The sequence below is a fragment of the Kitasatospora sp. NPDC022785 genome (genome assembly GCF_055561295.1).
On record NZ_JBVHHB010000026.1, the window covers coordinates 1 to 54789 of the forward strand.

The following is a 54789-nucleotide window of genomic DNA, read 5'->3' on the forward strand; positions in this document are numbered from 1 at the left end:
CAGCTACGGCGACATCACCGCCCGCAGCCTCTGACCCACCCCGGCCACCCGGCACCCGCAGCCGGCCACCCGCAACCGGCCACCCGCAACCCGCAACCCGCACAAGGAGCACCCGCACCATGGAACGGTCGCCGAGCACGGGCCGAAAGGGGGCCGTCCAAAAGCCGGGCCGGCCGCCCAGCGACTGCCGCGGCGGGCGGGGGCTCCCGAGCGGGAACCGCCGGCGACCGCCACCTGTCGCGGTGACGGCCCGGTGCGACGGAGAGCGGGCGGGCTACCGCCGCGCGGTGCGGTGGAAGGTGCTGCGCGCCCAGAGGTAGCCGACGGCGGCCAGGGCGATGCACCAGGCGAGGGCAGCCATCGCACTGCTGCCTATCTCCGTGCCCATCAGCAGGCCTCGCAGGGTCTCGATGACCGGGGTGAAGGGCTGGTACTCGGCGAACCACCGCAGTGCCGTGGGCATGGAGTCCGGCGGGACGATGGCACTGCCGATGAAGGGCAGGAACTGGAGCGGCATCGGGAGGTTGCTGGCGCTCTCCGGAGTCTTCGCGACCAAGCCGATACCGGCGGCGAGCCAGGTCAGGGCCAGGATGACGAAGACGAGCAGGCCGGAGGCGGCGAGCCACTCCACCGGGGTCGCGTTGGGCCGGAAGCCCATCGCGAGGGCGGCGGCGAGCACGAGGACCATGCCGATCACCGTCTGGATGACGCTGCCGACCACGTGCCCGGTGAGGAAGGCCGAGGGCGAGACCGCCATCGTCCGGAATCGGTTGACGATGCCCTCGGTCATGTCGACGCAGACGCCGACCGCCGTCACCAGTGCCCCGGACGTCGCCGCCATCAGCAGGATGCCGGGGGTGACGTAGTCGATGTAGTCGCCTCCACCGATGCCGAGGCCGAGTGCTCCGCCGAACGCGTAGTTGAACAGCAGCAGCATCATCACGGGCATCATCACGACCGCGAAGGTCATCGACGGGTACCGCTGTGCGTGCTTGAGGTTGCGCCGCAGCATCGTCAGGGAGTCGCTGACGGCGTAGGTCGTCGTGCTGCTCATCGGGAGGCCCCCTCGGTCAGGGTGAGGAACACGTCGTCCAGGTCGGGGGTGTGCACGGTCAGTGACTCGGCCCGGACCCCGGCGTTGTCGAGCACGTCCAGGACCGCCTTCACCGTGACGACGGAGTTGTCGCCGGGGATGGAGAGGGCGAGAGCCTCCTCGTCGGCCGCGGCGTAGGTGAAGAGCGCGGCGGCCGAGGCGAGTTCGGCCGGACCGGCGAACCCCAGCCGCAGGTGGCCGCCCGGGATGAGCCGCTTCAGCTGCTCCGCCGTGCCCTCGGCGACGATCCGGCCACCGTCCAGGACGGCTATCCGGTCGGCGAGTTGGTCGGCCTCCTCCAGGTACTGGGTGGTGAGGAAGACGGTGACGCCGTGGTCGGCGACCAGGCTCCGGATGATCTCCCACATCGTGCGCCGGCTGCGCGGGTCCAGGCCGGTGGTGGGCTCGTCCAGGAAGATGATCCGCGGGTCTCCGACCAGCGTCATGGCGAGGTCCAGCTTGCGCCTCATGCCGCCGGAGAAGGTGGCGGCCGGCTTCGTCGCCACCTCCGTGAGGTCGAACCGCCGCAACAGCTCCTCCGCCCGCCTCCGCCCCTCCCGACGGCCGAGGTGGTTGAGGCCGGCCATCAGCAGCAGGTTCTCCCGGGCGGTGAGCAGGTTGTCCACCGCCGAGAACTGCCCGGTGACACCGATCGCCGCGCGGACCGCGCCGGCCTCCCGGACGAGGTCGTGGCCGGCCACCCGTACGGCGCCGTCGTCGGCCGGGATCAGGGTGGAGAGGATCTGCACGGCGGTGGTCTTGCCGGCGCCGTTCGGCCCGAGCAGGGCGAAGACCGTGCCCTCGGGGATGGTCAGATCGATGCCGCGGAGCACCGTCTTCCCGCCGTAGGACTTGGTCAGCCCGGTGGCGGTGATCGCCGACGCGGTGAGCGTGGCGGAGGCGGGCGTTAAGGTCATGGCGGTCACGCTTCCTTGGGTGCCGAGATGCCGAGAGGTGCCACGAGGTGCCGAGAGGTACCAAGAGGCACCGGCGGCCGGAGATGGCGGATGGTCAGGAACGCCGGATCACGATGTCGCCGAGCTGCGTCCGGCCGCGGACCTCGACGGTCTGGCCGGCCCCGCCCGGGCCCTCCGTGGATGCGAGCGTGTTGCGGACGCTGCCGAGCCGGGTGTGGACGTCGAGCCAGGCGGCCGACGCTTCGCGGATGCCGATCTCCAAGTCCCCCACGGCGGTCTGCAGGGCCACCTGACCGCCGACGACCTCGCCGATCCGGATGGCGCCGTGGGCCGACTTGATGTCGACGTCCGCGCCGGCGACGCCGACGCTGACCTGGCCGTTGGACGAGTTGACCTTGAGGTCGCCGCCGACCTCGCCGATGACCGTCTCGCCGTTGAGGTTCTTCACCGTCGCCGCGCCCAGGATGGCGCCGATCTCGACCCGGCCGGAGCCGGCGATCTCGGCGTCCCCGTCGGCGCGCTGGAGGCGGATGTCGCCGTGGTCGGTCTTCAGGCGGACGGTGGCCGCCTGCTCGACCTGGATCCGGCCGACCGAGGTCTTCAGCCGGCAGTCACCGAGCAGGCCCTCGCAGAGGAAGTCCGCGATGGGCGCGTCCCCGTTGATCTCGGATCCGGCCGGCAGCTCGATGGTGACGTCCACCGAGCCCGCCTTGCCGAAGAGGGAGCGCTTCTTCGGGCCCTTGATCACCAGGGCGCCGCCGGCGCAGCTGACCTTGGTCTGCGCCGCGGTCTTGACGTCCGCCTCCACGTCGGCGTCGGCCGGCCGCACCTCCACCACGGTGTCGGTGCGCTTCCCCGCGGTGATCCGCACGGAGAGGATGTCGAATTCGAGGGTGACGTTGATCGGGTCGGGGGTGTCGAAAGTAGGCATGGCTGTCCCGTCCTCTTGGCTCTGGTGGGTGTTCCCGCCCGTCGGGCGGGGTGACGTCGAGACTGGTGGCGTGGGAAGGAGCGGAGCGAGAAGCGGCTACCGGACCCAGCCGGTGTAGCCCTGGCCCGTCGCCCGCCTGGTCCGGCCGACGGCGCGGGCGGGCTCGCCCGGCTCCAACGCGGCGGCGGCCGCCCGGACCAGCCAGGCGTTGACCGAGAGGCCCTCCTGCCCGGCGGCCTCCTCCACCCTGGTCTTGAGGTGGGCGGGCAGGCGGAAGTTGATCCGGGCGGTGTTGCTGTCGTCCGCGTCCGGCGCCACGGATGGCGCCATCGATGCCGCCGATGGCACCACCGGTGACGCCGGTACCAGGAGCTCGCCGGACTCGTGGAACGGCTCCACCGAGGGCGGCACCGTCACCACGAACTCCGGATCGAGCCCGCGGAGCCGGACGTCCACCGACCCCGGGGCGAGGTCACGGGTGACCTCGCCCATCGCGGCGGAGAGGGCGTTGAGCAGGGTGAGCCGTGCGGCTGACTCCAGCGGCAGAGTCAGGCGCTCGGCCAGAGCGCGGGCTTCGTCCCCGCCCGCGCCCGCCGCTACCGCGAGCTCGTGCCGGAGATTGTCGACGTACGGCGTGAGGTCCATGGCCCACAGCATGGCACATCGATGGCGCCATGAGAAGTGCCATTGTGGCACCATCACCCGAAGGGGTGGCGCCAGACGCGGAACGCCCCTGCCGGGCGAACCCGGCAGGGGCGGTCACCACCACCCGGCCGGCCCGGAGCCGGCGCAGGAGGACGCAGGTCAGCCGCGGTCCCACCCGGCCAGGTAGGCATCGATCTCGCCGACGATCCGGGCCTTGCCGGGCGCATCCAGGAAGGACGCCTCGACGGCGTTGCGCGCCAGCGCGGCGACGCCCGCCTCGTCCAGGTCCAGCAGCCGGGCCGCCACCGCATACTCGGTGTTGAGGTCGGTGCCGAACATCGGCGGGTCGTCGCTGTTGACGGTGACCAGCAGGCCCGAGTCGACCATCTGCTTGATCGGGTGCTCCTCGATCCGCTCCACCGCCCGGGTGGCGATGTTGGAGGTCGGGCAGACCTCCAGCGGGATCCGGTGCTCACCGAGGAAGTCCAGCAGTGCCGGGTCCTTCACGGCCTGCGTGCCGTGGCCGATGCGCTCGGCGCCGAGCACCCGCAGCGCGTCCCAGACCGTCTCCGGGCCGGTGGTCTCGCCGGCGTGCGGGACACTGCGCAGGCCGGCCGCGCGCGCCCGGTCGAAGTACGGCTTGAACTGCGGGCGCGGCACGCCGATCTCCGGGCCGCCGAGGCCGAAGCTGACCAGGCCTTCGGGGGCGAGGTCGACGGCGAGCCGGGCGGTCTCCTCGGCGGCGGCCAGGCCGGCCTCGCCGGGGATGTCGAAGCACCAGCGGAGCACCACGCCGAGCTCCTTCTCGGCGTGCAGCCGGGCGTCCTCGATGGCCTCCATGAAGGCGACGTCGGGGATGCCCCGGCTGACCGAGGAGTACGGGGTGACGGTCAGCTCGGCGTACCGGATGTTCTGCCGGGCCATGTCCTCGGCGACGCCGTAGGTCAGCGCGCGGACGTCCTCGGCGTCGCGGATGAGGTCGACGACGCTGAGGTAGACCTCGATGAAGTGGGCGAAGTCGGTGAAGGTGAAGTACTCGGCGAGGGCCGCCGGGTCGGTCGGCACCCTGGCCTGGCCGCGGTGGCGGGCGGCCAGCTCGGCGACGACGCGCGGCGAGGCCGAGCCGACGTGGTGGACGTGCAGCTCCGCCTTGGGCATCCCGGCGATGAACGCCTCGATGCCCCGCCCCCCGGCACGGCCCCCGGCCGTGCTCCCGGTGGGGTTTCCGCTGGGGTTTCCGATCCGACTTCCGTCCGGCTGGACCACGGTGGTGCCCTTCTTCTCTACGTTTCTACGCGTTCTCTACGTTTCTACGCGCGTATCGAGCAGTGTCCGCCAGGATAAGCACACCCGGCCGACCCCGTCCCGCCCTAGCGCGGCGGGGCCCCCGGCTCACCCCCCGAGGGCGACCGCCACGGTGTGGATGATCAGTCCGGCCAGGGCGCCGACCACGGTGCCGTTGATCCGGATGAACTGGAGGTCGCGGCCGACGTTGGCCTCGATCTTGCGGGAGGCGTCGTCCGCGTCCCAGCCTGCCACCGTCTCGGAGATCAGCGAGGTGATCTCCGCCCGGTAGGTGTCGACCAGGTACTGGGCGGCGTCCTGGAGCCAGCGGTCCACCTTGGCCTGGAGCTTCGGGTCGGTCGCCAGGCGTGCGCCGAAGTCGCGCACGCCGGTGCGGATGCGCCGGCGCAGTTCGCTGTCCTCGTCCTCGGCGGCGTTCAGCACCAGGGTGCGAACGGCGGCCCAGGTGGAGGCGATCAGGTCCTGCACCTCGGAGCGGGCCAGCAGGTCGGACTTGGCCCGCTCGACCCGGGCGATGGTCTCCGGGTCGGTCTGCAGCTCGGTGGCGAAGTCGGCGAGGAAGCTGTCGACGGCGCCACGGGCCGGGTGCTCGGGGTCGTCGCGGATGTCGGAGACGAAGCGCATCAGCTCCTTGTAGACCCGCTCGCCGACCTGGTTGTCCAGGAACTTCGGCGTCCAGCCGGGGGTCTTCTGGGTGACCTTCCGGACCACCTCCTCGTGGTTCTCGGCCAGCCAGTCGTGCGCCCGGACGGCGACCAGGTCGACCACACCGTGGTGGCCGCCGTCGGCCACCACCTTGCCGAGCATCCGGCCCATCGGCTCGGCGACCGAGGTGGCGCCGGCCCGCCTGGTCACCGCCTCGCCGACGACCGCCTGCACGTCGTCGTCGCGCAGCACCGCGAGCACCCCGCGCAGCGCGGCCGAGGCCTCCTTGGTGACCCGCTCGGCACTGCCGGGGGCGGACAGCCACTCACCGAGCCGGCGGGCGATGCCGAGCGCGGCGAGCCGGCCGCGCACCACGTGGCCGGAGAGGAAGTTGTCGCCGACGAAGTCGCCGAGCGACCGGCCGAAGGCGTCCTTCTTGGTCGGGATGATCGCGGTGTGCGGGATCGGCAGGCCGAACGGACGGCGGAACAGCGCGGTCACCGCGAACCAGTCGGCCAGGGCGCCGACCATGCCCGCCTCGGCGGCCGCCGCCACGTAGCCGGCCCAGGCGCCGGCGCCGGCCGCCTTCGCCCAGGTGGCAAGGGCGAAGACCAGGGTCGCGAAGGCCAGCAGACCGGTCGCGATGGTCTTCATCCGGCGGACGCCGCGTCTCTTCTCCTCGTCGGCCGCGGTGAACCGGACGCCGGGGCCGGTCCCGCTGAAGGGTTCGTCGCTCACCCCGCCAGTCTGCCCGTTGCCCGGCGCGAGCGGAGGGCGCGCCCCGCCAACGCACGCCGGGAGTCCGCCTCCAGGGGCCCCGGCCCATCGCCGGCACGCACGCCCTGACACTCAGGCAACACGCCCCCGGCGCTGCCCTCCGCCTCACCGCGCACCCACACCTGAGCGCCCCGGCCGGACCCACGCGCCCCGGCCGACGATCATCCTCACCCCGTCCGCGCCGCCCCGCCGCCGTCCCGGCCGGCGGCCCCGCTGCTGCCCCTGCCCACCCGGGAGCCGCCCGGCCCCGCCCGTATCGGGCCGGGGCCGGACGCACCCGCCCGGGTCAGCCGATCGCGACCTCCGCGTACATCCGGGCGATCACGTCCTCGATCGCGGGCTCGCGGACCGAGAGGTCGACCAGCGGGTACCGGTCGGCGACGGCCGCGACGATCGGAGCGGCGCTCTGCTGGGCGGGGAAGGCCAGCCACTGCCGCGGTCCCTCGACCTTCACGACCCGCGCGCCGGGCACCTCGATCGGCGGCCGGGCCTCGGCGAGGTCGACCACCAGGATCCGTTCGCTCTCGCCCACCGCGTGCAGGCCGTCCAGCCCGCCGTCGTAGACGACCCGGCCGTGGTCGATCACCATCACCCGGTCGCAGAGCTGCTCGATGTCGGTGAGGTCGTGCGTGGTGAGCAGCACGGTGGTGCCCTGTTCGCGGTTGGCCTCGCGCAGGAAGTCGCGGACCCTGCCCTTGCTGATCACGTCGAGCCCGATGGTGGGCTCGTCCAGGTAGAGCACCTGCGGGTCGTGCAGCAGCGCCGCCGCCAAGTCCCCGCGCATCCGCTGGCCGAGCGAGAGCTGGCGCACCGGCGTGTCCAACAGCGCGCCGAGGTCCAGCAGTTCGACGTAGCGTCGGAGGTTGGCGCGATATCGGTGGTCGGGGATCCGGTAGAGCCGGCGGGCGAGTTCGTAGGAGTCGCGCAGCGGCAGGTCCCACCAGAGCGTGGTGCGCTGCCCGAAGACGACGCCGATCCGGCGGGCCAGCGCGACGCGCTCCCGGGCCGGGTCGACGCCGGCGACGCGCAGCCGCCCGCCGGAGGGCACCAGGATGCCGGTGAGCATCTTGATGGTGGTGGACTTGCCGGCGCCGTTCGGGCCGATGTAGCCGACGCACTCGCCGGCCTCCACCGTGAAGCTCAGCCCGTCCACCGCGCGCACCTCGCGCTTCTCGCGCTTGAACCGGCCGGCCTTGGCGCGGACGGTGAAGGTGCGGCGGACGTCGTCGAGTTCGATCAGTGCCATGGGAGTTCTGCTTTCACGAGGGGGTGGGGGTCAGCTGCCGGTGCCGCGGTACGCGCGCAGGCCGGCCCGCCAGGCGAGGCCGGCGAGGGCGCAGCAGAGCACCGCGGCGACGGGCGAGGCGTACTGGAAGGCCGCCGGCAGGCCGAGCGGATCGGGCCGGCCGAGGATGCGCAGGGCGGGCAGCCAGTTGGCGAAGGCCAGCGGGACGCCGAAGACCACGCCGGCCACGAGCTCCTTGGCGAAGATCGTCGGCGGGTACTGCAGCAGGGTGGCGCCGCCGTAGGTGAGGGAGTTCTGCAGCTCACCGGCCTCGCCCCACCAGAACTGCACGGTGGCTCCGCCGATGAAGACCGCCGCGAAGATGGTGGTGCCGCAGACGAGCAGGACGGGCACCAGCAGCACTCGGTCCCACGTCCAGTCGACGTCCAGCGCCGCCAGCGACCAGACCAGCACCGCCGTCGCCTGCACGGGCCGCCCGAGCCGGCGGAGGGTGAAGCGTTCGGCGCAGAGCTGGGCCAGCGCGGGGGCGGGGCGGATCAGCATGGTGTCCAGGCTGCCGGCGCGGATCCGTTCGCCGAGCGCGTCGGCCGTGCCGACCAGCAGGTTGGCGGAGCCCAGCGCGAACGCCGACGTCCCGTACAGGAAGCCGAGTTCGGGCAGGGTCCAGCCGCCGAGGGCGTGGGTGTGCTGGAACATCAGCAGGATGACGACGAAGTCGAGGAAGGTGATGACCGTGCTCGACACGGCCATCAGGGCGAAGGAGAGCCGGTAGGACATGGTGGAGCGGTTCCACATGGCGGCCACCAGCCACCAGGAGCGGACCGCCCAGCGGACCCGCGCGGCGACGGTCTCGGACCGGACGGCGGGCGCCTCGGTGCGGACGGGGAGTGCCCCGGTGCGGACGAGGTCAGCCACCCTGGACCACCACCTTGCGGGTCGCGAGCCGCTGGACGGCGTGCCCGGCTCCGAGCAGCAGGGCCGCCCAGAGCGCCTGGAGGCCGAGGATGCCGAGCAGGCCGGTACCGGTGTGCCGCTCCAGGAAGACGTCCGTGGGGATCTGGATCACGGCCGCGAAGGGCAGCGCCCCCGCGAGCCCGCCGAGCCAGCCGGGGAAGAGGCCGAGCGGCAGCAGCATCCCGGAGAAGAACATCGTCACCACCACCATGACCGAGCGGATCCCCTCCGCGTCCTGGAGCCAGAAGCCGGTCAGCGAGACCAGGAAGCGCAGCCCGAAGCTGACCACCACCGCGAGCAGGACGGACAGCAGGAACACGGCCCAGACCGCCGGGTGGTGCGGCAGCCGGGTGTCGAAGGCGAGGCAGCCGGCGACGGTCGGCAGCACGCCGCGGGCCAGCAGCTGGAAGCCGGCCCGGCCGAGGTCGTTGGCCAGCCACCACCCCTGGAAGTCCACCGGCCGGTGGAGGTCGACCGCGATGTCCCCCTTGCGGAAACGCTCCTGGATGTCGTCCTGGAAGCCGCCGCCGAAGACCGCGACGGTGGCCAGCAGGGACTGGCTGATCCAGATGTAGGTGACGGCCTGGGAGGCGTCGTAGCCGCCGAGCCCGGGCCTGGCCTGCCAGAGGGCGAGGAAGGTGTAGGCCAGGATGAAGCCGAAGACGGTGTTGGTGACACCACCGGCCAGGGTGGCGGCCCGGTAGGTGGAGTAGCGGCGGAAGCCGCCGCGGACGACGGCGAGGTAGAGGCGGACGGTGCCGCCGACGTCCGGAGGGGGCCTGAGCTGCGTCTCGACCGGCACAGCGCTGGGCATATTGTCTCCTTATCGACAAATATGGGCAGGCGGAGGTACCCCGGAACAGCGCACCGGGCACCGGCGCGGAACACCGGCGCACGAACACCGACGCACGAACACCGGCGCACGAACGCCGGCGGCAGGCACCGGCGGCAGGCGCCGGCGCATGCCGGACCGGCCCCGACCGGCCCCACCCGGGGGTACCGGGCGAGCGGGCGGAGCTGTCCGAGCCGCGTACGCGAGAACTGGGTGCGCTATATGGTTTGCACCTTTCACCGTACCGCCGACGATCAGTGGACGCACCCGGTTTTTCCACCACCTGATCGCGGATCAAATAGCACATAATCGCGGCATGACCTTGAGGGCAGACCACCGCACCCGACGTCAGGCCAAACGGGCCGCCCGTCGCGAGGCGCGCCGCGCCAAGCCGTTCTGGCGCCGGCTCCTGCCCACCTGGCGGATCACGCTCGGCGCGCTCACCGCCGTCCTGCTCCTCGCCGTCGGCTCCTTCGCCGTGCTCTACCTCATCGTCCCCGTGCCCGACCCCAACGCCCACGCCGTCGCCCAGAACAACATCTACCTCTACGCCGACGGCACCACCGAGATCGCCCGCACCGGCGCCGTCAACCGCACCGACGTGACGATCACCCAGATCCCGCCGGACACCCAGCACGCCGTCGTCTCCGCCGAGGACCGCACCTTCTACCGGAACGGCGGCATCGACCTGAAGGGCATGGTCCGCGCCGGCTGGAACACCCTCACCGGCAAAGGCATGCAGGGCGGCTCCACCATCACCCAGCAGTACGTCAAGAACTACTACCTGACCCAGGACCAGACCATCGAGCGCAAGGGCCGTGAACTCTTCATCGCCCTCAAGGTCGACCAGCAGCGCAGCAAGAACGAGATCCTCACCGGCTACCTCAACAGCAGCTACTTCGGCCGCAACGCCTACGGCATCCAGAGCGCCGCCCGCGCCTACTACGGCGTCGACGTCTCCCAGCTCACCCTCCCCCAGGGCGCCTACCTCGCCGCCCTGCTCCAGGCCCCCAGCATCTACGACGTCAAGACCGCCACCCCCGCCAACCGCGAGAAGGCCGTGGCCCGCTGGAACTACGCCCTCGACGGCATGGTCCAACTCGGCTTCCTGACCGCCGTCGACCGCGCCTCCATCACGTTCCCCGAGCCGATCGACCCCCAGCCCGCCACCGGCCTCGGCGGCCAGGCCGGCTACCTGGTCGGCGTCGCCGACGACTACCTCGTCTCCAGCGGCATCATCGACACCGCCACCCTCAAGGCCGGCGGCTGGCGGATCACCACCACGTTCGACAAGGACAAGCAGGACGCCTTCACCCACGCCGTCCAGCAGGAACTCACCGACGAACTCGACCCCGCCAAACGCCCCACCACCGACACCGACGTCCGCGTCGCCGGCGCCTCGGTCGAACCCGCCACCGGGCGCGTCGTCGCCGTCTACGGCGGACCCGACTACGCGAAACAGCCCTACAACGACGCGCTGCGCCAGGACAACCAGATCGGCTCCACCTTCAAGCCCATCGACCTCGCCGCCGGCCTCAACTCCGGTCGCAGCAGCGGCGACGGCCGCCCGATCACCACCGAGACCCGCTACGACGGCACCAGCGAACGCCCCGTCACCGGCGGCCCCACCCCGTACGCCCCGCCCAACGAGGACGACATCGACTACGGCGACATCACCCTGCGCCAAGCCATGGCGAAGTCCGTCAACTCGGTCTACGCGCAGGAAGGCGTCGATGCCGGACTCGCCCACGTCCGGGAGACCGCCATCCGGCTGGGCATCCCCGACAACGTCCCCGGAATGGACCCGGCCAACACCTCGATGACCCTGGGCACCGCCACCCCCAGCGCCCTCAACCTGGCCGGCGCCTACGCCGCGTTCGCCAACCACGGCCAGGCGTACACCCCGTGGTCCGTCACCAAGCTCGAACGCGTCCACACCGGCGGCGCCATCGACGTCCCCAGGATGCCCGAGCACGTCCCGACCAGCGCGATCGACCGGGGCACCGCCGACGCCGTCACCGACGTCCTGCGCGACGTCGTCAGCCCGCGCGGCACCGGCGCCGCCGCCCTCGACCTCGGCCGCCCCGCCGCCGGCAAGACCGGCACCACCGACTCCAACCTCTCCGCCTGGTTCGCCGGCTTCACCCCCGAACTCACCACCACCGTCGGCCTCTTCCGGGAGAACCCGAAGACCCACGCCAAGGAACCGCTCTCCGGCACCGCCGGCTACACCCGGATCAACGGCGGCGCCTTCCCCACCGAGATCTGGACCGCGTACATGGCCGACGTCCTGGACGGCACCGACGTCCAGCACTTCGACCTCCAGCCCGGCCGCGACAACAGCCGGCCGAGCACCCCGGCCACCACCGCAGCGGCCTCGCCGTCCCCCAGCGCGAGCGCCACCAGCGCACCGCCCAGCACCCCCGCCCCCTCAGTGCCCGTACCGGTACCGGTACCGGTTCCGGACGTGCCCACCCCGAGCAGCCGGCCCACCGAGACCCGGCCCACCCCCACCCCCGAGGCACCCCACCCGACACCCACCCCCGAGCCACCGGTCACCACCCCGACCAGTCGGCCCTCCTCGGCCAGGCCCACCCCGCCGTCGACCCCGACCCCGACCCCGACCGCACACCCGTCGGCCACCGGCCCGAGCCCGGGCCCGAATCCGGCGGCCGCCACCCCACCCGCCCCGTGAGCCGAACCGCCGCCGCCGACCCGGACCGCGCGGGCGAACCGAACCACCGGCGAGCCCGACCGTGGGTGCCCCGGGCCGCCGGTGAGGCGAACCGCCGCCGGTGAGGCGGACAGCTGCCGCTGATCCGGGCCGCCGGTGAGCCGCTACGCCACCAACTCCCGCTCCAGCGGCGTCCGGAACCGCGGCGTCACCCGCACCTCCCCCAACCAGCCCGACAACCGCGCCGCCTCCCCCGCGACCGCCGCCTCCCCCTCAGCCCCGACATCCGCGAACAGCCGCCACACCACCTCGCCGTCCGCACGCTGCGCCCAACCGCCCACCACCCGGCCGCACCACCAGACCGTCGGCCCCGCATTGCCCGCCCGGTCGAACAGCGCCGGGACGTCCTCCGGCCGCAGATACCACTCACGCCCGCGCCAGCCCATCACCGTCGGGTCCAGCGCCGGCAGCAGCGCCGCCCACGGCTCCGGCTCCGCCACCGGCTCCACGTCCCCCGGCAGCACCAGACCCGCCACGCCCCCGGCCAGCGCCACGTCCACCGCGCCCACGTCCGCCAGCGCCTTACGGGTGTCACCCAGCGTCCAGCCCGTCCACCACTTCACGTCCTCGACCGTGGCCGGCCCGTACGCCGCCAGCCAGCGCCGCACCACCTCGGCCTTGGCCTCCCGCACCGGCACGTCCGGCCACTGCGGCACCCGCGCCCACGGATAGCTGCTGCTCAGCCAGGACCCGCGCGGCCGGCACCGCCGCAGATGCCCGTCCGAGGCCAGCAGTCGCAGCAGCCGGCTACCCACGCTCTGCTTCGCCTCGTACGGCTTGCCCGCCGACATCAGCATCGTCTCGCGCAACGCCGGTACGTCCGCGCCGAGTTCACTCGTCGTCGCCTCACCGCGCCGGTCCAGCGCGGCCAGCACCGCCACCTCCGTCTCCGCGAGGCGCCGCTCGTCCCAGCCCTCGGCGAAGTCGCGCAGGTGCTTCAGCAGCGTCGCCCGCTCCTTGACCGCGATCGCCCGCGCCGTGGACGCACTCACGTACGGCGCGAACTCCTCCGTCACGGCGAAGATCGTCCGCCGCATCGACAGCAGCTTCACCAGCGAGACGTCCTCGTACAGCGCCCGCTCGACCTCGGCCGCCGACGGCTCCGCCAGCCGCGCGCACGCCGACAGGTAGACCGTCGCCGCATCGGTGGCGTGCAGCCCGACCACGGCGTCCGTCACCTGCTCGACCCGCGCCGCCCGACCCGAAGGCGCCAGAAGATGCCGCCTGCCCACCCGAGCCCGGCGCTGCTCGTCACCGACCGGAGGCACACTGCTCGAACGCACACCGCTGCTCATGCCGGGACCCTACTGCCGGCCACCGACAGACCGGCCCCGACATGACGCGGCGGGCCGCCACGCACCACGGCGTGACGGCCCGCCCCGGGCCGGTCAGGTCCTCACAGGTAGAGCCCGGTCGAGCCCTCCGTGTCGCCGAAGCGCATCGCGGCCACGGCGTGCAGGTCACGCTCGCGCAGCAGCACGTAGGTGGCGCCGCGGACCTCCACCTCCAGCTTGTCCTCCGGGTCGTACAGGACGCGGTCACCCGGCTCCACCGAGCGGACGCTCTGGCCCACCGCGACGGCCTCCGCCCAGGTGCAGCGCTTGGACAGCTCCGCGGTCGCGGGGATGAGGATGCCGCCGGTCGAGCGGCGCTCGCCCTCGCTGCCCTCGGTCTTCACCAGGACGCGGTCGTGCAGCATCTTGATCGGCAGCTTCTCGCCCAGCCGGTCGTGGCGCGGCGAGTCGTGCTCCGGCGAGGCGGTCTGCGGGGTCGGTTCGTCGTTCGTACTCACGATCCCGAAGGTACCGCCCCCGGGCCCGCGGCGTGACGCTGGCCCGGAGTACGAGACCACCGGGACGTACGAGAACGCCGTACGGACAGACGGAAGGCCGGGCACCACCGGCGCCCGGCCCCGACAACCCCGCCGTTCAGCCCTTGCGACGCTTGCGGGCGGACGCGACCAGCAGCACCAGGCCGACGCCGACCATCGCGGCCGGGACGACCCGCTCCTTGCGCGGCTGCCCCTTCTCGTCCACGAACTGGGCCTTGGCCTTCTCCACCAGCCCGCTCGCCGCCACGTACGCCCGGCCGGCCTTCTCCTCCACGGAGGCCACCGCCTTCGCCTTGACCTGGGCCGAGATGGTGCTCGGGTGGACGCGCATGGCGAGCTCGTCCAGGGTCGCCGCCAGCTGGGTGCGGGTGCGGGAGATGTCCGCCTCGATCTGGGCGGTCGTCCGCGCCGACTTGTCCTTCGTGCTCGCCTCGCCCACTCGGGCCACCCCAATTCACTGATGTTGTCCTGTGCGACTGACCCAGTTTGTCAGTTGCCACGCAGGCCCGCGCGGCCCCACCCACCATCGGAGGTAAGTTTGCCGTGGTACGACCACCCGCCCACGCACCAGGAGAGTCCCCCGTGACTGAGCGTCTCCAGCCCGGCGACACCGCGCCCGCCTTCAGCCTGCCGGACGCCGACGGCAACCAGGTGTCCCTCGCCGACCACCTCGGCCGCAAGGTGATCGTCTACTTCTACCCCGCCGCGCTCACCCCGGGCTGCACCAAGCAGGCCTGCGACTTCACCGACAACCTGGAGGTCTTCGCCGGCGCGGGCTACGACGTCATCGGCATCTCGCCGGACAAGCCGGAGAAGCTCGGCAAGTTCCGCGAGACCGAGGACCTCAAGGTGACCCTGCTCTCCGACCCGGACCACGCCGTCCTGGAGGCCTACGCCGCGTACGGCGAGAAGCAGAACTACGGCCGCACCTACCAGGGCGTGATCCGCTCCACCGTGATCGTGGACGAGCAGGGCAAGGTCGAGCGCGCCCTCTACAACGTGAAGGCCACCGGCCACGTCGCCAAGCTGCTGCGCGACCTCAAGGTCGAGAGCGCCTGAGCGACCTGCTCCGGCAGGCGCCACCGGGGCGCGGCGGTGCGGCACCGGCCCGCCGCCGCGCCCCGGTGCCGTCCACGGAGGCTGCCCGCCCCCGGGGCCCGGCAACGGAGCGGTGGCGGCACACCCCCCGACCGGGTGCACCGCCACCGCCGTCTCTCACCTCAGCGGACCGCTGTCATCAGCAGGTCCCGAGGTCGCTCCAGACGCCCCACGAGCCGCTCGCGCCGGGGTCGTCGCCCTTGGTCCACCACTTGTTCTGGTAGTAGTGGCCCTTCCAGGACACCTTGGTGGCCGTCGCGTAGACGGTGCCCGCGTCCCAGCTCGGCGCACCCGCACAGGTGCCCACGGTCGGGGTCGCGGTGGGGGTCACCGTCGGCGTGACGGTCGGCGTCACCGTCGGCGTCACCGTCGCGGTCGGGGTCGCGGTCGGCGTGGCCGTCTGCGACGGGGTCGGCGTCGCGGTGCCGCCGTCGACGGCGCCCCGGCTCAGGTCGCCCGTGAGGCCGTACAGCGTGCCCCCGACGTTGACCGTCCAGTTCGAGGGCGTCGACACCGGCAGGTAGTAGACGAAGTCCATGTCGACCGACGCGCCCGGCGCCAGCGGCTGCCAGCCCGGCAGCTTCACCGACACCCGGTTGTAGGTGCCCTTGAGGCCGCCCACGTTGCCCGGCCCGGGGTCGTCCTGCTTGATGACGGTCAGCCCGAAGCCGGACTGGTCCTTCGCGTTGCCCGGGGCCGAGTTGCCGTAGTCGAACTGGAACTCGGTACCGCCCGGCAGGGTCACCGTCGAGTTGTTGACGATGTGGATCTTCGGGTTGATCGGGTAGTTCGAGTCACCCAGCGCGAAGTTGGTGAACGACACGTCGATCGGCAGGGTCTGCTGCGGCAGCGCGGTCGTCGAGCGGACCGCACCGTACGGCGAGGCCGCCTTGAACTTGTCGTACATCAGCGAGGTCAGCGTCGAGCCCGGCACGTACTGGCCCTTGCCGCCGTTGGCGGTCGCGTCCCACTTGTAGTCGCCCGCGAGCTCCCAGATCATCGCGCCGCCCGCGCCCTGGTTGACGATGTAGTCCGCCTTGGCGCCCACCGACTGCTCGTCCTCGGTGGAGAGGAAGACCTTCTTGGAGTCGTTCCACAGCCACGGCGCCACCAACGAGGAGCTGTAGTTGCGGGCGTAGGTGCCCTGCAGGGCGGTGTCGGTCACGCCGTACTCGGAGAGGTAGTCGGGCACGATGCCCTTCTCCAGGTTCTTCGCGTGCCACATCGGGTTCGAGCCGGCCGGGGACTCCTTGCCCGCGTCGTCCTTGTCGTTCCAGATGTTGTCGACACCGACCGCACCGTCACCGCACGCCGTGAGCCCCGAACCCACCGGGCAGGTGGTCGCCGACGCGGTGCCCCAGAGGCCGTTGGTCCCGCCGGTCACGTTCTTGAACCCGCGCGTGTAGTACGGCAGGCCGACATTGATCCGGCCGCCCGGCATCGCACCGCGGAAGTAGTGGTACGACCAGTCCGCGTTCAGGTAGCCGATCCCGCCGTACTGGCCGGTGCCGTACACGTTGGCCGCCGCCAGCTCACCGTCCTTGCCGTCGTCGAACAGCGAGGCGTTCGGGCCGACGTACTTGTTCCAGGCGCCGTGCAGGTCGTACGACATGATGTTGACGTAGTCCAGGTACTGCGCCACCTGGAAGGTCTCCATGCCGCGCAGCAGGTAGCCGGACGACGGGGCCGCGACCGAGAGCAGGTAGTGCTTGCCGTCGGCGGCACCCGCCCGGTCCAGCTTCTCCCGCAGCGTCTTCATCAGCGCCGCGTAGCCCTTGGCGAGCGACGCGCGCTTGGAGTTGGCCAGCTGCCAGTCCAGCGGGTTGCCCGCGTCCTTCATCGAGGTCGGGTACTCGTAGTCGACGTCGACGCCGTTGAAGCCGTACTTCTTGATGAAGTCGACCGAGGAGTCGGCGAAGGTGTCGATGCCCGCCTGGTTGACGGAGCCGTCCGGGTTGACGGTCATCGAGTAGAAGCCGCCGGAGTCGACGCGCTTGCCGTCGTCGCCGAAGTACCCGCCGGTCTCGGTCCAACCACCCACCGAGATCATGGTCTTGACGTTCGGGTACTGCTTCTTGAACTTCGTCAGCAGGTTGAAGTGCCCCTTGTAGGGCAGCGACGGGTCCAGCTCGGCGCCGGGCACGCCCGGGAAGGAGATCCCGGTGGCCTCGTTCTTGTCGTCGTCGGTGCCGACGGAGATCTTGTTGTCGCCGCCGACGTGCCCGAACGCGTAGTTCAGGTGGGTGACCTTGTCCCAGGGGACGTCGCTCACCAGGTAGGGCTGGGTCCCGTCCTTGCCGGTGCGCCAGCCGGTGAAGTAGCCGATGATGCGGCGCTGGTGGTCCGCGCCCATCTTCTCGCGGCCCGCGGTGTCGTAGACGCTGCAGTACGGGACGTCCACCCCGGGAGTCCGGTACATGCCGTCGGGCCGACAGGCCGCGTTGTCGACGGCCGCGGACGCCTGCGAGGGCGCCGCGCCCAGCGTCGCCACCAGCAGGCCGGCCAGGCCGGCAGCCGCCAGCGAGGCCAGACCCGCCCGGGCGGCCGGGCTCTTGGAGTGACGGGCAGCGGTGGGACGCCGCTCCGCCGTGGATCGGATCAACACTCGGTCCTCCGGGAGAGAGTGTCGGCGCGTACCTGTGGGGGAGCACGCACGTGGGGGAATGCAGATTGGCGCTGAAGCTATGTGGTCTGAACCACATAGGTCAATAGGTCTGTACCAATTGGTAATCAATTCCCCAACAGCGCCGGTCGAACGGCCGATACCCGACGGTCACCCACGGTCGGCCCGCGAGCCGCCCACCGGCCTGCCCCCGGCCGACTCCCACCCCTCCCCCGGCCGGCTTCCGGCCGGCACCCGTTCAGTCGTCCGCATGCCGACGGCTGTGCCGGGCCACCCGGACCCGCGTCCCGCAGGCCGTCGAACACCACGCCCGGCGCGCATGCTGCTGCAGGAAGAACAGGATGCAACCCGGCGCCGGACACGCCCGCACCGACCCGCGCCGATCCCCCGTCAGCAACCCCACTCCCGCCTGCGCCACCCGCCCCAGCAGCACCACCCCGTACTCCCCCGCCGCCGAACGGCGCACCCCCTCCGCGGCCGCCCCCGGCGACAGCTCCACCCACCCCGGCGCCGCCCGCACCGCCGCGTTCACCACCGCGACGTCACCCTCCCCCGCCGGCCCGCCGGCCACCACCGCGGTCAGCACCGCGCGCAGCGCCCGCCGCAGCTCCAGGAACGCCGCCAGCTCCGCCCCGCCGAGCACCCCGGTCGGTGCGCTCGGGAGGTCCAGCCCGACGGCATGGCGCTCCACCCACAGCTCCAGGTCGGACGGCTCCACCAGCACGTCCACCAGATGACCGCGCAGGCCCCCGCGGACGAAGGTGCTGTTCACCAGATCCAGCGCGAGGTGCTCGCCGTCAACTGGCATCTCGCCCACCGCACCGCGCTCCACCATGGCCATTCCCTAACGGTAACGCGACTTGCCACATGTTAGGAAGCCGCGAATACTAACGATCGAATTTTTCCTTTGCCGTTAGGAGCAGCCCGGCCATGCCCCTCCCCAGCCAAGCCCCCGCCCGCCCCGCGACCACCAGCGTCCTCGCCTCCACCGCCACCGCCGTCACCGCCCTCCTCCTCCTGGTCGCGCTCGGCGCCCTCACCCGCCAGCCCCTCCTCATCCCCCCGCTCGCCGCCACCATGGCCCTCATGGCCGGCGCCCCCGACCTCCCCCTCGCCCAGCCCCGCAGCGTCATCGGCGGCCAGCTCCTCTCCGCCCTCACCGGCTACGGCGTCCTCGCCGTCACCACCCCCGCCTACTGGTCCGCCGCCATAGCCGGCGGCCTCGCCCTCGGCGTCATGGCCCTCACCCGCACCCCCCACTCCCCCGCGGCGGCCACCGCGTTCATCGTCACCCTCACCGCCCCCGCCGCCACCCGCTTCCTCCCCCTGCTCCTCCTCGCCACCCTCCTCCTCACCGGCACCACCCTCGTCGGCGCCCGCCTGACGGGCCGCAAGTACCCGAAGTACTGGTGGTGAGGCCGTAACCGAACGGGACGACGATCGTTCGCACACACGGGGGACGGGCGCACACACAGGCCCGAAGGGGGACGACCATGCCGGTCAAGTACACCCGTGAGCTGCTCACGACACTCGCAGCGGAGTCGAACAGCGTCAACGACATCATGCGAAAGCTCGGCGTGCCGATGGCGGCGGCACGCACAGCTACCTGAGCAAGCGGCTTCGGTTCTACGGGATCGACACCTCGCACTTCAACGAAGGCCGGCCGGACTACGGGCGCCGCCGGTACTCCCGGCTGCAGCTGGCCGAGGCAGCGGCCAACAGCGACAGCATCAACTCCGTCATGGCATACCTCGGAGTCACGCCCTACGACAGCCTGTACTCCTACCTCAAGAAGCGGCTGGCCGAATTCGGCATCGACACCTCGCACTTCACCTTCAGGGGCGACGGCCGCAACAGGATCGAGGCCATCCCCAAGCACGCGCTGGCGCAGGCCGTGGCAACGCACGACAGCTTCCGCGGCGTCATTCTCGCCCTCGGGATGACCGACTGTGGCAGCTCCCGAACACTGGTCAGGGAGAGCATCGCCTTCCACCAGCTCGACACCGGTCACTTCACGGGGCAAGCACACAACAAGGGCCGGAGGGCCGGGCCGCGGTGCAAGGCCGAGGAGCTGCTCGTGCAGCGTCCGCCGGGAAGCCACCGCGTGCCGGGCGACCGCCTCCGCGCCATGCTCGTACACATCGGGCACCCCGACATCTGCGAGATGTGCGGCGCCCCTCCGACCTGGCTCGGGCACGCCATGACCTTGGAGGTCGACCACATCAACGGCAACTGGCTCGACAACAGGCGGGAGAACCTCCGTCTCCTCTGCCCCAACTGCCACTCCATCACGCCCACCTACTGCGGACGGAACAGGAGCCGGGACGCGCGCGCCGGGGGCATCGCGGTGTAGCGCGACCCTCGGCCGGGAAAGGTGCGGCCTGCGGCGCAGTCAGCCGGTAGGCTAGAGCCGATGTGCGCCCGTACTCCAGCTGGCTAGAGAGGTGCGGTTTAGGTCCGCAGTGTCGTGGGTTCGAGTCCCACCGGGCGTACCGACTGAAATGGCCCGCCTGCCTTCAAATCGAAGGCAGGCGGCCATCGTCGTTCCTGCCGCTCGTCAGCCCAGTAGTTCCTTCACCACCGGAACCAGCCCCCGGAAGGCCTTGCCGCGGTGGCTGATGGCGTTCTTCTCGTCCGCCGTCATCTCGGCGCACGTACGGCTCTCACCCACGGGCTGGAGGATCGGGTCGTAGCCGAAGCCGCCCTCACCGGCCGGCGCGGTCCGCAGGGTGCCGAGGAGGCGGCCCTCCACCACGCGCTCGGTGCCGTCCGGCAGTGCCAGTGCCGCCGCGCAGAAGAAGTGGGCGCCGCGGTGCTCCGCGTCGATGTCGGAGAGCTGGGCGAGGAGCAGGTCCAGGTTGGCACGGTCGTCGCCGTGCTTGCCGGCCCAGCGGGCGGAGAAGATGCCGGGGGCGCCGTTGAGGACGTCCACGCAGAGGCCGGAGTCGTCGGCGACGGCGGGCAGGCCGGTGGCCCGGGCGAGAGCGTGGGCCTTGAGGAGGGCGTTCTCGGCGAAGGTGACACCGGTCTCGCGGACGTCGGGGATCTCGGGATAGGCGTCGGCGCCGATCAGTTCGACGTCCAGGCCGGCGTCGCCGAGGATGGCACGCAGTTCGGCGATCTTGTTCTGGTTGCGGGTGGCGAGGATCAGGCGGGTCGACATGAACCCACCCTAACCGGACGTCAGCCGGTGCAGACCTGGGTGAGGTTCCCCGCGGCGTCGCCGAGCGGCTTGAGGTCGGGGACCTGCTTGCCGTTGACCGCCTGCTGGACCTTGTCGACCTGGGTGTTGAGGTCGTTGATGGCCTTGACGACGTCGGTGTTCTTGGAGTTCTTGCCGAGCTGGTCGAGGTCGTTCTTCAGCTTCTGGAGCGCCTGTCCGGCGGCGGCCGCGTCGTTGCTCGCGTTGTTGTAGGCGTTGGTGACGTCGGCGATGTCGCCGGTGATGCGGACGGCGGTGTTGCCGCAGTCGAGCGCCTTCTGGGCGGCCGAGCAACTCACCACGCTGAGCGGGAGGATGGCGATCAGGCCGGCCACGGCGAGGGTGGCGGGGCGGGCGATGCTCTGGGGCATCCGGTCCTCCTGGGTGCGCGGGTTCCGTAAGGGGAGGACGCGCGGTGAGGGGTGCGCGGTTCCCGCATTCGGGTGCTGCGGGAACGGTAAGGGCTCCGGGCCCGGCCTGTACAGCGGCGGTGCCCGGAGCCCTCGGTTTTCGGAAGCGCGACCGGACCCGGTCTCAGGCCTCCAGGGCCTTGCGCTGGATCTCGTCGAGTTCGGCGCAGCCGAGGGTGCCGAGGCCGAGGAGGCGGTCCAGGAGGGCGCGGTCGAAGGGGGCGCCTTCCGCGGTGCCCTGGACCTCGACGAAGCGGCCGTCGGAGGTGCAGACGATGTTCATGTCGGTCTCGGCGCGGACGTCTTCCTCGTACCGGAGGTCGAGCATGGGGGTGCCGTCGATGATGCCGACGCTGACGGCGCTGACGCCGCCGGTGATGGGCTGGCCCTTGGCGCGGAGGATCTTCTTGTCCCGGGCCCAGGCGACGGCGTCGACGAGGGCGACGTAGGCGCCGGTGATGGCGGCGGTGCGGGTGCCGCCGTCGGCCTGGAGGACGTCGCAGTCGAGGACGATGGTGTTCTCGGCGAGGGCGCGGTGGTCGATGACGGCGCGCAGGGAGCGGCCGATGAGGCGGCTGATCTCGTGGGTGCGTCCGCCGATGCGGCCCTTGACGGCTTCGCGGTCGCCGCGGGTGTTGGTGGCGCGGGGGAGCATGGAGTACTCGGCGGTGACCCAGCCTTCGCCGCTGCCCTTGCGCCAGCGCGGGACGCCTTCGGTGACGCTGGCGGTGCACAGCACCTTGGTGTCACCGTAGGAGATGAGGACGGAGCCTTCGGCGTGCTTGCTCCAGCCCCGCTCGATGGTGATGGGGCGGAGCTGTTCGGGGGTGCGGCCGTCGATGCGTGACATAGGAACCGAGCGTAGCCGCTTCTGCCGGGTGGTCCCGGTACGCCCCGACGGGTCCGGATCGGTGCCCGTGGGACCGGGTGGCGGGGTGCCGCCGGGGTGGCGGGTGTTGCCTGTCCGGGGTTGCGGGTATTGCCCGTCCGGTGCGGCCGGGTTGCCCGGAAGTCCTCGGCCCGCCGCCCCTGGGCGGGGCCGGCGGGCCGGAGGGTGGTGAGCCGGGTGGGCTCAGCTCACATCATGTCTTCGATGTCGGCGGCGATCGGGTCGGCGTCGGTGCCGATGACGACCTGGATCGCGGTGCCCATCTTCACGACGCCGTGGGCGCCGGCGGCCTTGAGGGCGGCCTCGTCGACGAGGGAGGCGTCCTTGACCTCGGTGCGCAGGCGGGTGATGCAGCCTTCGACCTCTTCGATGTTGTCGATGCCGCCCAGACCGGCGACGATCTTCTCAGCCTTGCTGGCCATCTGTTGTTCTCCCTCTGTCTCGGCCCGTCGGCTGCTCTGCCGGGTGCCGTCCTGCGCTGTGCTCGGGTCCCCGGCCGGGGCTGGGGTGGGTGGTTGCCGGTGCTGACGCGGTTTCAGCGGCCGTCGCGCTGCACGGCAGCGCGACAAGCATCACCCGACCAGGACCGATCTGCCACGTTAATCCACTTTTGGCCCATTCCGGCGCGCACGATCTGGATCTTCGTCCGAAGATGACGATCAGCGGGGCATGCGCCCCGGCGCGCCCGGCCTGCGTCCCCAAGGGTGGTCTACACCAATATATGGGTACTCCGACGAACGCAGGAAGGGCCCCCGGGTGTTCCCGAGCCCCGCCCGACGGCCCAGGGGGCCAGCGGCCGGCAACTGCTCTCGGAGGGCGAAGGATGAGTTCGGCAGGCGCCACAGCCCCGCAGACCGTGTGGTGGCACACCTTCTACGGCGGCCTCCAGAAGATGGGCCGCTCGCTCCAGCTGCCGGTCGCGGTGCTGCCGGCGGCCGGCATCCTCAACCGGCTCGGACAGCCCGACGTCTTCGGCAAGGACGGGCTCGGCTGGGACAACGTCGCCAAGGTCTTCGCGGCGGCGGGCGGCGCGCTGCTGGACTCCTCGCTCGGTCTTCCGATGCTGTTCTGCGTCGGCGTCGCGATCGGCATGGCGAAGAAGGCGGACGGCTCGACGGCGCTGGCGGCCGTGGTGGGGTTCCTCGTCTTCTACCAGGTGCTGCACGCCTTCCCCGAGGACTGCAAGGTGCCCACCGTCCTGGTCGGCAACCAGTGCGTGGACTACACCTCGGCGAAGGCCGCCGCCGCGACGTACCAGAACCCGGGCGTCCTGGGCGGCATCCTGATCGGCCTGATGTCGGCCTGGCTGTGGGTGCGCTTCCACCGCACCAAGCTGGTCGACTGGCTCGGCTTCTTCAACGGCCGCCGCCTGGTCCCGATGATCACCGCCCTGGTGGGCATGCTCGCCGCCTGCCTGGCCGTCTGGGCCTGGCCGCCGATCGACCGCGTGATGACCGACTTCAGCCAGAACCTGGTCGATCTGGGCTCAGGCGGCGCGGGGATCTTCGGCGTCGCCAACCGCGTGCTGCTGCTGATCGGCATGCACCAGCTGCTGAACACCTTCGTCTGGTTCCAGTTCGGCGAGTTCACCAAGCCGGACGGCGTGATCGTGCACGGCGACATCCCGCGCTTCCTGGCCGGCGACCCGACGGCCGGCCAGTTCCAGTCCGGCTTCTTCCCCATCATGATGTTCGCCCTGCCCGCCGCCGCGCTGGCCATCGCGCACTCCGCCAAGGTGCACCGCCGCAAGGAGATCTACGGACTGATGCTCTCGGTCGGCCTGACCTCCTTCATCACGGGCGTGACCGAGCCGATCGAGTACTCCTTCGCCTACGTCGCCCCGGTGCTGTACGCGGTGCACGCCCTGCTGACCGGTGCGTCGATGGCGATCACCTGGGGCCTGGGGGTGCACGACGGGTTCAGCTTCTCGGCCGGCCTGATCGACTACGCGATCAACTGGAGCCTGGCCACCAAGCCCTGGATGATCATCCCCATCGGGCTCTGCTTCGCCGCCGTGTACTACGCGCTGTTCCGGTTCATCATCGTGAAATTCGATATGAAAACACCCGGACGCGAGGACGAGAGTCAGGTCGAGGACGTGACCCGGGCATAAACCCAGCGTCACCACGAGCCCTCCGAAAAGGCCTTCGGACCATTGGTCCGAGGGCCTTCGGCATATCCGGAACAGGCCGATGGTCCCGATACGGAAGTCCCGCCATTGGCGCGCCGGAAATTCGGCGACCCGGCCGGCCCGTGACCCGTCGCCCCGCCCCGGCACTGCGCGGGCGGGCGGGGTGGTAGTCGCTCGGCGCCCGCCCGCCGGCGCGGCTTCGGCGGGGGCGCCGGGTGGGGGAAAGATCGCCGCGGCGGCGCGGCGGGCCGGCCGGCAAATCCGCCGCAGTCGTTCCGCACGGGCGCCGCCACGGGTTTCTCGCGGCGAATGGGATGGCGCGACGGAGTGCGGTGACAATCCGGCGGCGATGACCGGACGGCGGCCGGGGAGGTCGGATCCGCTCGCACCCTCCCCCGCCCGACCGCACCCGCGGGCGGTCCGCACCCGGCCCCACCCCTCCCGGGCCCGGCCGGGCCACCCACGGACGCCTCCGCCCGCTCCGTCCGGTCTCCGCCGGACCGGCCGCACCCGCCGGCCACCCCGTCGACCGGCCCCCGCCGGACGGCCGGCTCTTTTTGTTGCGCAAATAGCCAAAATGCCAATCACGGCGGGTAATCATGATCGTCGATCCGCAAGTAGGTTTCGATTTCATAGCGCTTCCCACCAGCACCGCTTTCAGGGGTTCCCCCCCTTCTCCACCCGTGCTACAAAACTGGTCTACACCACGTGTGGTGTAGACCAGTTCGCGGTTCGGCCCCCTGTGCACCTACCCCCGACCGACCCGCCCTGCCGTTAGGAACCCACCCCCATGAGTCAGTCTGCGCAGGCACCGGCGCCCGCCGCGGCTCCGGCCACGCCAAGCCCCACCAAGAAGTTCGGCCAGAACCTGCTGCAGGGTCTGCAGAAGATCGGCCGCAGCCTCCAGCTGCCCATCGCCGTTCTCCCTGCCGCCGGTCTGCTGCTGCGCCTCGGCCAGGACGACGTGTTCGGCAAGGACGGCCTCGGCTGGAACAAGGTCGCCGCGGTGTTCGCCACCGCCGGTGACGCGGTCTTCGCCAACCTGCCGCTGCTGTTCGCGGTGGGCATCGCGATCGGCTTCGCCAAGAAGGCGGACGGCTCCACCGCGCTCGCCGCGCTCGTCGGCTTCCTGGTGTACAAGAACGTGCTGACCGCGTTCCCGGTCACCGAGGCCGTGGTCGCCGACGGCAAGTACACCGCCGCCACGTACCAGAACCCGGGCGTGCTCGGCGGCATCGTGATCGGTCTGCTCTCCGCCGTGCTGTGGCAGAAGTACCACCGCACCCGGCTGGTCGACTGGCTCGGCTTCTTCAACGGCCGCCGTCTCGTCCCGATCATCATGGCCTTCGTCGGCACCGCCGTCGGTGTCCTCTTCGCCCTGACCTGGGGCCCGATCGGCGACGCCATCAAGAGCCTGAACGACACCCTGATCGGCGCCGGCGCGTTCGGTGCGGGCGCCTTCGGCCTGGTCAACCGCGGTCTGCTGCCCGTCGGCATGCACCAGTTCGTGAACTCCTACGCCTGGTTCCAGACCGGTGACTTCACCAAGCCCGACGGCACCGTCGTCCACGGTGACCTGACCCGCTTCTTCGCCGGCGACCCGACCGCCGGACAGTTCATGTCGGGCTTCTTCCCGATCATGATGTTCGCCCTGCCCGCCGCGGCGTTCGCCATCGCCCACACCGCCAAGCCGCACCGCCGCAAGGCCGTCACCGGCATGATGCTGTCGCTGGCGCTGACCTCCTTCGTCACCGGTGTCACCGAGCCGATCGAGTTCGCCTTCGTCTTCATCGCCCCGGCCCTGTACGTCATCCACGCGGTGCTGACCGCGGTCTCGATGGCCCTCACCTGGGCGCTCGGTGTGCACGACGGCTTCACCTTCTCCGGCGGCCTGATCGACTACGCCCTGGCCTGGAACAAGGCCACCGACCCGTGGATGATCATCCCGATCGGTATCGCGTTCGCCGCGCTCTACTACTTCCTCTTCCGCTTCGCGATCGTCAAGTTCAACCTCAAGACCCCCGGTCGCGAGGACGACGACGAGATCGAGGACGTCACCAAGGCCTGACGCCGAGGTACGACCCGCAGCACCCCCGGCCCCGCCCTGCCGCTCGCTCCCCCGAGCGGCAGGGCGGGGTCGTTCGCGTGCCCCGCCCCTGCCGCGCCGTCCCCCGCCCCTCCCCTCCCTCCCCGTCCCACCCCGTCCCACCCCCGGAGCCCTGCGGTGAGACGACGGTTGACGAACCGGCAGGGCCGCTGGTCAACTGAAGCGGTGAACGCCCGGCGCATCCTGGTCACCCGCAGCCACATCGACTTCGGTCGCGTGTGGTCGGCGGCGTGTTGCGCCTGACCTGACCGTTCCCCCGCCGCCGCCCGGCTGACGCCCCGCCGCGCCCCGGCCGCGCTTCCCGTCGCACGTGACCGCCCGCCGCCCGGGCCGCCGCCGCGTGCCCGCCCGCACCGCGCTCGCACCGCTCCCGTACGAGGAAAGTCAAGGCCTCGCCATGCCCCGCCAGTTGCACCTGTCCGCAGCCCTCGACAGCCCCGGCCGCTTCGACGCCGGGCACTTCGCCGCTCTCGCCCGCCTCGCCGAGCGGGCCGCACTGGACTTCGTCACCCTGGACGACTCCTACACCCCCGAGCCGCAGCGGCTCGACGCACTCGCCACCTTCGCCCGGCTCGCCCCGCGGACGCGCGGGCTCGGCCTGGTCCCGACCGTCACCACCACGCACACCGAGCCGTTCCACACCTCGATCGCCGTCAACACCCTGGACTGGGTGAGCGAGGGCCGGGCCGGCTGGCTGGTCGGGGTGTCCGACACCGAGGCGGAGGCCAGGGCCTTCGGCCGCAAGGACGTCGCCCCGGCCGACGTGCTCTGGGCCGAGGCCGCCGACGCCGCCGAGGTCGCCGCGCGACTCTGGGACAGCTGGGAGGACGACGCGGAGATCCGCGACACCGCCACCGGCCGGTTCATCGACCGCGACAAGCTGCACTACGTCGACTTCGAGGGCCCGCACTTCTCCGTCCGCGGACCGTCCATCACCCCGCGCCCGCCGCAGGGCCGGCCGGTGGTCGCGGTGTCCGTCTCCGCGGCGGACCTCGCCCCGGACGCCTCCCCCGGCGGGCGTGCCCGGGTGGCGACGGCGATCCGCCACGCCGATGTCGTCCTGCTCGACGCCCCCGACCGGGCGACCCGGCTGACCGCCGCCACCGGACTGCGGCTGCGCTCGGGCGAGAGCCTGCGGATCCTCGCCCGGCTCGACGCCGCTCTCCCCGACGGGAGGGCCGTCGCCGCGCTGACCACCGAGCTCGCCGAGGGGAGCGGCGGCGTCGACGGCTTCCACCTGGTGCCCGCCGACCCGGCCCGCGACCTGGCCGCCCTCGCCGACCTCGTCGTCCCGGCGCTGCGCGGGCACGGGCTGTTCCGCGCCGGCTACACCGGCCGCACCCTGCGCGACCACCTCGGTCTGGCCCGCCCGGCCGGCCGCTACGCCCCCGCCGCCGAAGCGCCTGCCGCGCCGGCCGCCGCCACCGCTCTGACCAGCGCCTCCGAGGTGACCCGATGACGGACCGACCGCTCAAGCAGATCCACCTCGCCGCGCACTTCCCGGGCGTCAACAACACCACCGTGTGGACGGACCCGGCCTCGCGGAGCCAGATCGAGTTCGCCTCCTTCCGCCATCTCGCGGAGACCGCCGAGCGCGGGAAGTTCGACTTCCTCTTCCTCGCCGAGGGCCTGCGGCTACGCGAGGTGAAGGGCCGGATCCACGACCTGGACGTGGTCGGCCGGCCCGAGTCGATCACCGTCCTGGCCGCCCTGGCCGCCGTCACCACCCACCTCGGCCTGGCCGCGACCGTCAACGCCACCTTCAACGAACCGTACGAGCTGGCCCGGCGGTTCGCCTCGCTGGACCACCTCTCCGGCGGCCGGGCGGCCTGGAACGTGGTCACCTCCTCGGACGCCTTCACCGGCGAGAACTTCCGCCGCGGCGGCTACCTCGACCGCGCCGACCGGTACACCCGCGCCGCCGAATTCGTCCGGCTGGCCCGGGAGTTCTGGGACGCCGGAGGCGAGACCGTCCGGCACCGGGGCCCGCAGTTCGACGTCGAGGGCCGGCTCTCGCTGCCCCGCCCGCCGCAGGGGCACCCGGTGGTCATCCAGGCCGGGGACTCCGACGAGGGGCGGGAGTTCGCCGCCGCCGCGGCCGACATCATCTTCAGCCGGCACTCCACCCCGGCCGCCGGCCGGGCCTTCCACGCCGACGTGAAGCGGCGGCTGGCCGCGTACGGGCGCAAGCCGGACGAGCTGAAGATCATGCCCGGCGTCACCTACGTGCTGGGCGACACCGACGCGGACGCCGCCGAGCGGGCAGGCGAGATCCGCCGGGCCCAGGTCGGGCCGCAGACCACCATCGCCTACCTGGAGCAGGTCTGGGGCATCGACCTCTCCGACCACGACCCGGACGGCCCGCTGCCCACCGTCGACCCGGTGGTGGACAGCGCCCTCGTCCAGGGCCGGACCAGGATCGGCGACCCGCTGGAGACCGCCGCCGAGTGGCGTGCGGTGGCGGCCGCGAAGAAGCTCAGCAGCCGCGAGCTGGTGATCGAGGTGACCGGCCGGCAGTCCTTCATCGGCAGCGCCGGGACGATCGCCGCCCAGCTCGACGAGCACGTCCAGAGCGACGCGGCGGACGGCTTCATCCTCGTCCCGCACCTCACCCCGGGAGGGCTGGACGACTTCGTGGACCAGGTGGTGCCGCTGCTCCAGGAGCGCGGAGTGTTCCGCACCGAGTACACCGGGACGACACTGCGCGACCACCTGGGCCTGCCGGTGCCCGGGCGGCGCCGAGGCGTACCGGCAGGAGGCCCGCCACGGACGCCGGGCTGCGATCCGGCGCGGGGAACCCGCATTGGCCGACCCCGGTGGGCCTGAACGGGTCGCCCCCTCCGTCCGGGGCCGGGCGGAGGGGGCGAGGGGGTACCGGGGTGTCAGGCGGAGCGGCGGCGGAGCAGCACGAACGTGGCGGCGCCGGCACCGAGCAGCAGCGCGGAGGCGCCCGCGAACAGGCCGGTGTGGTCGCCGTCGGTGCCCGTGCTGGCCAGCCGCTCGGCCGGCTCGGGCGCAGCGGCCACGTTTCCGGACGAGACGGGGGCGGCGGCCGGGGCACTCGGCGCGACCGCGGCGGCCGACGAGGCGGCGGCACTCGGCGCGACCGCGGCGGCCGGGGCGGCCGGGGCGGCGGCGATGTCGGCGGCCGGCTTCGGCGCGGAGGCGGGTGCGGTGCTCTTCGGCTTCGGCTTGGCCGGGGCGGCGGGGCCGGTGCCGCCCGCCTTCGCGCCGGTGTCCTGGGTGACCTGGACGGTCGCGCTGTCCGAGCACTCCGTGGTGCCGAGGAAGGGCCGGTCGAGCGGCTCGTTGACGAAGACGCAGGGCTGCAGCCGGGTCGGGCCGGTCGGCGTGCCGGCGGGGTAGCTCACCCGGACCCGCTTGGACTCCGTGCTGTTGGGCGCGGCCGAGGAGTCGAGGCCGTCCAGGTAGAAGCCGACCTGCCCCGGGTCCGCCGCCCCGCGGGGCGCCGGGCGCAGCGCCGTCCAGCGGCCGTCGGTGCCGCGCACCTCGAGCTTGGCGTCCTTGTCGGTGAAGAGCACGTTGCCGAGGTTCACGTAGGCCGACGGGGTCGGGTTGCGCAGCACCGCGTCGAACTCGATGGGCGCGCCGCCGGCGACGGCCGTGTGCGGGACCCCGGTGATGGCGTTGGAGACCGCGCCGACCTTGATCTGGTGGGTGTCCGAGAGCGGCGGCTCGACCGGGTGGTCCAGCCACCAGCCCTTGACGCTGGTGCGGAAGCTGACGGCCGGGCCGACGCCGCCGTTGCCGGCGCCGTCGTGGGGCTTGCCCATGGGCGCGCCGAGGCGCAGGCGGACGTCGGTTCCGCCCGGCGGGACGACGATCTTGCCCGCGACGCCCGAGAAGACGATCTTGTCTCCTTCGGTGCGGGACTCCAGCGCGATGTTCTCCCAGTCGCCGAGGGAGTTGACGAACCCGAGGCTGAGTGCGTCCCGCGGCGCCCCGAGGGAGGTCTCGACCGAGAGTTCCAGCGCGACGGCGAAGCCCTGGTCCCCCGCGTTGCCGATGGTCTCGGTGAACTCCACCGGCGCGCCGGCGGCGCCGATCACGACCGGGGCGTGGACGGCGAGGCTGAGCGGCCCCGCTTGGGCGAACGCCGGCGTGGCGGTCACCGTGGCGCCGGCGACCAGCCCGGCGGTGACGACGACGGCCGGTACGACGCCGCGGATTCGGCGCAGGGCACGGTTGAGCTGCTTCTGACGCATGGCTGTTCCCCCCGGAACCTGCCCGGCCGGCGCGGACGCCTCCGGGCAGCACGACGTGGACGTACTGGTGACATGGGTGGTTGCCGGCCTGACAGGCCCGGCCGTTACGAGCGGCTTCTCCGCCGCTCGCTTGGATAGACGTCCGGGGGGACGGGAGGTTGCAGGTGGTTCCGAAGATGTTTTCGTGGCCGCGCGAACCGCCGCCGACCCGCTCAGATCTCGTACACCGCGCCGGCCCGGGCGATCTCGACGGGGCCGGTGAAGGCGGCGGCGGCGTCGCGGCGGTTGTGCTCGGCGTCGGTCCACGGCGGGATGTGGGTGAGGACGAGCCGGCGGGCGCGGGCGGCGGTGGCGTGCTCGCCGGCTTCGCGGCCGTTGAGGTGGACGGCCCGGTAGGTGTCGCGGCCGTCGATGTAGGCGGCTTCGCAGAGGAAGAGGTCGGTGTCGCGGGCGAGCTCGACGAGTTCGGCGCTCTCGCCGGTGTCGCCGGAGTAGACGAGGCTGCGGCCTTCGTGTCCGACCCGGAAGGCGAAGGCGTCGACGGGGTGGTTGACCTGGGCGACCTCGATCCGGAACGGGCCGAGGTCGAAGGTGCCGGGGGTGAGGGTGCGGAAGTCGAAGACCTCCTTCATCCCGGGGTTCTCCGGCATGTCGTAGGCGCGGGCGAGCCTCTCGGCGGTGCCGGCCGGGCCGTAGACGGGCATCGGGTCGGGACAGCCCTCGGCGCGGTAGTTGCGGGCGACCCAGTAGGCGCAGAGGTCGACGCAGTGGTCGGCGTGCAGGTGGCTGAGCAGGACGGCGTCGACCTCGTACAGGTCGACGTACTTCTGCAGGGCGCCGAGTGCGCCGTTGCCGAGGTCGAGCACGACGCGGTAGCCGTCGGCCTCCACGAGGTAGCTGGAGCACGGCGAGTCGGCGGACGGGAAGCTCCCCGAGCACCCCACCACGGTCAGTTTCATCCGAGCCCCTCCGCCCCGACACGTCCTGGCTGCCGCTGGTCATGACAGTGCGGGGCCGGTGAACCGGCCGGCAGCGCTGCCCTCGCGTGTGTCGAGGGTAAGGGCGGAGGGGCACTTTGCCCCCGTCTCCGTGCCGCGCTGTGGCTGGAATCACCAGAACGCCGGGGCGGCGGTTCGACGGGGGCCGGGGCGGTTCAGCGGTGGCCCGGGCGCCGACGGGCCCAGGCCTTGATCGAGTCGGGGTACCAGCGGGGGTGGCCGCTGCCGTCGATGACGTCCGGGTCGGGGAGCAGGCCGTGCCGGCGGTAGTTGCGGACGGTCTCCGGCTGGACGTTGATGTGGCGGGCGATCTCGGCGTACGACCACAGGTCGGTGCTGCGGCTCACGGGGGCCTCCGGGATGCGTGGGGGCGTGCGTGGTCAGCTTTTCCGGCGCTCGGGCGCGGCTTTACCGCAGATCGGACTCTGTGGTCATTCCGTGACGAACCGGGAGCAGGGTACGGATAAATGCTCAACCGTCACAGTGGCCACGGTGGTGGGAGGGGGCGCGGTCCCGGTACGGTTCGCCGCATGACTGGCATCTGGGTGGTCCTGGCCGTGGCGGGCGTCGCGGTCCTGGCGTTGGTCGTGTCGGCCCTGCTCCGCCGGGCGCGCGGGGCACCGTCCCGTCCGGCCCCGCGCCCGCGTGAGCGGGCGTCGCGCGGGCAGGCCCCGGCACCGCAGGAGATCTGGTGGGCGCAGGTGCCGTTCGAGGACGGTCCGGGGACGAAGGACCGCCCCTGCCTGGTGCTGCGGGTGAACGGCCGCACCGCGACCGTCGCGAAGATCACCAGCAAGCACCACGCCGACCGCCCGGGGGTGCTGCCGCTGCCGCCGGGCTCGGTGGGCGACCGCCAGGGCCGGACCAGCTGGCTGGAGACGGACGAGCTGCGCGAGGTGGCGCTCGCCGACTTCCGCCGCCGGGCCGGCGTGGTGGACCGGCAGATCTGGGCCCGCGCGCAGCGGGCGATGTCGGCCGGTCAGTGAGGCGTCAGGCCCAGAGCTGGCCCTGGAGCGCCTCGACCGCGGCCTCGGTGGACTCGGCGGTGTAGATGCCGGTGGACAGGTACTTCCAGCCGCCGTCGGCGACGACGAAGACGATGTCGGCGCGCTGCCCGGCCGCGGCGGCCTTGCGGCCGGCGCCGAGCGCGGCGTGCAGGATGGCGCCGGTGGAGACGCCGGCGAAGATGCCCTCCTGCTGGAGGAGTTCGCGGGTGCGGCGGACGGCGTCGGCGGAGCCGACCGAGAAGCGGGTGGTGAGCACCTCGGCGTCGTACAGCTCGGGGACGAAGCCCTCGTCGAGGTTGCGCAGGCCGTAGACCAGGTCGTCGTAGCGCGGCTCGGCGGCGACGATCTGCACGCCGGGGACCTTCTCGCGCAGGAAGCGGCCGACGCCCATCAGGGTGCCGGTGGTGCCGAGGCCGGCGACGAAGTGGGTGACGCCGGGCAGGTCGGCCAGGATCTCGGGGCCGGTGGTGGCGTAGTGGGCGCCGGCGTTGTCCGGGTTGCCGTACTGGTAGAGCATGACCCAGTCGGGGTGCTCGGCGGCGATCTCCTTGGCGATCCGCACCGCGGTGTTGGAGCCGCCGGCGGCCGGGGAGGCGATGATCTCGGCGCCCCACATGCGCAGCAGTTCGCGGCGTTCCTCGCTGGTGTTCTCGGGCATCACGCAGACCATCCGGTAGCCCTTGAGCTTGGCCGCCATGGCGAGCGAGATGCCGGTGTTGCCGCTGGTGGGCTCCAGGATGGTGCAGCCGGGGGTGAGCAGTCCGGAGGCCTCGGCGCGCTCGATCATGTGCAGTGCCGGGCGGTCCTTGATGGAGCCGGTGGGGTTGCGGTCCTCCAGCTTGGCCCAGAGGGTGACCCGGCCGTCGGTGTTGCCGGGGACGCCGGCGGAGAGTCGTGGCAGGCGGACCAGCGGGGTGTTGCCGACGGCTTCGAGCGGGCTGTCGTAACGCAAGGGGGGCCTCCGGCAACGGCGGTGAGGGTCGGGAGCGGCGGCTCTCCCGCCTGCGCGGGGCGGGCGGGAGAGCGGGCGGTCAGCGGGCGCCGCCGGCCACGGCGGGCAGGATGGTGACGCTGTCGCCGTCGGCGAGGGCGGTGGAGATGCCCGCCAGGAAGCGGACGTCCTCGTCGTTGAGGTAGACGTTGACGAAGCGGCGCAGCTCGCCGCCCTCCAGCAGACGGGCGGCGATGCCCGGGTGGCGGGCGTCGAGGTCCTGGAAGAGTTCCCCGAGGTTGCTGCCGGTGCCCTCGACGGCCTTGGCGCCGTCGGTGTAGGTGCGGAGGATGGTCGGGATGCGGACCTCGATGGCCATGGGTGCGCTCCTGTGCGAGTCGTGAGGTGGGTGGGCCGCAGCGGGCGCGGCAGGGCGGGGTGGGCCCGGGGCGCAGGGCGTGCGGCGGGCCTGGGCGGGCGGCTCAGCGAGAGCGCGCGGGCGTGCCGGGACAGATCGCACTGGCGAGCCGGCACAGGTCGACGTGCAGGCGCGCCACGAGGCGGGTGCCCGGGGCCTGGGTGCTCACATCGACGGAACGCATGGGCTCATCGTATAGATTCCCGGCCTGGCTTAGACATGCCCGTCTCGCAATCCGGATGTTTCTGTTTCAGTTGTTGAGATGGCACCGGCCCGCCGACCACGCGTGGGCAGTCGGCGGGCCGCGCCCAGGTGGGTGCTGGTCAGGGCTGGTAGGCCTCGACGACCTGGACGTCTTCCTCTGTGATCTCGCCGTCCACGATGCGGAACGAGCGGAACTGGAACGGGTCGTCCGGGCCGTTGCCGTCGGCGGTGGAGACCAGGACGTAGTGGGCGAACGGCTCGGAGGCGTAGCTCACGTCGGTGCGCGAGGGGTAGGCCTCGGTCGCGGTGTGCGAGTGGTAGACGATCACGGGCTCCTCGTCCCGGTCGTCCATCTCGCGGTAGAGCTTGAGCAGGTCGCCCGAGTCGAACTCGTAGAAGGTGGGCGAGCGGGCGGCGTTGAGCATCGGGATGAACCGCTCCGGCCGTCCGGTGCCGGCCGGGCCTGCCACCACGCCACAGGCCTCGTCCGGATGGTCGGCGCGGGCGTGGGCGACGATCGCGTCGCGCAGTTCTCGGGTGATGGTCAGCATGCGGTCAGGATAGCCACGCCCCGGCGGCTGCCCGCCGGGGCGTCCACGGCGTGGTCCGCCGGGCCGTCAGCCGCCGTTGCGGGCGTGCAGGTGGTCGTGGGCGACGGCGTGGACGGCGGCCGGGCTGCGGCGCTTGAGCACCTGGTAGCCGATCACCAGCACGACGGCCCAGGCGGGGAAGACGTACAGCGAGATGCGGTTGTCCTTGTCCAGGGCGATCAGGACGACGACCAGGACGAGGAAGGCGAGCGCGGCCCAGCTGCTCCAGAGGCCGCCGGGCGCCTTGAAGCTCGGCGGCGGGAGGTGGCCGCCCTTCCAGGACTTGCGGTAGCGGATCTGGCAGATCAGGATCATCGCCCAGGTCCAGAGGCCGCAGACGGTGGCGACCGAGGTGATGTACTCGAACGCCTTGGCGGGGACGAGGTAGTTGAGGACGACGCCGGCGCCCATCAGCAGCGAGGAGAGGGTGATCGCGGCGGCGGGGGTACGGCGGGAGTTGAGCTTGGTGAGCTGCCCGGGGGCCTGGCCGCGCAGGGCGAGGTCGCGCAGCATCCGGCCGGTGGAGTACATGCCGGAGTTGCAGGAGGAGAGCGCGGCGGTGAGCACCACGAAGTTGATGATTCCGGCCGCGGCGGGGATGCCGATCTTGCCGAAGGCGGCGACGAACGGGCTGACGCCGGGCTGGAATTCGGTCCACGGGACGAGCGAGAGGATGATCACCAGGGCGCCGATGTAGAACAGCATGATGCGCCACGGCAGGGTGTTGATGGCGCGCGGCAGGGTCTTCTGCGGGTTCTCGCTCTCGCCGGCGGTGACGCCGACCAGTTCCACGCCGAGGTAGGCGAACATGACGATCTGCAGCGTCATCACGGTGGCGCCGATCCCCTTGGGGAAGAAGCCGCCGTCCTTCCAGAGGTTGGTGATCGACGCGGTGTCACCGGCGTCGCTGAAGCCGAGGGTGAGCACGCCGATGCCGATCAGGATCATGCCGATGATGGCGGTGACCTTGACCATGGAGAACCAGAACTCGATCTCGCCGAAGAGCTTCACCGAGATCAGGTTGGCCGCGTAGAGGATGACCAGGAACGTCAGCGCGCTGAGCCACTGCGGGATGCCGGGTGCCCAGAACTTCACGTAGACGGCGGCCGCGGTGGTTTCCGCCATGCCCGTGACCACCCAGAACAGCCAGTACGTCCAGCCCGTCACATAGCCGGCGAAGGGGCCGACGAACTCCCGGGCGTACTCGGCGAAGCTGCCGGACACCGGGCGGTAGGTGAGCAGTTCACCGAGCGCGCGCATGATCACGAAGATCGCCACGCCGGCCACCGCGTACGACAGGATCAGGCTCGGGCCGGACTTGGAGATCGCGGTGCCGGCGCCGAGGAAGAGGCCGGTACCGATGGCGCCGCCGATCGCGATCATCTGGATCTGGCGGCTGCCGAGCCCCCGCTCGTAGCCCTCCTCGTCCGGTTTGGTGTCGACCACTTCGTCGTAGAGCTTCTCGGTCATGGCACACCGTCCTGGATGGGTCTCGTGGGGTGGAGAAGTCGTACCACGCAGACTCCGGATAGCGGTGTCCATCTGAGCGATATTTGAGCATGGAGTGGTATGGTTTCGCCCGTTTTGAACGGGAAAGCCCCGACCCCTTGTCCAGCATGCGGACGTGGGGTCGGGGCTGCCCGGAACCGGGCGGGATTCAGTCCGAGACCGCCTCCAGCAGCGACTCCTGGAGGGCCCCCAGCCACAGGTACGCCATCACCAGCGGCTTGCGCTCGTCGGTGTCCGGCAGGTCGTACAGACCCTGCTCGTCCTCCTCGGTGATCTCCAGTCGCACGCCCAGGGTCAGCCGCAGGTCGTTGAGCGCGCCCAGCCAGCGCGGGCAGTCGCCGGCGGGCAGCTTGAGCACCCCGCCCTCGCCGCCGAGACCGTCCAGCGCCCGGACCACCTGCAGCGCGTCCTCGCGCTTGCGGGCGCGCAGGTCCAGCTCCGTGTAGCGGCGGAACTCGCCGGAGGCCGCCTTGCCCTCGGCGTCCTGGGGCTTCTCCGGATCCCGGTAGGCGTCCGGGAAGAGCCGGGCCAGCGCCGGGTCGGAGGGTGCCTCGCTCGGCCCCTCGGCGAACAGCGCGGCGAGCGGATCCCCGCCCTCACCACCCGGGCCGGGGCCGATCAGCTCCAGCATCTGCACTTCCAGGGATCGCAGGATCGAGGCCTCGACCTCGTCCAGCACGATCGCCGCACTCCCGCCGCCGCCACTCTCGAACAACCCAGCCATCTGTATCGGTCAGCCCGTCTTCGTCGTCTTCGGTGATACCCCGGGGCGCGGCCCGCGGCTCAGTCGTGCTGGAGCGTGGCCCAGAGGCCGTAGCCGTGCATCGCCTGCACGTCGCGCTCCATCTCCTCACGGGACCCGCTGGAGACCACCGCCCGACCCTTGGTGTGCACCTCCATCATCAGCTTCCGGGCCTTGTCCTTCGGGTAGCCGAAGTAGGCCTGGAAGACGTACTGGACGTAGCTCATCAGGTTGACCGGGTCGTTGTGCACGATGGTCACCCAGGGGGTGTCCGGCTCAGCCACCGGTAGGCCTTCGACCTCCGGGCGCTCGATCTCTGCGGGCGCGACACTCACCGCCGGGTCCTCCTCGCCGTTCCTCCGGATACCTGCACCTTCAGCCCCCATGCTGCCATCCGGGGGACCACCGGGCGATTCCGCCCCATGGCTGCGCGAACGCCCCCCACGAGAAATCGTCAATCTGACGCTAAGTGGTAGTAGCATCATCCTCATGGACGCCACTTCAGTGCGCGCGGCCGGTTCGACCGCGCTCCTCACCGACCGCTACGAGCTCACCATGCTGCAGGCCGCCCTGCAGAGCGGGGCCGCGCACCGCCGCTCCGTCTTCGAGGTGTTCACCCGCCGCCTGCCCGGCGGCCGCCGCTACGGCGTCATGGCCGGCACCGGCCGGGTGCTGGACGCCGTCGAGAACTTCCGCTTCACCGCCGTGCAGCTCGACTGGCTGGCCGCACAGGACGTCGTCGACACCGACACCCTGCGCTTCCTGGCCGACTACCGGTTCACCGGCGACATCCACGGCTACCCGGAGGGCGAGGTCTACTTCCCCGGGTCGCCGCTGCTGACCGTCGAGGGCACCTTCGCCGAGGCGGTGATCCTGGAGACGGTGATCCTGTCGGTCCTCAACCACGACTCGGCGATCGCCGCCGCCGCCTCCCGGATGACCGCCGCGGCCGGCGGGCGCCCGGTGATCGAGATGGGCGCCCGGCGCGCCCACGAGCAGGCCGCCGTCTCGGCCGCCCGGGCCGCGTACGTGGCCGGCTTCTCCGCCACCTCGGACCTGGAGGCCGGGTTCACCTACGGCATCCCGACCACCGGCACCGCCGCGCACGCCTTCACACTGGTGCACGACAGCGAGCGGGACGCGTTCCGGGCGCAGATCGCCTCGATGGGCAAGGGCACCACGCTGCTGGTCGACACCTTCGACCTGCGCGAGGCGGTCCGCACGGCCGTCGAGGTGGCCGGCCCCGAGCTGGGCGCGGTCCGGATCGACTCCGGTGACCTCACCCTGCTGGCGCACCGGGTCCGCCGCCAGTTGGACGAGCTCGGCGCCCACAAGACGAGGATCATCGTCACCTCGGACCTCGACGAGTACGCGATCGCCGCGCTGGCCGCCGCCCCGGTGGACGGCTACGGCGTCGGCACCAGCCTGGTCACCGGCAGCGGCCACCCGACCTGCGCGATGGTCTACAAGCTGGTCGCCCGGGCCGAGTCCGAGGACGGGCCGCTGGTCGCGGTCGCCAAGCGCGCCGCCGGCGGCAAGACCAGCATCGGCGGCCGCAAGTGGGCGGCCCGGCGGCCCGACGCGGACGGCGTGGCCGAGGCCGAGGTGGTCGGCACCGGGCCGGTCCCGGCCGAGCTGGAGCCGCACCTGATGCAGGTGCCGCTGGTGCTGGCCGGCGAGGTGGTCGGCCGGGAGCCGCTGAGCGCCGCGCGCGAGCGGCACGTCCGGGCCCGGGCGGGGCTGCCGCTGTCGGCCACCCAACTGTCCAAGGGCGACCCGGTGCTGGCGACCGAACTGCTCCTGTGACACCGCTCCGCGGCCACCGCGCCCCCGGGGGCCCGGACCCGGGTACTCCCCGGGCCTTCCGCCCCCGGGTGCCACTGCCTACAGTCGACCGTAGAGTTCCCACCGGAAGCGCACAGAACCAGCGCACCACCCCCCACAACCGAGGATGCGAGCCATGCACCGGGCACTGATCGTCGTCGACGTGCAGAACGACTTCTGCGAGGGCGGCAGTCTGGCCGTCGCCGGCGGGGCCGAGGTCGCCGCCTCGATCACCGACCTGATCGCCGAGGCCCGCCCCGGGTACCAGCACGTCCTCGCCACCCGCGACAACCACATCGACCCGGGCGACCACTTCTCGGACCACCCGGACTACGTCAACAGCTGGCCGGTGCACTGCGTGGCGGGCACCGAGGGGGTGGGCTTCCACCCCAACTTCGCGCCGTCGGTCACCTCCGGCGCCATCGAGGCCGTCTTCGACAAGGGCGCCTACGCCGCGGCGTACAGCGGCTTCGAGGGGCTGGACGAGAACAACCGCGGGCCGATCGACTGGCTGCGCGAGCGTCAGGTCACCGAGGTGGACGTGGTCGGCCTGGCCACCGACCACTGCGTCAAGGCCACCGCGCTGGACGCGGCCCGGGCGGGCTTCACCACCCGCGTCCTGCTGGACCTGACGGCGGGTGTGGCGCCGGACACCACCGCCGCCGCGCTGGAGGAGCTGCGGGCGGCCGGGGTCGAACTGGTCGGCACCCCGACGGTGCGCGGCTGAGCCCGGTCAGCCCGCACCCACCAGCAGTTCCACCACGTCGGTACCACCCTTCCGGAAGGCCTCGCGCAGTTCGGCGCCGACCGCGTCCGGCTCGGCGGCCAGCCTGACACCAGAGAGGTAGACCACCCGGATCCCCAGGTACTCCATCCGGTGCTGGCCGCCGCGCACCCAGGCGGCCTCCCCCTCGCTGACGCAGCGCAGCTCCGAGTCGACCTCGACCGCCACGCCCGCCTGCGGCCAGTAGAGATCCGGCACGGCGATGTAGGTGCCGCCGCGCATCCGCAGCTCCGGGCCGGCCAGCGGGGCGGGCAGCAGCCACTCGTCGGCGAGCTCACCGAGCCGCGCCAGCACGGCGTCCCGCTCCTCGGAGAGCAGCTCGTCCAGCGCGGCCCGCACCCGCAGGTCGGACGCGAGCCCGGACTCGGTCAGCTCGGCGACCAGCTCCCTCGCGGTGCAGCGGGCCTCGGGCCACCCCACCCGGGAGCCGGGCCGGCCCACGGCCTCCCGCAGCACCTCGCGGACCGGCAGCGCGGCGCCCCCGCCGAAATCCGGCGCCGCGCCCTCGGCCGTCCACTCCCGCAGCGCGTCCGCCACCGCCCGGGCGACCGGCGCACAGGCCAGGCCGTGCACCGAGCGGGCCACCAACTCCCGTTCGGTGCGCCGGATCCGCACCTCCCCGGCGTCCTTGAGCCGACGCTGACGGGGCACCAGGACATCCACCCCCGTGACGGCCGGCAGCCGGGGCACCGCGGCGAAGCCGTACAGCGCCAGTGCGGCGGTGCCGGTGATCACCGCACCCTCGCGGCGGCCCTCCTCACGGCCGTTCTGCGCCGCGTACAGCAGCGCGGCCCACATCCGCTGCTCCGGGGTCGGCTCGCCGGACTGCAGCAGGTAGACCCGGGGTAGCAGGCGCTGCCACGGGCCGCCGCGGCGGCAGTGCCCGCTGACGACCCGGGCCGGCACGCCCCGGGCGCGCAGCTGGCTGGCGGTGATGACGTTCTGCTGACGCTTCGCCAGTTCCTCCAGGGAAGGCGGCGGCGAGGGAATCCGGTAGCTCATGCCGACACCATCCCCAACAGCCCGGACCGGCCATCGGCCGCCTGACGCACTGTTACCCAACCGTCGTGAAACCGGGACCAGCCTGCACTAAAGTCCCCATACCCTCACCCATTCGGAGTAATGGGAGGTCACGGGATTGCCGGTACCGGCCGAAGCCGATCAACCACCAGCGCTTCTGACCGTGAGTGACCAAGGGCATACGCCGAAGCGCCGCCGGGCGTCACTCCAGCTCCCTGGATTGCCTACCCTTAGTTCATGTCACGTGACGAGACCGCCGGCCTCCGCGCGGCCCAGCTCCGCCTCGGCCGCCTGCCCGGATACGTCCGCCGGCCGGACCCGGCCCGCCGCAGCGGCGAACAGGGCCATACGTACAAGAAGGGCTGGGAGGTCCGCTTCACGGCCCGCAGCGAGGCCGAGATAGCCGAGATCCGCGACCTCGTGGTCGCCGCCGGATTCGCCCCGGCCAGACCCTTCTTCAAGGGCCACCAGCTGATCCAGCCGGTCTACGGGATGGCCGCCGTCCAGGCCTACCTGACCGCGAGACAGGCGGCCGAGGAACAGGCCGCCCGCGCGACCGGGGGCCGGGGGCCGAGCGGAACCGACGGGGCCGACGAGGCCGACGGGGCTGACGAGGCCTTCCGGCGGCGCGAGGAGGGCGCGGCGGAGAGTGCGGCGGCGGCAGCCACCGCGGCGGCAGCGGCGGCCGGACCGGCGCGGCGGAGGGCCGTCGATTCGTTCCCCGCCCAGCTCGGGCGGAGCACCGCGGCGGACGACCGGCTCTCTCCTTCGGAGGCCCGGCAACCGGGCTGAGGAAGCGTCATGTCGGTTTCCCCTGCGGCTCCTTGCCGTTGCCGTCCGCTCCATTACCGGGCCGTCCGGCGACGGCGGGCGCGGCGGGCGCGAACGGGGGCCGGACGGCGGGTGCCGCATGGCGGGTGCCGAATGGGGGCCGGACGGCGGGCGTGAGCGAGGCCGGACGGCGGGCGTCGGACGGCCCGCCTCCGCCGCCCCGGAACCGCCCGTTCGCCACCCCGGACGGCAGCCCCACCCGCCCCGGCGCGCCGCCGCCCGGGGGAGCGCACCACCCACCCGCGCACCCGCCTCCGCGCCCGGTCCCACCCTCCGCGCGCGCGACAGGTGGCGCGGGCGCGGCTTCACGCCTCGGGTGTGGACGCGAGCCACCGGACCGCCTACGGTGGCCCATCAACCGCTCCACCACTCCTTGCCGACCACCCTGGCTGACCGGCCATGACGCTCTCACTCTCGCGACCCTGGCAGCGCTGCGCACCACCCCCACCACCGGCCCCGCGCCACCCCGCCGCCCGTCGACCTGCACCCGGCCACCGCCGGAACCGGCCGAGCGGCGGCACGTTCCGGGCATTCAATCCGATTGGTCACCCAGAGCACTGAGCGCCTACCGTAGAGTGAGCACAGATGATCGACCGTCAGAAGCCCATCTCACTTGCCGAGAAGCCGAGATGACCAACCGTCATGACAGCACCGCCGAGCCTCCCCCGGCGCCCGGCGATCCGTCCGTCGTACCGCTGGAGTTCGCGGCGTTCTGCGAGCTGCACCGGCCGCGTTACCTCAGCTACGCCCGGGTCTGGCTGCCGGACCACGCCGAGGCGATCGGCGCAGTGCAGCAGGCCTTCGCCGAAATCGCCGTCCAGTGGCGCGAGTTGCTGGGCAGCTCCAATCCGACCGCGCACGCCTGGCAGATCCTGCGCGGCACGGTCAACGAGCACACCCTGCGGGCCGACCCGCCGGCCCGGCCCAGCCACCCCGCCGACGACGACCTGGCGATCCTGCACTACATCGTCGGCCTCGCCGCCCCCGAGATCGCCGACGTCATCGGCACCGACACCGCCAGCGTGGCCGGCCGACTCCGCCGCACCATGCTCCGCGAGGCCTCCGGCTGGTGATCCCGGCCGGGCGCCCGCGCCCAACTCCCCCGCGTCGCCCGCCGATCGGCAGGATCAGACCCGCTCGCCCGTCACGTCGTACAGGTGGTGGACCGGGTCGTGGACCAGGTAGTGGGAGAACGACTCCACCGTGAAGCGCGCACCGTCGCTGCGGTTGCCGGTGCGGTGCCACTGGTCGCCGGACACCTGCTCGAACGCGTCCGCGAGGACCCGCGCGGCCTCGGCCAGGTCCGCCGCGACCTCCTCCGGCTGCGCCTCCCAGTAGCGCTCGGCGGCGGCCGTCTCGTCCTGGTCCCAGTTCGGGAAGTCCGGGTTCTCCTGGTCGAGCATGAGGTTCAACCGGAGGTGGAACAGCCGGAAGACGTCCCGCACATGGCACGCGTACTCGAGGTCCGACCAGATCTCCGGGCGGGGACGGAGGCGCAGCGCCTCCTCGTCCCCGGCCAGCACGGCCACCCAGGCATCGGCGTTGTCCCGGATCAGCCCGGGGACGGCCTCGCGGGACACGGCCGCCGACTCCAGGCCGCAGTCCGGGCAGGGGCGCTCCAGGACCCACGTCCAGTCCTTGGTGTCCGGGACGATGCTGTCGGCGGGGGTGGCGGGGGCGTTCTCGGGAGTGGTCATATGCCCAGGATGGCCGCCCCGGCACCGGGCCCACCAGCGGTCATAGCGCCAGCGGCCGCCGAAATGCTGCCAGGCTCAGCCGGCCCGCCCGACGCCGCACGCGTCCTGCTCTTCCTGCCTGCCCTGCTCGTCCCGGCGTCCTGCTCGTCCCGGGCGTCCTACTCCCCCCGTTCTTCCTGCGCTTCCCGCTCGAACGCCTCGCGGGCCTCCAGCAGGGCGGCCAGGTGCTCGCGGCTCCACGCGCAGACCGCGTCCATCGGCCCCAGCAGCGACTGGCCCAGCGGCGTCAGCGAATACTCCACCCTCGGCGGATTCTCGTCGTAGTCGGTCCGGGTCACCACCCCGTCGTGCTCCATCGCGCGCAACGTCTCGGCCAGCACCTTCGCCGTGATGCCCACCAGCGGCACCCGCAACTCGGAGAAGCGTCGCGGGCCGCCCTCCAGACAGCGCATCAGCTTCCAGGTCCACTTCCTGCCACCCAGCACCGGCATCGACTGCACCGGGCAGTCCGGGTCGAAGAAGTCCACCGACAGGGGCGCGGGCGCCAGGGAGTCGAGCACGGTCTGCGACATGGCACCGACGGTAGCGGACCCGGAATCCGTGCAGGCCCCCGCCGGTACCGTTGAAGTAACCGGCACCCCCCGGTCTACCGTCACGGCAACAGTGGCGACAACGCCCCCGGCCAACGGACGGAGACCGTCATGAGCAGCACCCACGAGCAGATCGACCGCAGCATCGTCGTCTACGGCGCGGGCGGGCAGGTAGGCCGCGCCGTCGTCGCCGAGGCCCGGCTGCGCGGGCTGGCGGTCACCGCCGCCGTCCGCGATCCCGAACGTCACCCGGACCTCGCCGGCGAGGGCGTCACCCTCGTCCGCTGCGACGTCACCGACCCCGCCGACGTCGCCTCCGCCGCACACGGGCACGCCGCCGCCGTCTCCACCGTCTACACGCCCGACGTACCCTCCGCGGACTTCTACCGGGCCACCGCCGAGGCCCTGGTGACCGGCCTCGGCACCGCCGAGGTCCGCCGGCTGGTCCACATCGGCGTCGCCACCACCCTGGAGACCGCGCCCGGCACCGCCGTCCACGACGACCCCGACTTCCCCGAGGCCTACCGAACCTTCTCGCTCGGCCACGCCCTCGCCCTGGACCTGCTGCGGGAGTCCGACACCTCCCTCGACTGGGTCGTCGTCACCCCGCCGCTCGACCTCGACCGCACCGCCCCCGGAACCGGCCGCTACCGGACCGGCGGCCCGCAGGTCCTCGGCGAGCGGATCGCCCAGGCCGACCTCGCGGTCGCCGTGGTCGACGAACTCACCGCCCCCGCCCACCACCGTGAGCAGATCGCCGTCGCCGAGTAGCCGGCGCGGCCTCTCGGCGAGGTCGGGCTCCGGCCTACTGGTACGGGTTACCCGTCGGCGGCACCGGAGGCTGCTGCGGCGGCGGGGCATAGCCGTAGCCCTGCTGCCCCGGAGGACCGGCAGGCGGTGGCACCGGATACGGGTACCCGGCAGGACCGGGCACCGCCACGGCCGACCGCCGCTGCCGCCGACCGCGCACCACCACCAGCACGCAGACGGCGACGAGAACCAGCCCGAACAGCACCCCTGCACCGATCAGCGTGTACGTGATCCCCTGGTTCCCCCCGGCCGCGGCAGCCGGCGCCGCGGGCGGCACCCCGGAGGGGTCCTCCGCGCCATCGTCCGGAGCCCCCTGCGACTCGGCCCGGCCCAGCAGCGGGTTCTCCTTCGGGCCCCCGTCAACAGCCGGGTTCGGCTCCAACGCCTTGGCCGGGGACACGGTGCCGTAGCCGTAATGGGCGTTGGGCACCGAGGACCCGTCCGGGGGCGGAGTGGCACTCTTGATCATCCGATTGATGACCTGACCGGCGGAGAGATTGGGGTACTTCGAGCGAATGAGAGCTGCCGTGGCGGAAACATAGGCGGTGGCATCGGACGTTCCGTTGCCGACACCGTAGCTCGACATCGATTTGGCAGTGACCTGATAGATATCGACACCTGGGCTGGCAATCGTGATTTCAGGCCCGAAGGTGGATTTCTCCCAGGCCTGGCCCTGCTGATCGACTGCCGCGACGGCCATCACTCCCGGGAACGCAGCCGGGTACTCGACAGGCAGTGATTTGTTCCCGCTGTTTCCGGCGGACGCCACAATGACGATGTCCCTGGACACTGCGTACTTGATCGCGTCACGTGCCTCCTGGGAGGTCCGGAAATATCCACCGAGGGAGATATTGATGACCTTTGCCCCATGGTCAGCTGCGAACTTGATGGCCCGCGCAAAGTCAGGCCCCTGGTCCCCCCACTGCCCGTCCTTACTCGTGAGCTTGACCGGAAGAATCTTCGCCTTGGGCGCGAGACCCTTAATCCCCGCTTGCGAGCCGTGTCCAGTACCAGCGATCAGACCCGCCATGGCAGTGCCGTGACCGTCAGCGTCAAACCGCCCGTCCGACGTTCCTCCGGAGAAGTCCGCACCGGGCAGCACTTGGCCGACGAGATCCTGGTGATCCTGGTTAACGCCACCGTCCACCACGGCAACAACGACACCATCGCCCTGGCTTACCGGCCAGACCTTCGTCTCGGCTTCGAACGTCTTCAGTGGCCACTGCGAGTCTCTGATCTGATCCGCCGCCGCCGGTGATGACGCCATCCCCCACAACAAGGCTCCAGCAGCAAGCACGGCTGCCCCGCGCCCTACTCGACTGCCTGTCAAGCCTGGTCACCCCACTCAGCGAAGCGTCCCGCAGGTCACCGACCTGCGGGACGACCGGTCATCGGCCCGTCCTCCAGCGAACAGGACTCATTCCACCACGTTCGGGTTGGCCGGCTTATCCGACGCCCAGGTCTCCTCGTCCTCGACGAGATAGTCAGGGCGCTTGCCGTCCTTCTCCTTGTCCTTCTTGCGACGCTGGGAATCCCCGATCGACATCCCCGGTCCCATGCCGGCGCCGGAGTTCGCACCCACCTCTGCCCTGGTCCGGCCCCGGGCCCCGAGGCCGGAACCGCCTTCGGTGAAGGCCTGCTTCTCGCCTGACCCGCCGCCGGGACGCGCGCCCCCGCCGACGATGCCTCCGGTCCGCCCCGGCAGGGCGCTTCCGGGGCGAGCCCCTGTGGCAGCGCGGCCTCCCGTGCCGAAGCCGCCTTCATAGCCCTCGCCCACGCCGAAGGCCTTACCCCCGCGGGCGACGGCCTTGCCGGGAGCGCCCGTCGTGCGACCGAAGGCGTCCTTGTTCTGCGTCACGCCGCCCTTGCCCGGGTCGTTGCCCTGCCCTCCCTTCCCACCCAGAATCGGCCCACCGCCGGCCGGGCCGGGCCCGCCCTCGATGCCACCCTTCGGAAGGCCAATGGGCGTACCGGGATTGGACGTCGGGTTAGTGGTGTTGGTGGACAGCGGGCTGGTAGCGGGCGTACTGGAGGGAGTGATCGTCGTACCGTCGATCGCGGTGCCGGGTCCGTAGTTCGTGACGGATGGAGGCTTGGGAGCCGCCTGAGCGGTGCCACCCTTGATGCCTGCATCCGTCCTCGGCGGTGTCGGCGTCGGTTTCGTCACCGCGGGCTTCGGTGCCGGACGCTCGGCGGCCTTGCCCAGCGGAGTCGCCGATCCCCCGCTGGTAGTCGGCGCCGTACCCGTACCACCGGTGTAGCCGATGCCCGCCATGACAGCGCTAAGCGCCGGCGCCCCTGCAGACGGGTCGGCAGGGGCCGTGGTGACATCGTGAACGTCGTCACCGCGGTAGTAGGACGGCGGCGGCTTCAGCATCGGCGTGGCCACCCGGTAGTGCATCGCCAGCGTCTGCATGACCGCCGCCGCTTCGGCCTTCTTCTGCTCGGCGACGGCCGTCTTCGTGTCCTCGTCGTCGCCGCCGAAGATGGACGAGACCGTGTCACCCACGCCGTCGGTGAACTGTTCCCAGCCGCTGGGCTCTTCGGGCATGTCGCGCTTGGCCTGGGAGATGGCCTCGGACAGGTGCTTGAGCGTGTTGGCGGCGTCGTTGGCGTAGGAGGACGCGTTGTTGATGGTGGCCGCGAGCTGGAGCATGCGCTTGTGGAAGGCGTCGCTGGTGCTGCCCTCCCAGCTGACGGCGGCCTCCGTGCTGGCGCGGGTGAGGGTGGCGCGGATGGCCTTGAGGGTGTCGGCGGCGCGGCGCCAGGGGTCGCTGGCGGCCATCACCTCGCCGGGGTTGAGGGCCTGCGCCATCTTCCGGAGTTCGGCGTGGCTGTAGTCGTTGAACTTGGTGTAACCCGAGCCGCTCATCGGTGGCCGTCTCCGTTCTCCAGGGGCTTCCGGCGTGGGGCGCTCATCGCTCGGACTTCCCGCCGGTGTGCTTGGCCGGGGTGACGGTCTGGGCGTAGGCGGCGGTGCTGGTGGCGGAGGGGCTGGCGACCGACCAGCCGTCGTCGCCGAGTTTCAGCTTGCCCGAGGTGCGGTGTTCCTGCTCCTCGTAGTTGGTGGCGGTGAGTTCGGCCTTCTTCTGGGCTTCGTCCACGGCGTCCTGGAGCTGGTTGAGGACGTCGCGCAGGCCGTCCCGCATGGCCTCGTAGCGGCCGTGCAGTTCGGTGGCCTCCGCGAAGGTGCCGAGGGCGTTCTTGCCGACGGCGCTCTGGCCGTGCGCGGTGGTGCCGTCGGCGTGGTGCTGGAACTCGGCCAGCAGTCCGCGTACCTGGGCCGCGAAGGCCCGTAGCTGTTCGACCTCGACCTTGTAGCCGCTGCCGGCCCCGCCGGTCGATCCGGTCCCCGTTGCCACTTTCCGGCGCCTCCCCCGTGCGTCCGTCGTTCCGCTGTCCTGTACAGCCCCGAAGACACATGTCTAACACATGGTCCGGGCCGGGAGAATGGCGCTTCGGCCGAACCGCGGGTGGCCTGCTGCGCCGTCAGTTCGCGGGCGTCCCCTCCTGCAGGGCGGTGAGGGTGCGGCGGCAGAGCGAGTCGGCGTGGCGGGTGGTTTCGGGCAGCCGGTACTGGCGGGCGAGGGCCAGGGTGGTGTCGACGGCCTCGGCCAGGCCGATGCGGTGGCCGACGGAGACGAAGACCGGTTTGACGCCGGCCCGGGTGCGGACGGCGCGTCCGACCTCCTCGCCGGTGGCGGGGTCGGTGAGCGGGGTCCAGGAGCCACGGGGGGCGTCGGGTTCGCGGTGGTCGAAGGTGAACGGGGTCTTGGCGACGCCGATGGTGCGTAGGCCGGTGAGCACGCCGAGGTGGCTGGCGAGGCCGAGGCGGCGCGGGTGGGCGAGGCCGTAGCCGTCGCAGACGACGGTGCCGGGGGTGTGGACGAGCCGTCCCAGGGCGCCGAGGACGGTGGGGAGTTCGCGGAAGGCGAGCAGGCCGGGGACATAGGGGAAGGCGATCCGGTCGACGGCGGTGGTCTCTTCGACGACGGCGAGGCTGTCGAGGTCGAGCACGACGGCGGCGGCGACCACGAGGTCCCGCTCGTCGTCGTAGGCGACGTCGACGCCGGCGATCAGCCGGTCGTCCGCCGTGCCGGACGGGGCGGGGCCGTGCGGCTGGACGAGCGGGCGGAGCCGTTCCTGTTCGGCGATCGCCTCGGTCTCGGTGGTGGGCCAGTCGGCGACGGGCACGGTGGTTCCCCCTGGATGTGTGGACGGTCCGGTCGCGATCACCGTACCGAGCGGGGCGGACGACCCCGCGGTGAGCCTGTGCGCCCCCCGTGCCCCGGACCCGGCGGGTTAGGCTGCACTTACCGAACTCCCGTGCCGGGTAGGAACATTCGGTACGGCACCACCCGCCCGTTTCCCCCGACGTGCGAAGGACCGACGCCATGCCGCGCCCGACCACCGCCCAGATCTGCCTCGGTACCTTCACCGTCGTCGCCGCCACCGTGGCGCTGCTGGCCGTCTCGGGCGTCTCGGGCGTCCTGGAGGTCGCGGTGCTGGTGGGGTTCGCGCTCGCGCTCGGCACGCTGGTGACGCTGCTGTCACTGTCCACCGCCGCGCAGCGCGGGGCCCGCGCACCGAAGCCGACTGCGACGCCGGGACCGGCACCCGCAGCCACGCCCGCGCCGGCGCCCGCAGCCACCCCCACCCCCGCAACTGCCCCCGCGCCCACCCCCGCAGGACAGGAGTACGCCCGGCAGCGCTGAGGCGCCACCGGGCGGTACCGGGCTCACCGGCACTCAGACCGTCGAGACCACCACGGTCTTCGCGGCCTTGTCGTGGATGCACTGGCGGTACGGCTTGTCGAAGACGCCGAACAGGCCGTCGATCAGCCACCACAGGGCGGCGCAGCAGATGAGCGCCGGGAGGATGAAGACGGCGGACCTGGTCCAGGCGGCGGACGGGGTCGGCGTGCTGCCGTCGATCAGCATGGCCGCGCGGATCTTCATGGCCTTCTTGCCGAGGGTCTGGCCGTCCCGGCTGAGCATCAGACCGTCGTAGACCAGGTACAGCAGACAGGCGAGCCAGAACGCGCCGGCCGAGCCGGAGCGGTCGCTGAGGCTGGCGAAGGGCAGCACCAGCAGGAGTGCGACGACCTGCACCAGCACGTAGTCGATCAGCTGCGCGAGGATGCGGTTCGGCCAGCTGCCGAGGGGCGGCATCCCGGGGACGGGCCCGGCGCCCGGCGTGCCGTGGCCGGTGGGGCCGTAGCCGGGCGGCGGCTGGTCGTAGGGCGACTGGCCGGGACCCTGCCCGTACGGTGGCTGCCCGTACGGCGAACCGCCGGGGGTGCCGCCGTAGTTGCCGCCGTACGCGCCGGGGCGGTCGTCGGGGCCGCTGGGCTGTGGGTTTCCGTACGGGTCCGACGGCGCACCTTCCGGCGTGCCGCCGGCCGGCTGTGGGGGCTGCTTGTCGAAGGAGGGCTTGCCGCCCCCCTCCGGCTCGGGGCCTGAGGGATTGTAGGTGCTCATTCCCCGAGTAGAACATCGCACATTCTCTGGACTTCGGATATTTAGTCCGTTTTGCCCGGCAACCTCCGTGGAGCCTGGTCAGGCCCGGACGACCCGGGTGCGGCCCGCCCGGTCGTGCCAGCCACGCCGGGCCGGGCGGTCGAAGACCGGCCAGACGAGGCCGAGCAGCAGGACCGCCGAGACGTTCCTGACCAGCCATCGGCAGAGCGAGCGGCCGAAGGTCAGCCGGACGCGGGCTGCCGAGGGGGCCGCGTCGATCACCTTGATCCGGGCCAGCCGCTTGCCGAAGGTCTGGCCGGTGCGGGCGGTCGGCAGGACCTCGTAGAACAGGCCGACGAAGGCGAGGATGCCGACCAGGACGGCGAACTTGCCGACCACCACGCCGTCCACCAGCCAGACGTCGACCTGGCGGCGGGTGAGTGAGCTGGCCATCCGGGCCTGGTCGAGTTTGTCCTGCAGGTGGGTCTGGACGGAGCTGCCGAGCGGGATGGCTGCCGCGATGGCGACGACGGCCAGCACGGCGGTGTCCACCAGCCGGGCGGCCAGCCTGCGGCCGAGGCCGGCCGGGACCGGCGGGGCGGGCCGTCGGCGGGCTGCCGGGCGCGGCGCGGGCGCGGCGGACGCCGGACGCGCAGCCTGCACCGTGCGCCCGGCGGGCACCGTGCGCATCGGGCGGGTGGCGGACACCGGGGCAGGGGCGGGCGCGTTGGCCGCGCCCTGCACCGGGACCGGCTCCGGCTCCACAACGGGTTCCGATTCGGGTTCAGGTTCGGGTTCGGGTGCCGACTCGGGCGCCGGCCGGGGTGCCGACCGGGGCTCCCACCCCCGCCCGGGCTCCGCACCCGGCGCGGGCACCGGAACGGCGGCCCGTAGGGCCACCGGCACCGGAACGGCCTCGGCGTCGGCAACGGCCGGCCCGGCCACCGGCTCGACGCCCTGTGCCGCCACCGGATCGCCCGCCTCCGCAACCGGCTCCACCCCGGGCAGCACGCCCCAGGAGACCCAGCGCGGCGCACCGCCCGTCTCCATCAGCCCCCGCTGCGCCCGCGGATCGACCTGCCAGCCGGACGGGTCCTCGCCCGTGGCGCCGGGCCAGCCCTCCGCCTCACCCTCCGCGCCCGCCGGCCGGAACACCGGCCCGCCGGCCAGCTGCGGCCCGAAGGTGAACGATGCCCCGCCCGCCGTCTGGTCCAGGTACACCGGCCCGGTCTCTCCCGGCAGCGGCTCCGGCGCCCGCTCAGCGACGGCCGCCGCATCCACCCCGCCCACCGCATCCACCGGATCCACCCCATCCGCCGGACTCACCCCGCCCCCTGCGCCCACCTCGGCCACCTCGGCCGCGTCGACCACCGGAGCCACCGCGTCCGGAGCCGCCGGAGCCGCCGGAGCCGCCGGCGGCGGTACGTACCGCGCCCCGACGCCCGCACCCGCAGCCCCCGCCGCGCCGCTGCGGCGGGCCACGAACCGCGGCGGCTCCAGCACCTCGCCCTCCGCCGGCGCGGGCCGGCTGGTCCCGGGTACCCAGGCCGTGCCACCCCAGTAACGGACGAAGCCGGGAACGGAGGGGTCGGGGTAGTAGCCCGGCGTGGGGCCGACGGCCGTGTCCGCGCCGCCGCCGAAGGGCCGGTCCGTCATGGGGGTCTTCTTTCCTGGCAGGGCCGATGCGGCGCACCCGGCGAGCAGTACACGCGGTGGCGGCTCGGGCGACACGGGTGGCTTTCGCCGTCGGCGCGCGCGAGGGTACCGCCGGATGGGCGGACAGTCGCCGGGCAGTCACAAAGGGTAGTACCTCGGAAGCCCCGAGATTGGAACTTGGCCAATCACCGGACAGCCCTGGCCCTGCCGGGGTAAGGACGGGGGCGCGCAGGGGGCGATCACGCGCCCGCGCGCCCGCTCTCACCACAGCCGGTCCGCAGCCCGCAGAAGTCTGCGAAGAAATCCCGGAAAGGTGTGTAAGAACGCCCTCGGCCCGCGCTCTCCAAGGTCACAGGGCCCGAATCCGGGCACGAACCGCAGGCAGAGAGGAACCGATCATGGAGCGCCCGACGAGCGTGGTGGAGCACGAGCTGGAGCTCAACCTGGTGCTCTCCCCCGAGCACAGCGTCCCCGTCCCGGCCCGGCTGTCCTACAGCAGCCACGACCCGTACGCCGTGCACATCACCTTCCACCTGGACACGGGCTCGCCGGTCACCTGGGTGTTCGCCCGCGAGCTGCTGGTGGAGGGCACCTTCCGCCCGTGCGGGCAGGGCGACGTGCGGATCTGGCCGACCAGGTCGGGCCGGCGCAGCGTGCTCTGCATGGCGCTGAGCTCGCCGGCCGGGGACGCGCTGCTGGAGGCACCGCTGCCGGCGGTGGCCGCCTGGCTGGAGCGGGCGCACCGGCTGGTTCCGCCGGGCAGCGAGCTGGCCGCGCTGGACATGGACGGCTCGCTCGCCGAGCTGCTCGCGTGAGTGCGCGCGACCTGGTCGCGCGGCGCGGCTCAGGAGCCTCCGACGGCTCGGCAGACCCCGACGGCCACCCGGCAGTCCCCGGTGACCTGGCCCGCCCCGACGACTCAGCGGGCCGCGGGGGCCTGCTGACGGTCGCGCGCGGGGCCCTGGTGGCCGTCGCCCGCCCGCTGCCCGGGCAGCCGGACGAGCGGAGCGCCGGCGGCCCGCCGCCGTGCCCTTATCCGTAGCGCGGCGGCCAGCAGGAAGCAGATCCCGACCAGGGGGTAGACGGAGGTCGGGATCTGGCGGAGCGGCGAGAGGTGCAGGACGAGTGCGCCCACCGGCTTCGCGGCCCACATCGCGAAGGAGAGGAAGGCGACCAGCGTGGCCCCGAAGGCGGCGCGCCAGCGCACCTTGCGGACGGCGGCCGGACGGCCCTGCTCGACCGCCGCCTCGCAGGCGAGCAGGGCGAGCATGGGCACGCACCAGACCCAGTGGTGGGTCCAGCTGATCGGAGAGATCAGCACGGCGGTGACGGCGGCGCAGCAGACGCCCCACGCCTCGGCGCGCGGCAGCCAGCGGGAGCTGGCGGAGGCCCAGGCGGCGACGGCGAGGCCGGCCACCGCGATCAGGCCGGCGCCCAGGGTGGCGACGGTGCCGGGGTCGGCGGTGTGCAGCAGCCGGGCGAAGGCGCCGCGGAGCGACTGGTTGTCGACGATCTCGGTCTTGCCGACCCGGGTGGAGTCGTAGAGGTACTTGGTCCAGAAGCCCCAGGTGGCGTCCGGCAGCACCAGCGCACCGATCAGGAAGGTGCCGAGGAAGGTGAAGCCGGCCACGAAGGCGGCCCGGATCCGGCCGGTGAGCAGCAGGTAGACGGCGAACAGGCCGGGCGTGAGCTTGATGCCGGCGGCGATGCCGATCGCGACGCCCTTGCTGCGGCGGCCGTCCGGGCGGGTGAGGTCCCAGAGGATGAGGCAGGCCAGGGCGAGGTTGATCTGGCCGTAGCGCAGCGTGGTGAAGACGGGTTCGAGCCAGACCCCGGCGCCGGTGACCAGGATCACGCCGATGGGGCGCAGTTCCCGGCGGGGCCAGCCGACGAGCTTGAACGACAGGTGGGTGAGGACCGCGAGCAGCCCGAGGTTGCCGAGCGTGATCGCGACCCGGAGGAACGGGACCGGGAACCAGGTCGTCGGCACGAACAGCATCGCGGCGAACGGCGGGTAGGTGGCGGGCAGGTTCCACTCGGTGACGCGCAGGCCGTAGAGGTCGCGGCCGTCGGCCACCGCGGCGCCCTCGGCCCGGTAGACGATCATGTCGACCATCGAGGTGTGGACGAAGTGCCGGACCACCGCGTAGACCACGAGGGACAGCAGTGCCACGGCGGAGACGGCCAGCAGCGGTCGGCGCGGGGCCTCGCGCAGGGCCCGCAGGGGTGCGCCGAGGGCGCCCGTGAGGCGGTCCGGCCGGGGGGCGAGCGCCGGGTCGGGTGCGGTCTGCACCGGGCTGTGCTCGTCTTGCACCGCTGTCACTGTTCGCTCCGTCCACCGCTGGGCCAACCAGCGACGATACCGGATGCCCGTCGGACAGGCCCGCCGGATCCGTCACGGAAAGTAGTCGCAGGTGGGGCGAGAGCCTGCCCGTGCGCGTGCGCGGGCGGGTGGGCGAACGCCCCGGCCGGCCGTGCTCCGTTGCAGGCGGAGCACGGCCGGCCGGGGTCCCGGGGAAAGGTCGGGAAGGGGCGGGGAGGGGGCGGGGAGGGGAGGGGTCGGGGCAAGGGCGGGGAGGGGGTGGGGAAGGCCCGCCGAGAGGCGGGCGGGCTCAGCCGGTGTAGGCGCCGAGGGCCCGGGTGAACTCCAGCGGCTGCTGGGCGATGCTGCTGCAGGAGGCGTCGGCGTAGGCCTTGGCGCCGCCCTCGCAGGCCTTGTCGCGGGTGCCGGACCACATCGCCAGCCAGGCCAGGTGCTTGGCCCGCGCGAAGTCGGCGAGCTGCTTGGCGTCGGCCACGGTGAAGACCTCGCTGGCCACGTCGTTGACGCCGATCATCGGGGTGACGGCGACCTTGCGCCAGGCGGTGGCGTCGTCCACGCCGAGGACGCTCTTCACCTGGGCCTGGGTGGCGGTGGCGGCGGCGATGGCGTACTTGCCCATCTGCCCCTGCGGGTTCGGGGCGACGCCGTCGCCGAAGTCCATCGCCATGATGTTGACCGCGCCGATCGCGACACCGTTGTTCTCGGCGTCGGCGACCAGGTTGACGCCCTCCTGGGTCAGGCCGGAGGGCAGCGCGGGCAGGGTGAAGGAGACGTCCAGGGCCTTGCCCTTGGCGGCGGCG

Annotated in this window: 55 protein-coding genes and 1 tRNA gene (1 of these 56 only partly in view); 17 read left to right on the plus strand and 39 right to left on the minus strand. The window is 72.3% G+C overall.

Features of this window, described 5'->3' with window-relative positions:
- Positions 1 to 274: 274 nt before the first annotated feature.
- The 9 genes from ACZ3YO_RS31225 to ACZ3YO_RS31265 form a co-directional block, all read right to left on the minus strand.
- A complete protein-coding gene (locus tag ACZ3YO_RS31225; RefSeq protein ID WP_465576036.1) occupies positions 275 to 1054 on the minus strand; it encodes an ABC transporter permease in 780 nt (259 codons plus the stop codon).
- Positions 1051 to 2010, minus strand: a complete 960-nt coding sequence (locus ACZ3YO_RS31230) for an ATP-binding cassette domain-containing protein (RefSeq protein WP_465576039.1) — start codon at positions 2008 to 2010, stop codon at positions 1051 to 1053. The genes ACZ3YO_RS31225 and ACZ3YO_RS31230 overlap by 4 nt, the downstream gene beginning before the upstream one ends.
- 94 nt (positions 2011 to 2104) lie before the next feature.
- Positions 2105 to 2941 (minus strand): DUF4097 family beta strand repeat-containing protein, encoded by an 837-nt coding sequence (locus tag ACZ3YO_RS31235; RefSeq protein ID WP_465576042.1) that lies wholly within the window; start codon positions 2939 to 2941, stop codon positions 2105 to 2107.
- A gap of 96 nt (positions 2942 to 3037) precedes the next feature.
- Entirely contained in the window at positions 3038 to 3586 is a 549-nt protein-coding gene (locus ACZ3YO_RS31240) for a hypothetical protein (RefSeq protein ID WP_465576044.1), read from the minus strand.
- Between the two features lie 159 nt (positions 3587 to 3745).
- Entirely contained in the window at positions 3746 to 4765 is a 1020-nt protein-coding gene (locus ACZ3YO_RS31245; RefSeq protein WP_396322790.1) for an adenosine deaminase, read from the minus strand.
- A 213-nt stretch (positions 4766 to 4978) separates the two neighbouring features.
- Positions 4979 to 6274, minus strand: a complete 1296-nt coding sequence (locus ACZ3YO_RS31250; protein ID WP_465576046.1) for a DUF445 domain-containing protein — start codon at positions 6272 to 6274, stop codon at positions 4979 to 4981.
- A gap of 325 nt (positions 6275 to 6599) precedes the next feature.
- Complete coding sequence (locus tag ACZ3YO_RS31255; protein ID WP_465576049.1) at positions 6600 to 7559, minus strand: ABC transporter ATP-binding protein; 960 nt, start codon at positions 7557 to 7559, stop codon at positions 6600 to 6602.
- Between the two features lie 30 nt (positions 7560 to 7589).
- Entirely contained in the window at positions 7590 to 8354 is a 765-nt protein-coding gene (locus ACZ3YO_RS31260; protein ID WP_465576252.1) for an ABC transporter permease, read from the minus strand.
- Positions 8355 to 8466: 112 nt separating this feature from the next.
- Entirely contained in the window at positions 8467 to 9327 is an 861-nt protein-coding gene (locus ACZ3YO_RS31265; RefSeq protein WP_465576051.1) for an ABC transporter permease, read from the minus strand.
- A 334-nt stretch (positions 9328 to 9661) separates the two neighbouring features.
- On the opposite strand from ACZ3YO_RS31265, the gene ACZ3YO_RS31270 reads away from it, so the two are divergent.
- A complete protein-coding gene (locus ACZ3YO_RS31270) occupies positions 9662 to 12040 on the plus strand; it encodes a transglycosylase domain-containing protein (protein WP_465576054.1) in 2379 nt (792 codons plus the stop codon).
- 143 nt (positions 12041 to 12183) lie between these two features.
- Here the strand turns inward: ACZ3YO_RS31270 and ACZ3YO_RS31275 are convergent, their stop codons facing one another.
- The 3 genes from ACZ3YO_RS31275 to ACZ3YO_RS31285 form a co-directional block, all read right to left on the minus strand.
- Complete coding sequence (locus ACZ3YO_RS31275) at positions 12184 to 13374, minus strand: winged helix DNA-binding domain-containing protein (protein ID WP_465576056.1); 1191 nt, start codon at positions 13372 to 13374, stop codon at positions 12184 to 12186.
- 101 nt (positions 13375 to 13475) lie between these two features.
- Entirely contained in the window at positions 13476 to 13778 is a 303-nt protein-coding gene (locus ACZ3YO_RS31280; protein ID WP_148645002.1) for a GroES family chaperonin, read from the minus strand.
- A 229-nt stretch (positions 13779 to 14007) separates the two neighbouring features.
- Positions 14008 to 14349: a DUF3618 domain-containing protein gene (locus ACZ3YO_RS31285; RefSeq protein ID WP_465576059.1), complete on the minus strand. Its 342-nt coding sequence runs from the start codon at positions 14347 to 14349 to the stop codon at positions 14008 to 14010.
- Positions 14350 to 14492: 143 nt separating this feature from the next.
- Between ACZ3YO_RS31285 and bcp the strand changes: the two genes are divergently transcribed.
- Positions 14493 to 14969: a thioredoxin-dependent thiol peroxidase gene (gene bcp, locus ACZ3YO_RS31290; protein WP_465576062.1), complete on the plus strand. Its 477-nt coding sequence runs from the start codon at positions 14493 to 14495 to the stop codon at positions 14967 to 14969.
- A 178-nt stretch (positions 14970 to 15147) separates the two neighbouring features.
- Here bcp and ACZ3YO_RS31295 read toward each other — a convergent pair whose 3' ends face one another.
- Together ACZ3YO_RS31295 and ACZ3YO_RS31300 are read right to left on the minus strand one after the other, a co-directional pair.
- Positions 15148 to 17610, minus strand: a complete 2463-nt coding sequence (locus ACZ3YO_RS31295; protein ID WP_465576064.1) for a chitinase C-terminal domain-containing protein — start codon at positions 17608 to 17610, stop codon at positions 15148 to 15150.
- 259 nt (positions 17611 to 17869) lie between these two features.
- On the minus strand, positions 17870 to 18472 hold the full coding sequence (locus ACZ3YO_RS31300; protein ID WP_465576066.1) for a CGNR zinc finger domain-containing protein: 603 nt from the start codon (positions 18470 to 18472) through the stop codon (positions 17870 to 17872).
- A gap of 89 nt (positions 18473 to 18561) precedes the next feature.
- On the opposite strand from ACZ3YO_RS31300, the gene ACZ3YO_RS31305 reads away from it, so the two are divergent.
- The 3 genes from ACZ3YO_RS31305 (at position 18562) to ACZ3YO_RS31315 (ending at position 20123) form a co-directional block, all read left to right on the plus strand.
- Positions 18562 to 19047, plus strand: coding sequence for an HPP family protein (locus tag ACZ3YO_RS31305; protein WP_465576069.1), 486 nt, complete (start codon positions 18562 to 18564; stop codon positions 19045 to 19047).
- A 325-nt stretch (positions 19048 to 19372) separates the two neighbouring features.
- Positions 19373 to 19984 carry an HNH endonuclease signature motif containing protein gene (locus ACZ3YO_RS31310; RefSeq protein ID WP_465576072.1) on the plus strand — a complete coding sequence of 204 codons (612 nt, stop codon included), beginning with the start codon at positions 19373 to 19375 and terminating at the stop codon, positions 19982 to 19984.
- A 64-nt stretch (positions 19985 to 20048) separates the two neighbouring features.
- Positions 20049 to 20123, plus strand: a tRNA-Leu gene (locus ACZ3YO_RS31315).
- Positions 20124 to 20188: 65 nt separating this feature from the next.
- Here the strand turns inward: ACZ3YO_RS31315 and rdgB are convergent.
- From rdgB to ACZ3YO_RS31335, 4 genes are all read right to left on the minus strand, one after another.
- Positions 20189 to 20794, minus strand: coding sequence for an RdgB/HAM1 family non-canonical purine NTP pyrophosphatase (gene rdgB, locus ACZ3YO_RS31320; protein ID WP_465576075.1), 606 nt, complete (start codon positions 20792 to 20794; stop codon positions 20189 to 20191).
- Between the two features lie 20 nt (positions 20795 to 20814).
- Entirely contained in the window at positions 20815 to 21204 is a 390-nt protein-coding gene (locus ACZ3YO_RS31325; RefSeq protein ID WP_396322707.1) for a hypothetical protein, read from the minus strand.
- 163 nt (positions 21205 to 21367) lie between these two features.
- Positions 21368 to 22093: a ribonuclease PH gene (gene rph / locus ACZ3YO_RS31330; RefSeq protein ID WP_465576077.1), complete on the minus strand. Its 726-nt coding sequence runs from the start codon at positions 22091 to 22093 to the stop codon at positions 21368 to 21370.
- A gap of 227 nt (positions 22094 to 22320) precedes the next feature.
- On the minus strand, positions 22321 to 22701 hold the full coding sequence (locus ACZ3YO_RS31335) for a PTS sugar transporter subunit IIB (RefSeq protein WP_465576080.1): 381 nt from the start codon (positions 22699 to 22701) through the stop codon (positions 22321 to 22323).
- 254 nt (positions 22702 to 22955) lie between these two features.
- Between ACZ3YO_RS31335 and ACZ3YO_RS31340 the strand changes: the two genes are divergently transcribed.
- The 4 genes from ACZ3YO_RS31340 (at position 22956) to ACZ3YO_RS31355 (ending at position 29196) form a co-directional block, all read left to right on the plus strand.
- Positions 22956 to 24245, plus strand: a complete 1290-nt coding sequence (locus ACZ3YO_RS31340) for a PTS transporter subunit EIIC (RefSeq protein WP_465576083.1) — start codon at positions 22956 to 22958, stop codon at positions 24243 to 24245.
- An 808-nt stretch (positions 24246 to 25053) separates the two neighbouring features.
- On the plus strand, positions 25054 to 26331 hold the full coding sequence (locus tag ACZ3YO_RS31345) for a PTS transporter subunit EIIC (protein ID WP_396322711.1): 1278 nt from the start codon (positions 25054 to 25056) through the stop codon (positions 26329 to 26331).
- Positions 26332 to 26767: 436 nt separating this feature from the next.
- Complete coding sequence (locus ACZ3YO_RS31350; RefSeq protein WP_465576255.1) at positions 26768 to 27829, plus strand: LLM class flavin-dependent oxidoreductase; 1062 nt, start codon at positions 26768 to 26770, stop codon at positions 27827 to 27829.
- Entirely contained in the window at positions 27826 to 29196 is a 1371-nt protein-coding gene (locus ACZ3YO_RS31355) for an NtaA/DmoA family FMN-dependent monooxygenase (protein WP_465576087.1), read from the plus strand. Before ACZ3YO_RS31350 ends, ACZ3YO_RS31355 begins: the two co-directional genes overlap by 4 nt.
- A gap of 56 nt (positions 29197 to 29252) precedes the next feature.
- Here ACZ3YO_RS31355 and ACZ3YO_RS31360 read toward each other — a convergent pair whose 3' ends face one another.
- From ACZ3YO_RS31360 to ACZ3YO_RS31370, 3 genes are all read right to left on the minus strand, one after another.
- Complete coding sequence (locus ACZ3YO_RS31360; protein ID WP_465576090.1) at positions 29253 to 30596, minus strand: hypothetical protein; 1344 nt, start codon at positions 30594 to 30596, stop codon at positions 29253 to 29255.
- Positions 30597 to 30808: 212 nt separating this feature from the next.
- Positions 30809 to 31555: an MBL fold metallo-hydrolase gene (locus ACZ3YO_RS31365; RefSeq protein ID WP_396322713.1), complete on the minus strand. Its 747-nt coding sequence runs from the start codon at positions 31553 to 31555 to the stop codon at positions 30809 to 30811.
- Between the two features lie 194 nt (positions 31556 to 31749).
- Entirely contained in the window at positions 31750 to 31941 is a 192-nt protein-coding gene (locus ACZ3YO_RS31370; RefSeq protein ID WP_465576093.1) for a MerR family transcriptional regulator, read from the minus strand.
- A gap of 183 nt (positions 31942 to 32124) precedes the next feature.
- Here ACZ3YO_RS31370 and ACZ3YO_RS31375 point away from each other — a divergent pair, with 183 nt between their 5' ends.
- On the plus strand, positions 32125 to 32580 hold the full coding sequence (locus ACZ3YO_RS31375; protein ID WP_465576095.1) for a type II toxin-antitoxin system PemK/MazF family toxin: 456 nt from the start codon (positions 32125 to 32127) through the stop codon (positions 32578 to 32580).
- A 4-nt stretch (positions 32581 to 32584) separates the two neighbouring features.
- On the opposite strand, the gene ACZ3YO_RS31380 is transcribed toward ACZ3YO_RS31375, so the two are convergent.
- From ACZ3YO_RS31380 to clpS, 7 genes are all read right to left on the minus strand, one after another.
- A complete protein-coding gene (locus ACZ3YO_RS31380) occupies positions 32585 to 33553 on the minus strand; it encodes a PLP-dependent cysteine synthase family protein (RefSeq protein ID WP_465576098.1) in 969 nt (322 codons plus the stop codon).
- A gap of 79 nt (positions 33554 to 33632) precedes the next feature.
- Complete coding sequence (locus ACZ3YO_RS31385; protein WP_396322717.1) at positions 33633 to 33911, minus strand: MoaD/ThiS family protein; 279 nt, start codon at positions 33909 to 33911, stop codon at positions 33633 to 33635.
- 103 nt (positions 33912 to 34014) lie between these two features.
- Positions 34015 to 34134, minus strand: coding sequence for a putative leader peptide (locus tag ACZ3YO_RS31390; protein ID WP_327677307.1), 120 nt, complete (start codon positions 34132 to 34134; stop codon positions 34015 to 34017).
- Positions 34135 to 34273: 139 nt separating this feature from the next.
- Positions 34274 to 34705 carry a M67 family metallopeptidase gene (locus ACZ3YO_RS31395; RefSeq protein WP_465550164.1) on the minus strand — a complete coding sequence of 144 codons (432 nt, stop codon included), beginning with the start codon at positions 34703 to 34705 and terminating at the stop codon, positions 34274 to 34276.
- 66 nt (positions 34706 to 34771) lie between these two features.
- On the minus strand, positions 34772 to 36214 hold the full coding sequence (locus ACZ3YO_RS31400) for an amino acid permease (protein WP_465576102.1): 1443 nt from the start codon (positions 36212 to 36214) through the stop codon (positions 34772 to 34774).
- 187 nt (positions 36215 to 36401) lie between these two features.
- Positions 36402 to 36977, minus strand: coding sequence for a DUF2017 domain-containing protein (locus ACZ3YO_RS31405; protein WP_465576104.1), 576 nt, complete (start codon positions 36975 to 36977; stop codon positions 36402 to 36404).
- A 59-nt stretch (positions 36978 to 37036) separates the two neighbouring features.
- Complete coding sequence (clpS, locus tag ACZ3YO_RS31410) at positions 37037 to 37330, minus strand: ATP-dependent Clp protease adapter ClpS (protein WP_148644646.1); 294 nt, start codon at positions 37328 to 37330, stop codon at positions 37037 to 37039.
- Between the two features lie 154 nt (positions 37331 to 37484).
- Between clpS and ACZ3YO_RS31415 the strand changes: the two genes are divergently transcribed.
- A complete protein-coding gene (locus tag ACZ3YO_RS31415) occupies positions 37485 to 38801 on the plus strand; it encodes a nicotinate phosphoribosyltransferase (RefSeq protein ID WP_465576107.1) in 1317 nt (438 codons plus the stop codon).
- A 154-nt stretch (positions 38802 to 38955) separates the two neighbouring features.
- Positions 38956 to 39546, plus strand: coding sequence for an isochorismatase family protein (locus ACZ3YO_RS31420; RefSeq protein ID WP_465576110.1), 591 nt, complete (start codon positions 38956 to 38958; stop codon positions 39544 to 39546).
- A 6-nt stretch (positions 39547 to 39552) separates the two neighbouring features.
- On the opposite strand, the gene ACZ3YO_RS31425 is transcribed toward ACZ3YO_RS31420, so the two are convergent.
- The gene (locus ACZ3YO_RS31425) at positions 39553 to 40605 is read right to left on the minus strand and encodes a hypothetical protein (protein ID WP_465576113.1); all 1053 of its coding nucleotides are present in this window, start codon (positions 40603 to 40605) and stop codon (positions 39553 to 39555) included.
- A 255-nt stretch (positions 40606 to 40860) separates the two neighbouring features.
- Here ACZ3YO_RS31425 and ACZ3YO_RS31430 point away from each other — a divergent pair, with 255 nt between their 5' ends.
- Both ACZ3YO_RS31430 and ACZ3YO_RS31435 read left to right on the plus strand, forming a co-directional pair.
- Positions 40861 to 41415 carry a hypothetical protein gene (locus ACZ3YO_RS31430; RefSeq protein WP_465576116.1) on the plus strand — a complete coding sequence of 185 codons (555 nt, stop codon included), beginning with the start codon at positions 40861 to 40863 and terminating at the stop codon, positions 41413 to 41415.
- A 668-nt stretch (positions 41416 to 42083) separates the two neighbouring features.
- Entirely contained in the window at positions 42084 to 42527 is a 444-nt protein-coding gene (locus tag ACZ3YO_RS31435) for an RNA polymerase sigma factor (protein ID WP_465550149.1), read from the plus strand.
- 54 nt (positions 42528 to 42581) lie between these two features.
- Here the strand turns inward: ACZ3YO_RS31435 and ACZ3YO_RS31440 are convergent, their stop codons facing one another.
- Positions 42582 to 43151 carry a DinB family protein gene (locus ACZ3YO_RS31440; protein WP_465576120.1) on the minus strand — a complete coding sequence of 190 codons (570 nt, stop codon included), beginning with the start codon at positions 43149 to 43151 and terminating at the stop codon, positions 42582 to 42584.
- A 158-nt stretch (positions 43152 to 43309) separates the two neighbouring features.
- Positions 43310 to 43723 (minus strand): winged helix-turn-helix transcriptional regulator, encoded by a 414-nt coding sequence (locus ACZ3YO_RS31445; RefSeq protein WP_465576123.1) that lies wholly within the window; start codon positions 43721 to 43723, stop codon positions 43310 to 43312.
- Positions 43724 to 43852: 129 nt separating this feature from the next.
- On the opposite strand from ACZ3YO_RS31445, the gene ACZ3YO_RS31450 reads away from it, so the two are divergent.
- Positions 43853 to 44512 carry an NAD(P)-dependent oxidoreductase gene (locus ACZ3YO_RS31450; protein WP_465576125.1) on the plus strand — a complete coding sequence of 220 codons (660 nt, stop codon included), beginning with the start codon at positions 43853 to 43855 and terminating at the stop codon, positions 44510 to 44512.
- 34 nt (positions 44513 to 44546) lie between these two features.
- Here ACZ3YO_RS31450 and mycP read toward each other — a convergent pair whose 3' ends face one another.
- The 4 genes from mycP to ACZ3YO_RS31470 form a co-directional block, all read right to left on the minus strand.
- The gene (gene mycP, locus ACZ3YO_RS31455; RefSeq protein WP_465576128.1) at positions 44547 to 45818 is read right to left on the minus strand and encodes a type VII secretion-associated serine protease mycosin; all 1272 of its coding nucleotides are present in this window, start codon (positions 45816 to 45818) and stop codon (positions 44547 to 44549) included.
- Between the two features lie 150 nt (positions 45819 to 45968).
- The gene (locus ACZ3YO_RS31460) at positions 45969 to 47423 is read right to left on the minus strand and encodes a WXG100 family type VII secretion target (protein WP_465576131.1); all 1455 of its coding nucleotides are present in this window, start codon (positions 47421 to 47423) and stop codon (positions 45969 to 45971) included.
- Positions 47424 to 47466: 43 nt separating this feature from the next.
- A complete protein-coding gene (locus tag ACZ3YO_RS31465) occupies positions 47467 to 47913 on the minus strand; it encodes a hypothetical protein (protein ID WP_465576132.1) in 447 nt (148 codons plus the stop codon).
- A gap of 127 nt (positions 47914 to 48040) precedes the next feature.
- Complete coding sequence (locus tag ACZ3YO_RS31470; RefSeq protein WP_465576134.1) at positions 48041 to 48745, minus strand: endonuclease V; 705 nt, start codon at positions 48743 to 48745, stop codon at positions 48041 to 48043.
- A gap of 200 nt (positions 48746 to 48945) precedes the next feature.
- Between ACZ3YO_RS31470 and ACZ3YO_RS31475 the strand changes: the two genes are divergently transcribed.
- A complete protein-coding gene (locus ACZ3YO_RS31475; protein WP_465576136.1) occupies positions 48946 to 49266 on the plus strand; it encodes a hypothetical protein in 321 nt (106 codons plus the stop codon).
- A gap of 33 nt (positions 49267 to 49299) precedes the next feature.
- Here ACZ3YO_RS31475 and ACZ3YO_RS31480 read toward each other — a convergent pair whose 3' ends face one another.
- Positions 49300 to 50031, minus strand: coding sequence for an RDD family protein (locus ACZ3YO_RS31480; protein ID WP_465550131.1), 732 nt, complete (start codon positions 50029 to 50031; stop codon positions 49300 to 49302).
- 78 nt (positions 50032 to 50109) lie between these two features.
- Positions 50110 to 51666 (minus strand): RDD family protein, encoded by a 1557-nt coding sequence (locus ACZ3YO_RS31485; RefSeq protein WP_465576139.1) that lies wholly within the window; start codon positions 51664 to 51666, stop codon positions 50110 to 50112.
- 398 nt (positions 51667 to 52064) lie between these two features.
- Here ACZ3YO_RS31485 and ACZ3YO_RS31490 point away from each other — a divergent pair, with 398 nt between their 5' ends.
- Positions 52065 to 52481 (plus strand): SsgA family sporulation/cell division regulator, encoded by a 417-nt coding sequence (locus ACZ3YO_RS31490; RefSeq protein ID WP_465576142.1) that lies wholly within the window; start codon positions 52065 to 52067, stop codon positions 52479 to 52481.
- A gap of 104 nt (positions 52482 to 52585) precedes the next feature.
- On the opposite strand, the gene ACZ3YO_RS31495 is transcribed toward ACZ3YO_RS31490, so the two are convergent.
- Both ACZ3YO_RS31495 and ACZ3YO_RS31500 read right to left on the minus strand, forming a co-directional pair.
- On the minus strand, positions 52586 to 53989 hold the full coding sequence (locus ACZ3YO_RS31495; RefSeq protein WP_465576145.1) for a glycosyltransferase 87 family protein: 1404 nt from the start codon (positions 53987 to 53989) through the stop codon (positions 52586 to 52588).
- 289 nt (positions 53990 to 54278) lie between these two features.
- Positions 54279 to 54789: the end of a glycoside hydrolase family 18 protein gene (locus ACZ3YO_RS31500; RefSeq protein ID WP_465576148.1), read on the minus strand. The gene runs 1079 nt beyond the window's last position; the window shows 511 of its 1590 coding nt (coding positions 1080-1590); the start codon falls outside the window, past its right edge — the gene reads right to left on this strand; it ends in the stop codon at positions 54279 to 54281.

What these genes read in the sequence shown, in the direction of transcription:
- ACZ3YO_RS31490 (WP_465576142.1), top strand. Translation starts at nt 52,065, where the DNA reads ATGGAGCGCCCGACGAGCGTGGTGGAGCACGAGCTGGAGCTCAACCTG.
- ACZ3YO_RS31300 (WP_465576066.1), bottom strand. Translation starts at nt 18,472, where the DNA reads ATGGCCATGGTGGAGCGCGGTGCGGTGGGCGAGATGCCAGTTGACGGC.
- ACZ3YO_RS31425 (WP_465576113.1), bottom strand. Translation starts at nt 40,605, where the DNA reads ATGAGCTACCGGATTCCCTCGCCGCCGCCTTCCCTGGAGGAACTGGCG.
- rdgB (WP_465576075.1), bottom strand. Translation starts at nt 20,794, where the DNA reads ATGTCGACCCGCCTGATCCTCGCCACCCGCAACCAGAACAAGATCGCC.
- ACZ3YO_RS31350 (WP_465576255.1), top strand. Translation starts at nt 26,768, where the DNA reads ATGCCCCGCCAGTTGCACCTGTCCGCAGCCCTCGACAGCCCCGGCCGC.
- ACZ3YO_RS31270 (WP_465576054.1), top strand. Translation starts at nt 9,662, where the DNA reads ATGACCTTGAGGGCAGACCACCGCACCCGACGTCAGGCCAAACGGGCC.
- ACZ3YO_RS31445 (WP_465576123.1), bottom strand. Translation starts at nt 43,723, where the DNA reads ATGTCGCAGACCGTGCTCGACTCCCTGGCGCCCGCGCCCCTGTCGGTG.
- ACZ3YO_RS31230 (WP_465576039.1), bottom strand. Translation starts at nt 2,010, where the DNA reads ATGACCTTAACGCCCGCCTCCGCCACGCTCACCGCGTCGGCGATCACC.
- ACZ3YO_RS31310 (WP_465576072.1), top strand. Translation starts at nt 19,373, where the DNA reads ATGGCATACCTCGGAGTCACGCCCTACGACAGCCTGTACTCCTACCTC.
- ACZ3YO_RS31260 (WP_465576252.1), bottom strand. Translation starts at nt 8,354, where the DNA reads ATGTGGAACCGCTCCACCATGTCCTACCGGCTCTCCTTCGCCCTGATG.
- ACZ3YO_RS31255 (WP_465576049.1), bottom strand. Translation starts at nt 7,559, where the DNA reads ATGGCACTGATCGAACTCGACGACGTCCGCCGCACCTTCACCGTCCGC.
- ACZ3YO_RS31235 (WP_465576042.1), bottom strand. Translation starts at nt 2,941, where the DNA reads ATGCCTACTTTCGACACCCCCGACCCGATCAACGTCACCCTCGAATTC.
- ACZ3YO_RS31415 (WP_465576107.1), top strand. Translation starts at nt 37,485, where the DNA reads ATGGACGCCACTTCAGTGCGCGCGGCCGGTTCGACCGCGCTCCTCACC.
- ACZ3YO_RS31355 (WP_465576087.1), top strand. Translation starts at nt 27,826, where the DNA reads ATGACGGACCGACCGCTCAAGCAGATCCACCTCGCCGCGCACTTCCCG.
- ACZ3YO_RS31240 (WP_465576044.1), bottom strand. Translation starts at nt 3,586, where the DNA reads ATGGACCTCACGCCGTACGTCGACAATCTCCGGCACGAGCTCGCGGTA.
- ACZ3YO_RS31325 (WP_396322707.1), bottom strand. Translation starts at nt 21,204, where the DNA reads ATGCCCCAGAGCATCGCCCGCCCCGCCACCCTCGCCGTGGCCGGCCTG.
- ACZ3YO_RS31265 (WP_465576051.1), bottom strand. Translation starts at nt 9,327, where the DNA reads ATGCCCAGCGCTGTGCCGGTCGAGACGCAGCTCAGGCCCCCTCCGGAC.
- ACZ3YO_RS31385 (WP_396322717.1), bottom strand. Translation starts at nt 33,911, where the DNA reads ATGGCCATCGAGGTCCGCATCCCGACCATCCTCCGCACCTACACCGAC.
- ACZ3YO_RS31345 (WP_396322711.1), top strand. Translation starts at nt 25,054, where the DNA reads ATGAGTCAGTCTGCGCAGGCACCGGCGCCCGCCGCGGCTCCGGCCACG.
- ACZ3YO_RS31305 (WP_465576069.1), top strand. Translation starts at nt 18,562, where the DNA reads ATGCCCCTCCCCAGCCAAGCCCCCGCCCGCCCCGCGACCACCAGCGTC.
- ACZ3YO_RS31480 (WP_465550131.1), bottom strand. Translation starts at nt 50,031, where the DNA reads ATGAGCACCTACAATCCCTCAGGCCCCGAGCCGGAGGGGGGCGGCAAG.
- ACZ3YO_RS31400 (WP_465576102.1), bottom strand. Translation starts at nt 36,214, where the DNA reads ATGACCGAGAAGCTCTACGACGAAGTGGTCGACACCAAACCGGACGAG.
- ACZ3YO_RS31420 (WP_465576110.1), top strand. Translation starts at nt 38,956, where the DNA reads ATGCACCGGGCACTGATCGTCGTCGACGTGCAGAACGACTTCTGCGAG.
- ACZ3YO_RS31430 (WP_465576116.1), top strand. Translation starts at nt 40,861, where the DNA reads ATGTCACGTGACGAGACCGCCGGCCTCCGCGCGGCCCAGCTCCGCCTC.
- ACZ3YO_RS31275 (WP_465576056.1), bottom strand. Translation starts at nt 13,374, where the DNA reads ATGAGCAGCGGTGTGCGTTCGAGCAGTGTGCCTCCGGTCGGTGACGAG.
- ACZ3YO_RS31435 (WP_465550149.1), top strand. Translation starts at nt 42,084, where the DNA reads ATGACCAACCGTCATGACAGCACCGCCGAGCCTCCCCCGGCGCCCGGC.
- ACZ3YO_RS31405 (WP_465576104.1), bottom strand. Translation starts at nt 36,977, where the DNA reads ATGGCTGGGTTGTTCGAGAGTGGCGGCGGCGGGAGTGCGGCGATCGTG.
- ACZ3YO_RS31475 (WP_465576136.1), top strand. Translation starts at nt 48,946, where the DNA reads ATGCCGCGCCCGACCACCGCCCAGATCTGCCTCGGTACCTTCACCGTC.
- ACZ3YO_RS31365 (WP_396322713.1), bottom strand. Translation starts at nt 31,555, where the DNA reads ATGAAACTGACCGTGGTGGGGTGCTCGGGGAGCTTCCCGTCCGCCGAC.
- ACZ3YO_RS31450 (WP_465576125.1), top strand. Translation starts at nt 43,853, where the DNA reads ATGAGCAGCACCCACGAGCAGATCGACCGCAGCATCGTCGTCTACGGC.
- ACZ3YO_RS31280 (WP_148645002.1), bottom strand. Translation starts at nt 13,778, where the DNA reads ATGCTGCACGACCGCGTCCTGGTGAAGACCGAGGGCAGCGAGGGCGAG.
- rph (WP_465576077.1), bottom strand. Translation starts at nt 22,093, where the DNA reads ATGTCACGCATCGACGGCCGCACCCCCGAACAGCTCCGCCCCATCACC.
- ACZ3YO_RS31375 (WP_465576095.1), top strand. Translation starts at nt 32,125, where the DNA reads ATGACTGGCATCTGGGTGGTCCTGGCCGTGGCGGGCGTCGCGGTCCTG.
- ACZ3YO_RS31340 (WP_465576083.1), top strand. Translation starts at nt 22,956, where the DNA reads ATGAGTTCGGCAGGCGCCACAGCCCCGCAGACCGTGTGGTGGCACACC.
- ACZ3YO_RS31395 (WP_465550164.1), bottom strand. Translation starts at nt 34,705, where the DNA reads ATGCTGACCATCACCCGAGAACTGCGCGACGCGATCGTCGCCCACGCC.
- ACZ3YO_RS31460 (WP_465576131.1), bottom strand. Translation starts at nt 47,423, where the DNA reads ATGAGCGGCTCGGGTTACACCAAGTTCAACGACTACAGCCACGCCGAA.
- ACZ3YO_RS31390 (WP_327677307.1), bottom strand. Translation starts at nt 34,134, where the DNA reads ATGCGTTCCGTCGATGTGAGCACCCAGGCCCCGGGCACCCGCCTCGTG.
- ACZ3YO_RS31485 (WP_465576139.1), bottom strand. Translation starts at nt 51,666, where the DNA reads ATGACGGACCGGCCCTTCGGCGGCGGCGCGGACACGGCCGTCGGCCCC.
- ACZ3YO_RS31440 (WP_465576120.1), bottom strand. Translation starts at nt 43,151, where the DNA reads ATGACCACTCCCGAGAACGCCCCCGCCACCCCCGCCGACAGCATCGTC.
- ACZ3YO_RS31360 (WP_465576090.1), bottom strand. Translation starts at nt 30,596, where the DNA reads ATGCGTCAGAAGCAGCTCAACCGTGCCCTGCGCCGAATCCGCGGCGTC.
- mycP (WP_465576128.1), bottom strand. Translation starts at nt 45,818, where the DNA reads ATGGCGTCATCACCGGCGGCGGCGGATCAGATCAGAGACTCGCAGTGG.
- ACZ3YO_RS31225 (WP_465576036.1), bottom strand. Translation starts at nt 1,054, where the DNA reads ATGAGCAGCACGACGACCTACGCCGTCAGCGACTCCCTGACGATGCTG.